The organism is Olsenella uli (assembly GCF_016899935.1).
Lineage (GTDB): Bacteria > Actinomycetota > Coriobacteriia > Coriobacteriales > Atopobiaceae > Thermophilibacter > Thermophilibacter uli_B.
The window spans coordinates 110922-165178 of record NZ_JACJJK010000003.1 but is presented as its reverse complement, the minus strand read 5'-3'; the positions used below and the strand labels follow the sequence as shown (position 1 = coordinate 165178).

The window sequence follows — 54257 nt, the reverse complement described above, 5'->3', positions numbered from 1 at the left end:
AGAGGTCCAGGTAGTCCGTGCCCAGACGCGCGAGCGTGCCGTCTATCTCGCGCATGATCGCCGCACGCGAGAGGCCGCCGTCGTTGTAGAAGACCTTGCTCGCCAACACCACGCGCTCGCGCGGGACGCCCAGCTCGCGCAGGGCGCGCCCGATGTACTCCTCGCCCGTGCCGTCCGCGTAGCAGTTTGCCGTGTCGATGAAGTTGATGCCGGCGTCCAGCGCCGCCGCGATCACGGCGCGCGTCTCGTCGTAGCCCACGGTCCACGGGCGCGGCGCGGTGGGCACGCCAAAGCTCATGCCGCCCAGGCAGAGGCGCGAGACCCTGAGACCCGAGCCGCCCAGCTCAACGTAGCGCATGTCCGCCATGTCGCACCGTCCTTCTCGCCCGCCGTGTTGAGCCCATTCTATCCCGGCCCGCCCGCGCGATACGCGATTGACGACACTCTGGGGCACAAAAACGTTGGAAGTCGCGTACTGGCTCACGGTAATACGCGATTGACGACGCTTTGGGGCGCCAAAACGTTGGAAGTCGCGTATCGGGCCGGCGGCCTACCGGCGCGCGAGGCGCGGCCGCCAGCCCTTGAGGGCCATGAGGCCGAGAAACGCCGCCAGCACCACCACGGACAGCGCGAACAGCGCCACCGGGAAGAGCCAGAAGCCCACGCGCTCCGCCACCAGGCCAAAGAGCGGCGGCAGCGTGAGCGAGCCCACGTAGGAGGCCGCCATCTGCACGCCGATCACCGCCTGCGAGAGGTCGCGGCCAAAGAGGCGCGGCGTGAGGTGCAGCATGTTGGGGTAGAGCGGGCTGTTGCCAAAGCCCACGAGGAAGAGGCCCACCGGGGCCGCCGCGAGCGGCAGCGGGGCCAGAAGCACGAGCACCGCCACGAAGGTGACCGCCTGCCCCAGCCCCACGAGCTGCTTGCTCGTGAGCCGGTTAGCCAGCACGCCGGAGAGGAAGCGCCCGGCCGTCACGCCCACGTAGTAGACCGTCACCATGCCGGCGGCGGCACCGGCCGCCATGCCGCGCGCGCTCACGAGGTAGCTCGCGCACCAGGTGTTGCAGACGCCCTCGATAGCGACAGACGCCATGAAGATGAGGCAGGCCAGGCGGATGTCGCGCCGGCGGACGAGGGCGAGCGGGCTCGCGGCGCGGGGCGCGGGGTCGTCGTCCTGCTCGCCCGGCGCGCCCTCGTGGCCCACGCGGGACCACAGCGGCAGGATCGCGACCGTCGCCGCCACGATCGCCGCCTGGACGGCCGCCGCCTCGAGGTAGCCGTCGCGCCAGGTGCCGCCCGAGAGCGCGACCGACATCAGAAACGGGCTCACCGTGATGCCCGCGCCGTAGGCGCAGTGCAGGAAGTTCATGTGCGTCGCCTTGTAGTGCAGCGCCACGTAGTTGTTGAGCGCCGTGTCGATGGCGCCGGCGCCCAGGCCCAGCGGGATCGCGAGCAGGCACAGCCACGGAAAGCCCGGCGCCACGGCAAAGCCCAGGAGCGCCGCCGCGGTGAGCGCCGTGGAGACGGCCGTCACGCGCCCGGTGCCAAAGCGGTTGATGAGCGCGGCCGACGAGAGGCTGGAGACGATGGTCCCGCAGCAGGTGACCATCGTGACCGCGCTGCCCCACGAGACGGGAACGCCCAGGTCGGGGTGCATGGCGGGCCACGCCGCGCCAAAGAGCGAGTCCGGGATGCCCAGGCCCACAAAGGCAACGTAGATGACGACGAGAAGAACGACGGACATGGGCGCTTCCCCTCCTGCGTCCGATGTGGAAACGTTTCCACACCATGATAGCGGCCGCGTCGGCAGGTGTCACGTCCCTGCGGGAGAAAGCCCGGGTGCGGGAGAAAACCTCACAGGTGGTGGTTCTTCTCGCGCTGTTCTATGAACTTATTATTGTCCTATTTTGTGTCAGTAAAGTTGACTTCTGCCACCTGTGAGGTTTTGCCGCCAAGATGCCGGACGCCGCGCGCCCTACAGCCCCGCCCGGTACCAGGCGACGGCGATCTGCGTGCGGTCGCGCAGGCCCAGCTTGGAGAGGATCCGGGACACGGCGCGCTTGGCGCTGGCGGGCTGGATGACCAGGCGCTCGGCGATCTCGGCGTTGGAGAGGCCGTCGGCCACGAGCGAGCAGATCTCCCGTTCGTGGCCCGTGAGCTGGCGGAAGGCCCGGCGCAGGCGCTCGCGCTCGGAGCCGGGGACGACCCTGGGGACGTCGCGCTCGAGGACCGCCCGCGTGACGCGCGGGGTGAGGACGGCGTCGCCCTCCGCGACGGCATGGACCGCGTCGACGAGCTCGCGGGAGCGGACGTCCTTGAGAAGGAACCCGGAGGCGCCTGCCTCGAGGCCGCCGAAGGCGTAGTCGTCCTCGTCGTAGGTGGTGAGGATGAGGACGCGCACCGCCGGGTGCCGCTCGCAGATGAGCGCGCAGGCGTCGATGCCGTCCATGACGGGCATCCGCACGTCCATGAGGACGACGTCGGGAAGCGCACGGCCCGCCGTCGCAGCGCGGTCCACGGCGTCCACCGCCTGGCGCCCGTTCTCCGCCTGGCCCCAGAGGTGCAGCGTCGGGTCGCGCCGCAGCATGAGCGAGAAGCCCAGGCGGGTCTCCGCCTGGTCGTCGACAAGCATCACCTCAACGGTCCTCATCGCGGACTCCCTCTCCCGCCGTCTTTGGCAGCGTGGCCCGTACGCACCAGCCGCCGCCCTCGCCCGTCTCTGCCGAGAAGGACCCGCCGGCCGCCTCCACCTCGGCGCGCAGGCGCGCGAGGCCGGTCCCGTCCGAGGCTGCGAGCGCGCCGTCCTTCTCGCCCGCCCGGCCGTTGTCGCGCACGCTCACGGCGCAGCTCCCGTCCGCGCGATGGTCCCAGGAGACCGTGAGGCGCGTGGCCCCGCGCGCGTGACGCAGCGCGTTGGTCACGGCCTCGCGGGTGACAGAGAAGGCGAGCGCGGCCTGCCGGGGGTCCTGCGGGCGCGCGCCGGTCTCCGTGAGCGCGACCGCGAGGCCGGCCGCGCGAGCGTGCTCGAGCACGGGGCGGACGTCGTCCCACGAGGGCGTCTCCCCGAGCGGGGGCTCGGAGCCCTCGCCGTGCAGGGCCGAGAGCCGCCTGACGGCGCGGCGCGTGTCGGCAAGCCCCTCGCGGGCGAGCTCGTTGATGCGTGCAATTGCGTCGTCCGTAACCGCGTCCCCCGTGGCGCCGGCAAGCCCCTCGGAGAGCGCGATGATGGCCGTAAGGTCGTGGCCCACCGAGTCGTGCAGCTCGGCGGCGATGCGGCTGCGGGCCTCGGCCTCGTCGCGCTCGCGCGTCGCCCGCTCGCGCGCCGCCCGCTCCTCCTCGAGCTCGCGCGCCGCCCGGCGACGTGCCCACAGCGCGCGGGACGCGAGCGCGGCGGCGACCACGGCGAGCGTCCACTCGAGGTGCACGAGGGCGAGGGCCTCATCGCCCGAAAGATGGGCGGGCGCCCAGAACGCGGCGAGCACGGCGAGCGTGGCAGCCACCGCCCGCGCCCCGTCCGCCCGCGCGACCACCCCGTAGAGCAGGACCAGGAGCGGCACGCCCGTGTAGGCCCCCTCGTCGACGCGCGCGCACGCCGCCGCGCAGGCGCACGCCACGAGCGTCGCGCCGAGCGGGCGGCGCCGCCGGAGAAAGACGCACGCGAGGATCGCGGCGACGCACCACACGAGCAGCCACACGGACGCGGGGTCGTAGTCGGCGGGCAGGAAGGAGACGTACCGGGTGAGGAAGACCGCCTCGAAGACCACGCAGGCCACGGGCGCCACGAGGCGCGCCTGGGGACGCTCGCCCCAGGCGGCGGCGCGCTCCCGTATGCGACCCCACTCCGTCATGCCCCGCGCTCCCCGCTCTTCTCAGCTTGGCCTACCACGACGACGTACACTCCTCTAGGGCGCGACAGCGGTCGCGGAACACCGGCTCGAACAGGGTGAGCTCCGCGTCGCGACAGCCGTTCCTCCTCGCAGTCTCACGCCATGAGCGCATCGCCCCGAGCACCTCCGCGACGATGCGCCGTGCTGCGACGCGACTGACCCCGCACACGGCGGCAAAGTCGAGAAGGCCGCTCGTCTCGCCTGCTCCGCTCTCTCCAAATATTGATGTCACGCGAGCACGCGAGAGCTCTGGAGAGGGGCTGACGTCAAAGAGCGGCGCAAGCCGCCAACCACCCGCGCCGCGCAGGAACCCGATGTTTCTGAGATGGTCGTCGGTGTTATGCAGCGCTATCGACAGCACGACGCGTCGGAACAGGCCCTCGAGCTCACGCTCCGGCTCCGCGACAAGAATGGCCGTCGCCTCGGCAAGCTCGGCATAGTCCCGCTGCTCGCCGTCCTGCGCGCGCACGACCGTCATGCCGCTCAGGTAGGGCACGCGGGCGCCGTCGATCCTTGACCCCAGCCGGTCGAATCTCCCGATCACGAGAACGCCCTGTCGTCCCAGGCGAACCACGCGAGCCGCAGGGACCGGAATGCCCGCCGCCCGCGCAAGGTCGATGGCCGTCTTCTCCCAGGCCATGACGTCCCACTCGTCCCCGGGATGCGGAAACTTCGCCAGGAGCAGCTTGCCCTCGTCAAGGACCGAAGCCTTGGGGCGCGCGCCGCCAAGCGAGCCGGACCCCGCATCGAGCAGCTCCTTGACCTGGTCGACGCTCTCCTCTCCCCTTGCCACCTCAGTGCTGGCAGACAGCATTCGCTTGAGCTCGACCATGGGCGGCACCTCTCCCAAGGGAGAGAGAAAGACCCCCGAAGCCGGGTCCCGATACCGAAGGGCCCCCTCGCGCGTCTGGTCATGCACGCCGAGGAGATAGTCCATCTCATCGAGCGTCCGAAGCGGACCGGACCCCACCGCAGCGCGCTGACGTCGGGCGATAAGATGCCGTCCCCACCGGTCGGGCGACGAGTCGCGCAGAGCACCGGGGAGCCCGACCACATGATGCGCCGCCGAGTCCAGTGGGAGGCACGGGTCTATTGCGAACGCACGCGGATTGGAGAGGTACGCGTCGTCATAGGTGAACAGCGTGGAGAGCGCTCCGTGCCGAACGCTGCGCCGACAACGACCGACCAGCACCTCGTCAGCTGTGCCGCCATCAAACGAAGAGAGGTAGACGTCCACCGCAGGAATCATCGCCTGCTCCTGATGCGCTGAGGGATTGCCGTGTCGGCACGCGCGCGACCCAGGTCGGTCTCGTAGGGGTCGGTGGCCGCGGATATCGCATCGAGAATCCCAACGGCACGGCAGACGTTGAGGAAGGTCGCAAAGCTCACCGTGGGATCCCCGTTCTCCAGCCGCGATACCGTCGAGCGTGACACGGCGGCGCGCTCCGCGACCTGCTGAGACGAGAGACCATAGAGGCGCCGCCACGTCGAGAGGTTCTCGCCGATGCGCCGGGCGGCGAGCCTGGTGGCCATGGGAACGGGACGCTTCATTATCATCCTTACGTATGAGATAGGCGACGTTATTTAGATATCGTAGCATTTCCCATACGTTATCGTGATGCGAAGTCACTTCGTCGCCACGACGTCCCGGCGCGCGAGCCACCGGCACGCCCACGCGATGGCGAGCGCGGCGTAGACGACCGAGAGGACCACGATCTGGGCGACGCCGGCGGCGGACAGGTCGACCTGCGTGTTCGAGTTCATGCCGGTCTGGATCAGGGAGTAGGGCCAGACGTTGCCCCAGCCCACCATGGTGGCGACGAGGCCCGACACGCCGCCGGCGAGCGCGACGCCCACCGGCGCGGCGAAGTTGCGCACGACCATGGAGACGGCGAGCTGGACCGCCACGATGACGAGCGACCCCAGGATCCCGAGCGTGACGTACTCCGCGACCTGTGCCGCCGGAAACGCCCCGGGAACGCCGAGCGCGATGCCGCTGCCCACGTAGAACACCAGTATCGACGCGAAGGCGAGAAGCGACATGAGCGCGCCCACGCAGAACTTGGCGAGCACGAGGTCGCGCAGCGGCACCGGCTGCACCATGAACTCGTTCCAGTTGGAGCCCAGGTGCTCCTGGCGCCAGAGGAAGGAGCACCCCACGCCGAGCAGCGCCGGCAGGAAGAAGTAGCAGACGAAGAGCGTCTGCTGGGTCCAGAGGTTCGCCCAGCCGGGCGTGATGACCCCGAGGTTCATCAGGTAGTTGGCGCAGCCGATGAGCGCGGAGGCGCCGGGAAGCGCCACGAAGGCCACCCAGACCGGCGCGCGGCGGAGCTTGACCAGCTCCGCGCGGATGCAGGAGACGAGCATGCTAGAGCTCCCTTCTCATGAAGGCCCGAAGCGACAGCGCGAACGCGGCGACGGTGACGAGGACGATGACGGCGAAGTAGCCCACCGGCCAGGCGACGCTGCCAAAGGTCGCCACCCCGGCGGCGGCGTCGTAGGACATGCTCACGGTGGACATGAGGGCGAAGTAGGAGCTCGGCACGAGGACCGAGAAGGCCGGCGGCAGGTACATCGAGAAGAGCCCCAGAAACGACAGCGCCACGCCCATGACGAGCGGCACGAACTGGTTGGCGATGAAGAGGCAGAGGCACTCCACGACCGTCGTCACGAAGAGGCACGCGGAAAGCGTGGAGACCCAGAGCACGAAGCACTCGCCCGCCGGGACGGCGCCAAAGCCGAGGGAGCCACCGATGAGCGAGGCGGCCACGACCTCGGCCGTCACCACGACGGCCATCACGAGAGAGCAGGTGAGCCACTTCGCGCAGAAGAGGTCCTCCGCGCGCTCCATCGTGAGGAGCTCCTTCCACATGTTCGCACGGTTCTCCACGTCGCAGACCGTCGAGGCCACCACGGCGGACAGAAGCGGGAGGAAGATCGCGTTGACGACCGGCAGGCTGTAGAGCAGCGCGCGGTAGTCAGTCGTGTGCTCGACCTGGCGCGACGACTGGTAGCCAAACCACAGCAGGAGCACGCCGAGCATGGCGGCGCAGATGAGCCAGAGGTGCTTGCGCCGGCTCTTCCCGAACTCGAGCAGGACCTGGCGCACCATGCCCGGCCTCGGCGCGGCGGCGAGTGCCGCGTTCTTCTCGCCCGTCATAGCGTCTCCTCCATCCCGGTGAGCCTGAGGAAGATGTCCTCGAGCGAGTCCTCGTGCTCCTCCATGCGCACCACGCCCACGCCGCGACTGGCGAGGCCCAGGCTGACCCGCGCCGCCGCAGCGTCGTCCACCGCGCGCAGGCGCAGGTAGGAGGCATCGTCCGGGTCCACCTGCGCGCCGGGCAGCAGCTGGCGCGCCCGCGCGTTGTCCGTGGTGCGCAGGGCGATCCAGCGCCGCCCGCGCGCGTGAAGCTCCGCGAGCGGTCCCTGCCACACCATCTGGCCCCTGCGGATGATCCCCACGTGGTCGGCCATCTGGTCGATCTCGGAGAGCAGGTGGCTGGAGACGACGACCGTCATGTCGAACATGCGCGGGAGCTCGCGCACGAGGGCGCGGATCTCGTGGATGCCCGAGGGGTCGAGGCCGTTGGTGGGCTCGTCGAGCAGGAGCAGCGGCGGGCGGCCCATGAGCGCGGCGGCGATGCCGAGACGCTGCTTCATGCCGAGCGAGAAGTTCCCCACGCGCTTGCGCCTGAGCGACGGGTCGTCCAGGCGGACGATCCTCAGCACCTCGTCGATCTCCGAGGCGGGCAGGCCGCGCAGCTGGCGCACGATCTCCAGGTTCTCGCGCGCGGTGAGGTGCGGGTAGCAGCTCGGGCTCTCGATGAGCGAGCCCACGCGGCGCAGCACCTCGAGGCGGTTTGCCGGCGTCATGGGCGTGCCCAGGACCGTGGCCGAGCCCTCCGTGGGGTGCACGAGGCCCAGCAGCATCTTCATCGTGGTCGACTTGCCGGCCCCGTTGGGGCCCAGAAAGCCGTAGACCGCGCGCTCGGGCACGGCCAGGCTCACGCGGTCGACCACGCACGCGTCCCCGTAGCGCTTGGTGAGGCCCGCCGTGGTGACGGCCATGCCTCCCCGCGTCGCAGCGTCCATCTCTCTCCCTTCGTCGCGTTTCTCGGTACGCAGGCAGTCTTGCCGACCGCGCGGGCGAGGACGGGGTCGCCGGGGAGGCTGACACCCTGGGGTGACAACCTTTGCGGGAGAAAAACCTCACAGGTGGTGGTTCTTCTCGCGATGTTCTATGAACTTATTATAGGTTTTCTTTGTATCAGTAAAGTTGACTTCTGACACCTGTGAGGTTTTCCGAGGCGGCGCCCCCACGGAGCTTCTCGCCTTGCGAAATCGTAAGGAACATCGATGGCTGCTGACGCCCCGGCGGGGAACAATAGGGGCGCAAGAGCAGGCGAGAAGAACGGACGACATGAACCTCATCAGGCGCTTCCTTGCGGGCTACACGGAGAACTTCCTGCTGGCGCTGGTCCTGTGGCCGATGGCCTCCCTCGCGCTCACGCTGCCGATCCTGGCCTGGGTCTACCACCGCGACGGGCGGCTGCGCTTTGGCACGGTCGTCTCCACCTACCTCGCGGTGCTCTACGTGCTGGGCCTGGGCTGCTTCACGCTCTGGCCGCTGCCGAGCGGGGACGCCGGCCCCGGCATCACCTACGGGATCCCCTGGCAGCTGGACCCGCTGGCCTTCGTGGGGGACTTCGCGCGCGAGGGCGTGAGCACGCTGCCGCAGATCGCCTTCAACGTGGTGCTCTTCATGCCGCTGGGATTCATCGCGGGGCGCCTTCTGCGCTGGGGGTTCTGGCGCTCCGTGGTCGTGGGGCTGCTGGCGTCGCTGGCCATCGAGGTCGCGCAGGGCACGGGGCTCTTTGGCGTCTACCCGTACGCGTACCGCACGGCGGACGTGGACGACCTCATCTACAACACCTCGGGCGCGGCGCTCGGCTGGGGCTGCGCGGCACTGCTCGCCCGCGTGCTGCCGCCGGGCGCGCTCGCTGAGGAGGGCGAGGTCACGCACGAGCCGGGCTTCGTGCGGCGCTGCGTGGCGCTCTGGCTGGACACGCTGCTCGTCACGCTCGTCTCGCTCGTGGCGGGTGGGGCGCTCGCGCTGGCGCTGGGGCTCGTCGGCGCCCCCGAGGGCGTGCGCTCCCAGCTCACGGACGTGGTTCTGTACGCGGCGTTCGTCTGGGTCGAGCTCGTGGTCCCCTGGCGGCACGGCGGCTCCACGCCGGGCGGCGCCTTCGTGCGGATGAGCTGCGAGACCAGGGAGCGCACGGGCGGCCGGCGCGCGGCGTTCTACGTGCTGCGCGCCCTCGTGCTGGGCGGCGCGTACTTCTTTTTCCCGCTGGCGTGGCCTGCGCTCGCGCTCTTCTACCTGGTGGCCCGGCAGATGCCGTACGACCTGGTCTAGCGCGCGGGGTCCGCCGTCCTTCTCGCCCGCGCGTTTCAAAACCTCACAGGTGGTGGAACTTATAGTGATGCTATTATCGCTGTCGTTTATCTTTTACTCGCATTAGCGAGAAAACTCACACCACCTGTGAGGTTTTGAAGCCGAGAAGGACCCAGCGGCAGCAAGCGGCGAGCGTCAGCGCGCGAGGTCCGCGAGGGCGTCGCCGGCCACGCGGTAGACGGTCCAGTCGCTCATGGGCTCGGCGCCCATCGCGAGGTAGAAGTCGATGCTCGGGCGGTTCCAGTCCAGGCACCACCACTCCAGCCGGCCGCACCCGCGCTCGACGGCGATCCGCGCGAGCCGCCTGAGCAGCGCCTTGCCGTAGCCGCGCCCGCGACACTCGGGCCGCACGTAGAGGTCCTCCAGGTAGAGGCCCGCCCGGCCGAGGAAGGTCGAGAAGTTGTGGAAGAAGAGCGCAAAGCCCACCTCGCGCCCGTCCTCCAGCGCAAAGATCACCTCGGCGGCGCGCCGGTCGAAGAGCCACTCCTCGAGCGTGGCCTCGTCCGCCACCACCTCGTCGAGCATGCCCTCGTAGTCCGCGAGCTCGCGGATGAACGTGAGGATGAGCGGCACGTCCGCGCGCTCGGCCTCTCTGAACCGGGGATTGTCACTCACCGCTGGCCTCCTGACGTTACGAAGGGACCGTCCCTTTGTAACACGCCGGCCACAGCGTTGTCCCACACTGGTCCGGAGCACCGAGAGCCAACGCGGGAGGGGACGCATGGACACACGCGGGCGAGAAGAACGCGGGCGAGAAGAGCTGCTGCACCGGGCCATGCTCGACATGATCGAGTTCGACTGCGGGGACGCGCGACGCATCCAGCACTTCCTCAAGGTCCACAGCCTCGCGCGCACCATCGGGCGGGAGGAGGGCCTCACGGACCCCGAGCTGCTCGCGCTCGAGGCGGCGGCCATCGTGCACGACATCGGGATCCACCCGGCGGAGGAGAAGTACGGGCGCTGCGACGGCCGTCTCCAGGAGCAGGAGGGCCCGGCGCCCGCCCGCGCGCTGCTCGCCCGCGCCGGCCTCCCCGAAACGACGTGCGAGCGCGCGGCGTGGCTCGTGGGGCACCACCACAGCTACGCGCACATCGAGAAGCCCGACCACCAGATACTCGTCGAGGCGGACTTCCTCGTGAACCTCTACGAGGACGGTGCCGGCGAGCGCGCAATCCGGGCCGCCCGGGAGCGCGTCTTTCGCACCCGGACCGGCATCGCGCTGCTGGACGCGATGTTCGGCTGCTAATTGGCTGCTGACTGGGGACGGGACCCCGTCCGAGCAGCGCGAGCACGAAGCGTCGCCCTACGCGAGGCGGCGCTCCAGGAGGCCGCCGAGCGCGGTGAGCGCGACCACGAGCGCGTAGTAGATGAGCGCCGCAACGACGAGCGGCTCGAAGGAGCGGTAGGTCATGGCCTGCGCCGTGGTGGCCGCCTTGAGCGTGTCCGCGACGCCGATCGTGGAGACGAGCGCCGAGCCCTTGAGCAGCGTGATCGCCTCGTTCACGAGGGCGGGCGCCGCCGAGCGCAGGGCCTCGGGCACCATGACGTAGCGCATCGTCTGCACGAACGTCATGCCCAACGAGCGCGCCGCGTCGTACTGGCCCCGGTCCACGCCCTGGATGCACCCGCGCAGGACCTCGGAGACGTTGGCGGCGCCCGCCAGGCCGAACGTAGCCACCCCCGCCTGGAGCGGCGTGATCGCCCAGCCCGTGAGCTGCGGCGTGGCAAAGTACACGAGGAAGAGCAGCACCATGAGCGGGATGCCGCGCGCGAGCGACGTGTAGAGCCTGAGCGCCCACGAAAGCGGGCGGCAGCGCACGAGCTTGAGCGGCGCGAGCACGGCGCCGAGCGCGAGGGCCACCAGGAGCGAGAGGCCCGTGAACTGGAGCGTCACCACCAGGCCGTCGCGAAACATCCCCGCGTAGGGGGCTATGAGGTCGAACCGCACGTCCTTCTCGCCGCCCGCTAGTCGCCGTAGGAGAAGTCGGGGCCCACCCAGGTGTGGATGAAGCCCTCGAGAGTGCCGTCGGCCTTCATGTCGTCGAGCGCCCCGTCGAAGGCGGGGATGAAGGGCGCGCCCTTCCAGCCCATGATGCGGTAGGCGCCCACGTAGTCGCTCGTCTCGTCGTCGGGCAGGAGCGTGCAGACCAGGCCGGGGTTGGCCTCGGCCATGGAGCCGCCCTCGGCGCCGTCGCACACGTAGGCGTCCACGCGGCCGGCCACGACCTCCTGCATGGCCTGGTCGGCGGTGTCGTAGGTGGAGATCTGGGCGTTCGGGCAGAGCTCGGTGAGCATCTGGTTCTGGACCGTGCCCGTCATGCAGGAGAGGTGGTGCCCGTCGAGCGCGGCCACGTCCGCGAGCTCGGCGCCCTCCTTGGTGAGCACGCCCACGCGCGGCTGGTAGTAGCCCTGCGTGAAGTCGAAGGTCTCCTCGCGCTCCGGGTTTGACGCGAGGGCCATGGAGAAGTCCGCCTGCTTGTTCTGGATGGCGGGCAGCGTGCCGGTGAAGGACATGGGCTTGAACTCGTAGGTGAAGCCGAGGCGGGAGGCCAGCTCGTCGGCCACCGCGATGTCGAGGCCCACCGTCGTGCTGCTGCCGTCGTCCGCGGTCTCGACGTAGCGATAGGGCTTGAAGTTGTTGTCCCCGATGAAGGTGAAGTGCAAGCCGGCGACGTCCTCGGGGGCGCCCTCGGCCGGGGCGTCCGCAGGCGGCTCCGAGGAGCACCCGGCGAGCGCGAGCGCGCCCGCGCCCATGGCGAGAAGCCCGAGGAAGGATGACCTGCTGATCGATGTCGACGACATGCGCTCGCCCTCTCTGCGTGAACCGATGAGCCCGCTGAACGTGCGTTCCTGCGTCACCCTAGCGCGCCGCGCGCGCCCTCATGCGGCTCGAACGAAGCGGAAACACGGCCGACACCTTCCGAAACGCCCCGTCGGCGTCCCGTAACGAGGCAACCCTACGCTGATGTGCGGGCCCCTGTCCCCTCAAACCCTGCAGGGGCCCACCCCAGACTGCAAGCGGGAAACCGGCGAAGCGGAGGATTGACCGTGGAGAGGACCGAGGCAGCGGAGCTGGCGGCGAGCCTCGTCGGCCGCCGGGACGTCATCAACCGGGAGCTCGCCCGCAACGGCGTCCGCTTTGGGATCTACCGCGACGGGGAGTACCACGACCGCCTCTTCCCCTACGACCACATCCCGCGCGTCATAGAGTCCGACGAGTTCGACCTGCTCGAGACGGGCCTCAAGCAGCGCGTGGCCGCCCTCAACGCGTTTTTGCGCGACGTCTACTCGGACAAGCGCATCGTGCATGACGGCGTGATCCCGGAGGAGTTCGTCTACAGCTCGACCGGCTACCTGCCGCAGGTCAACGGCATGACGCCGCCAGCGGGCATCTACGCCCACGTGGCCGGGGAGGACCTCGTCCAGGGCGAGGACGGGCGCTGGTGGGTCCTGGAGGACAACCTGCGCATCCCCTCGGGCGCGAGCTATCCGCTCTTTGACATCGGGCTCTTCACGGGAGCCGGCGTGAGCCAGACCCAGTGGGTCAACGCCGCCGTCCACGAGGTCGGGCTCTAGCTGCGGCTGCGACGCGCTCAGGACCGGGCGGCCGAGAAGAACGTGGCGTCGGCGGCTCGGTACGGGCGCAGGCGCGCGGAGTCCACGGTCGTGTGCGCGTGGGCGGGGACGTCGCGCCACTTCACCGTGTGGCCGGCGCCGTGGCTGCAGAAGACGGAGTCGGGCGTGTTGGGGAGGTCGGCCTCGGGGTCGTAGGCCGCGGTGGCGATGACCTCGTCGGCGTTGTGGCACGGCCGGTAGCCGGCGAGCTCGAGCGAGATGCGGCCGCGACCGCCCGTGTAGCGCGCGACCTCGAGCGCGTACTCCCCCACCTCGGAGGCGGGCACCTCGCCCGCGATGCGCGCCGTCTCGCCGGACGCGACCGGCGCGCCGAACTCCGCCGCCATGCGCGTGAGGTCCGTGAGTGCGCGGCCCACGCGGTCGGCCGGCACCGTGAGGCGGAAGCGGTACCACGGCTCCAGGAGCACGCACTCCCCGCGCTCGCGCGCGCCCATGAGGGCCTGGCGGACGGCACGGTAGGTGGCCTGGCGGAAGTCGCCGCCCTCGGTGTGCTTGGCGTGCGCGCGACCGGCGAGCAGTGTTATCCGCACGTCGGAGAGCGGCGCGCCGGTGAGCACGCCCCGGTGGTCGCGCTCCATGGCGTTCGTGAGGATGAGGCGCTGCCAGTTGAGGTCCAACTCGTCCGTGGAGCAGCGCGTACCGAACTCCACGCCGGATCCGCGCGGCAGCGGCTCTAGAAGCAGGCGCACCTCCGCGTAATGGCGCAGCGGCTCGAAGTGCCCCACACCCTCGGCGGGCGCGGTCACGGTCTCCTTGTAGAGGATGCCGCCGGGGCCGAAGGTCACGTTGAAGCCGTAGCGCTTGCGCAAGAGGGCCGCGACCACGTCCTGCTGGACCTCGCCCATGAGCTGGACATGGGCCTCCTGCAGCTCCTCCTCCCAGGTGACGCCGAGCATCGGGTCCTCGTCCGCGAGCTCGCGCAGGGCCCGCACGAGGGCGCTCGCGTCCGCTCCGGACTCGGGAATGACCTGGTAGGACAGCACGGGCGCGAGCGCCGCGCGCACCCCCTCGGGCTCCGCGCCGAGGGCACTGCCGGGGATGACATGGGTGAGCCCGGCGACGGCACAGACCCGCCCGGCCGGGACCTCCGCCACGGTCTCAAAGCTTGCGCCCTGGTAGAGCCGCACCTCGTTGATCTTCTCGGCCCAGGGCTCGCCATGACGGTCCACGCCCGCGAGCGGCATCTTCGCGCGGAGCGTGCCGCCCGTGACCTTCACCCACGCAAGGCGCTCGCCCCGCGCGCCGCGGCTCACGCGGTAGACGCGCGCCGCAAACTCGTCCGGCCAGGAGCGCTCGGCGAGCAGGGCGGTGAGGCCGTCGAGCAGCTCGCGCACGCCGTCGTCCCGCAGCGCCGCACCAAAGAAGACCGGGAAGAGGGCACGCCCCGCCACCAGGCGACGCAGCGCCTCCGCCGAGAGCGCGCCCGTCTCCAGGTACTCCTCGAGCGCGGCCTCGTCCGTCGCGGCGGCGGCGTCCTCCACGGCGGCCGCGTCACCGGCGAGCAGCGCCGCCGCGTCCACGCAGCCCGGCGAGAGCCGCGACGCCAGCTCGGCCAGAAGTTCTTCTCGCCCGGGGTTTTCCAGATCGCACTTGTTCACAAAGACATATGTGGGCACGCCGTGGCGCGCGAGTAGGTCCCAGAGGGTCTCCGTGTGGCCCTGCACGCCGTCGTTGGCGCCCACCACCAGGATTGCCGCGTCCAGCGCGGCGATCGTGCGCTCGGCCTCGGCGGAGAAGTCCACGTGACCGGGCGCGTCCACGAGCATGAGGTGGGCGCCCGCCCAGTCGAGCGCCGCCGTGGCAGAGAAGATCGTGATGCCGCGCTCGCGCTCCATGGCATCCGTGTCCAGATGGGAGCTGCCGCTGTCCACGCGACCGGGCGTGCGGACGGCGCCCGCTGCGGCGAGCAGCGCCTCCGCGAGCGTGGTCTTGCCCGCGTCGACGTGCGCCAGAAGCCCCACGACCGCCTGCCTCATCTGCCCGACCTCCTCGACAAATTGACCCCGCAGCATCATAGCCTGACCGCGACGAGACGCGCCCGCCCCGCGCTACTTGAACCGCAGCCAGCCGTGGTGCCAGAAGAACGCCACCTCGGCAGCAACGATCGCCACGCACGCCACGATCACCGCGGCGTAGCCCCACGGCGCGTCGAAGAGCGCCATGTGCGGGAAGTTCATGCCGTACCAGCCGGTGACGAAGGTGAGCGGCATCGCGATGGTGGCCACCACCGTGAGCCACTGCATGACGCTGTTCTGACGCAGGTCGATGGACTCCTGGTAGAGGCCGTGCACCTGGAGGCTGTAGTCCTGCAGGGACTCCAGGCGGTTGGAGAGCCGGCCGAGCAGCCGCGCGAGCGAGCGCAGGCGGGCGCGGTCCAGCGGCGCCACGAGGCCGGTCTCGTCCTCGGCGAGCTCGCCCGCGAGATCGGACATCCCCTGGTAGAAGGTGTCGAGCCCGAGCATGCGCCGGGTGTCGGACATCATCTTTCCCCGGTCCGGGCGCTCGCGGCCCTCGAGCAGCTGCTCCTCGAGGCACTCGAAGTCGTCGCGCATGCGGGAGAGGCGCGCCGGGTGGTCGCGCAGGAGCTCGCGCAGGAGCGCGCAGAGGGCGCCGGCCGGCCCCTCGACGGGCTGCCGGTCCTCCACGGCGTGACCGAGCGCCGTTGCGCAGAGGTCGCCGTCGTCAACGAGCAGCAGCTCGTCGGGGCTGAGGACAAAGCCGAAGCGCCTCCGTCCGCTCGCGGTGACCACGAGCCCCGCCGCACCGGAGGCCGTGCGCTCCAGGAAGGGCATCGCCGCGTGCTCCAGCTGGGAGAGAACCTCGCGCTGCGCGTGGGAGAGCTGCCGGGAGGACGCCTCCTCGCCCCGCAGGAGCACCGCGACGGGCGCGCCGTCCTTCTCGCCGCTCTTCTCGCCCGTCGCAAGGTGGCCGTTCTCGATGTGCCATGCTCGCGCCATGTCTGGCCTCCCGCCTCGACGCCCCATCTGCCATTCCTTGGCTCGCATGATAGCGCCCCTCGCGGCGGCGCGCGGCGCGACTTGACCCACGGGGCGCGCCGCGGCATACTGGCGGCGTCGGCCGAGCGGGGAATGGGCCTCGCAGCGCGGGTGGCGCCGCCGTCGGACCGGCAGGAAGCAAGGGAGCCGTGCGCATCCGCTAGACATCCTCAGCAAAGCAACCCCTGATGGCGAGAAGGACGCCCGCCCGGCGCCTCGCCAGAGAAGAGATGTCTATGCAACTGATGCTCTCCGGCGTGCGCTACGCCTACCCTGCGGCCCGCGAGGCCGTCCTCGACAACGTGACCATCACCTTCCCCGTCGGCTGGACCGCGCTTCTGGGCGACAACGGCTGTGGCAAGACCACGCTCGCGCGCGTGGCCTGCGGGCTTCTTGTTCCGGACGCGGGCTCGGTCACGCGCGGCCTCGTCTGCGCCTACGTGGCCCAGGACGCCGACGAGCCGCCCGAGGGGCTCACCGACTTTGCCCTGGACTACGGTCGCGAGGCCCGCGAGCTGCGCGAGGCCTTCCGCATAGCCGACGACATGCCCTGGCGCTTTGACGAGCTCTCCTTCGGCGAGCGCAAGAAGCTGCAGGTGGCAGTGGCCCTCTGGGGCCGGCCGGACGTGCTCGTGGCAGACGAGCCCACCAACCACCTGGACGCGGACGCCCGCGAGGAGCTGGGTGCGGCACTCGCGCGCTTCCGCGGCATCGGGATCCTCGTGAGCCACGACCGCGACCTCGTGGACCTGCTCGCCAGTCGCTGCGCGTCCTTCGAGCCGGGCGGCATCGTCGTGCGGCCGGGCGGCTACGGCGCCGCGCACGACCAGGCGGAGCTCGAGCGCTCGACGGTCGCGGCGGAGCGCACGGCCGCAAAGAAGGAGCTCGCGCGGCTGGTAGCCGAGAAGGACGCGCGGGCCCATGAGGCGGCGCGCGCCGACGCGCGGCGCAGCAAGCGCGGCCTGGACCCGCGCGACCGCGACGCGCGCGGCAAGATCGACCTCGCGATCTTCACCGGCAAGGACGGGCAGGCGGGGCGACTCTCCTCACAGATGGACGCGCGGGTGGCAGCCGCTCAGGAGCGCCTGGCCGCCGCGCGGGTGTCCAAGCGCTACGACGGAGACCTCTGGGTGGACGCTGAGCCCTCGCGCCGGCGCACCGTGCTGCACGTGCCCGCCACCACCATCCCCTGCGGGCCGGAGGGTACGCTCCAAATTCCCGAGCTCTGGGTGGGGAGCCGCGAGCACGTGGGCGTCGTCGGCCCCAACGGCGCCGGCAAGTCCACGCTCCTCGTGCACCTGCGCGCCCTGCTCGCCAGGGCGGCGGAGGCCGGACAGGGCGTGGAGGTGCTGGACATCCCGCAGGAGCTCCCGGCTGAGGAGCGCGGGACCGTGGTGGCACGCGTGACGGCCTTCGCGCCGGCAGAGCGCGGGCGCGTCCTCTCTACGGTGGCGCAGCTCAACTCCGACCCGGACCGCATCCTCGAGGGTGGACGCACGAGCCCCGGCGAGCTCCGCAAGCTGCTGCTGGCCGAGGGCATCCTGCGCCGTCCGCAACTCATCGTCATGGACGAGCCCACCAACCACCTGGACCTGCACTCCACCGAGGCGCTCGAGCGAGCGCTCGCCGCCTACCCCGGTGCGCTCGTGCTGGTGAGCCACGACCAGCGGTTCCTCTCTGCCTGCACGAGCCGCACCTGGGAGGTCCGCGACGGCCGCGTGCGCGAACGGGACTGACCCCGAGACATCATGGTCGGCGCCCGGGATCTTCCCCCATCGATGCCCGCAAGACGCGCGCTCGTTCGCCCGAGGCGCCCAGGAGGGCGGGCTGTGTCACTTTGAGCGAGATCTGTGTGACCTTACTCCGGCTCATTTGATATCGGAGCGCTCGCTCTCTGAGAAAGCCCAGATAACAAGTCTGGTTTTTTATGTTAAGCGCTCGGCATCTGGCAGCGACCCACTCAAACCTCGCTCAAAGTGACACAGCCCTCGCCGTAGATTGCCTTTGGGCCAGAGACTGCGCCGGACAGTCCCTGTGCCTCGGCGTCGGCGCCCCCGGCCCACGTGGGAGAGCTGCCAGAAGAACGCCACTTCAGAGCGTAAGAGGACCGCGCCCGCCAAGTCCGCGAAGCATGAGGCCCTAGCGAATGACGCCCTTCCAGAGCAGGAAGCTGTAGAGCGCGACGAGCGCCACCCCACCGAGAAGGGCCACGAGCAGCGCCACGACCGCCACCGCTTCCGGCAGCGCGGACGCGAGCGCCCCCACGGCGAGCATCGCCACGCCCATGACCACGAAGACCGGCCCCGCAAAGCGATGCGTGCGCCGCCAGTTCTCAGGGTCGGCGAGCGCCCACGGTACGCGAACGCCGAAGGTGTAGTTGGGCTCGATGCGCGGCATCACGAGACCGAGGCCCGCGAATAGCAGACCCAGGAAGCCGAGCACGATGACGTTGACGAGCGGTCCGCCCTCCGTGGGAAGGACGCCAAGCGCCGAGAGCGGCGTAAGCCAGCTCATCGTCACCATAAAGACCGTGAACGCTACGGAGAATCCCTGGTAGACTCCCTTGAAGCGGTTGAAGCTCGCACCGCGCGGGTCGAGGCGCGGAACCAGGAAGAGCAACGCGAGCACCAGGATCGGCATGAGCGCGCCCATGAACACCGTTGAGCCCTTGTCGTCCCAGCCGTCCGCCGCGCCGCTCGTTCCCCAGTGCGTGGGCACGGTGTCCGGCATCGCCGGGAGCGCCCAGAGGACGTAGGCCGCCGCGCTCGCCGCGCACAGGACGGCGAGCGTCGCCCACAGGATCTTGTCGCGCGTCGTGTAGTCCAGGCCGGACATAGCAGCCTCCCTGACGAACCCAACCGTTGCGCGAAGGTATACCCCTTTCGAGGGAGGTTAGCAACGGCGGCCGCCGCAAACGTAAGGGCTCGGTACGGGTTCCGCCGGCCGGCGCCTTCGCCGCATACACTGGCGAGAATAACGTCCTTCTCGCCAAGGGAGGCCTTCATGGATGCCGTCGTCGTATTCTGCTCGCAGACCGGGTCCGCCGAGACGTACGCGCGCTGGCTCGCGGATGAGCTCGGGTGCGTCGCCGCGCCCTTGGGACGCCTTGACGGGACGGCGGGACCTGCCGACCTCGTGGTGCTCTGCAGCTGGTTCCACGCCGCGTCGCTCAGGGGAGCCAAGAGGTTCCGCGCCTACATGGCCGCCCATCCCGAGAAGCGCTACGCCGTCGTGGCGGTGGGGGCCACGCCCATGCCGTGCGAGACGTGGCCCGCCAGCGAGCACGAGGAGGCCTTCCGCCATTCCTTCCCCGCAGACGCCTACCCGGACCTCCCCTGGGCCTACTGCCAGGGCGACTTCCACCTCGAGCGGCTGGGCGCGGCCGACCGGATCATGATGCGTCTCTACTTCAAGATGCTCGAGGGCGAGGCACGCGGGGGCAGCGAGCGCTCGGCGACGGCCCTCGCCCAGATGCGCGCGGGCTACGACGGCTGCGAGCGCGCATACCTGGAGCCGTTGCTCGCCGAGCTGCGCGGACGCGGCTGGGCGTAGGCCTCCCGGGCGCTCGGGGCGTCGCTCGGATAAGATGGTGGCGCCGAAGAGCCGAGAGACTGAGGAGACGTCATGGACCTTGTGATGGAGCGCGACCGCATTCAGTACCTGGACGACAACTGGAACGTGCTGGCCGAGGTGACCTTCCCCGTGGTGGAGCCCGGCATCGTTGAGATCAACCACACCTTCGTGGACGAGAGCCTGCGTGGGCAGGGCGTCGCGGGCCAGCTTCTGGGTCGTGCCGTAGCGAGCATCGCCGCGAGCGGCTACTACGCGCGTCCCACGTGCTCCTACGCCGTCAGCTGGTTTGAGAAGCACCCCGAGCACGCCGGTCTTCTCGCCTAGCTGCGCTTCTCGCCGCCCTCCGGCAGCCAGCGGCGACGCAGAATCCGGTTGAGCCCGTCTGTCAGGACGGGCATGCTGCATGCTGCGACGATGATGGCGGAGAGGCCTAGGACAATGAGGGTGCCCCAGAGCGGGTCGAGAAGAACTGCCTGCTCGTAGAGGGGCGTCCGGAACGTGAGCCATGCGCGGATGAGCCGGTGCCCCACGTAGATGCCCAGCGTGCGCACGCCGAGCACGGTGAGCCAGCTACGACGCGACGGGATGAGCCGCAGCACCGCGGCAGAGAAGACGAGCGCGATCGCGGCTGCCACCGTTTTGCCAAGAAGGTCGAGCGGCAGTGCGCGATAGGGGTTGTCGCCGTAGACCATCTGGAAGAACCAGTCGTAAGCGCGTGCGTCCAGCACGCGCGCGAGGGCGATGGCCGCAGCGAGGACCACGGCCGCGGCGAGCGTCGCGCGGACGGGACGCGAGCGGCTCTCCTTGAAGGCGACGACCCGTTCGACGGGGCAGTAGAGACCAGCGGCAAACCACGGCAGAAACGCGAGCGAGCGGCTGATCGCCAGAAGGCCGTCGGAGAGGTCGACGAGGCCGCTCGCGTACGAGAGCGCCAGGGAGAGTGCCATGCCCCGCCTCCAGCCAAGGCGCAAGAGCATCGGCGCCGCAGCGTACCAGTACGCCATCGCGAGCAGGTACCACGGGGCGGACGTGAACTGCAGAAAGCGTCCCGGCGTGAGGCTGGCCCCGTTGATCAGCATGAGCGCAAGCTGGTAGAGCGTGGCGAGAAGGGCAAACGAAAGGATGCGGTTTGGGTTAACCCCCCCCCGTTCGTTTTTGGCGTGTTTGGCGAAGAGGCCCGAGACAAAGACGAACAGCGGCATGTGGAAGAGGTAGATGACGTCGAAAAGGCAGCTTATGGCCGGGTTGTCGTTGTGGACGGGATGCGCCACGTGCCCCACCACCACGAGGATGATGAGCAGTCCCTTGATGTTGTCGAAGAGCGCGATGCGCCCCGCGCCTGCCTGGGTCTGATGTCGCATGACGCTCCCGTGGCTCCGGGTCTCGTCCCGTTCAGCAAAACATCAGAATTCTAGCGCCGTGACCAAAAATCCCGACTTGCGCGCGCAAATTCTTAACTGGTTTCGCGCGTAAGTCGGAAATTATGTCCAAACGTGCCTAAATCGAGGGCTTTTCCTGAGTTACGCGCGCACCGCACGTCCCTTCAGCGCGCGTAACTCGGGATTTGTGTCACGAAAGATGCGCCCGGCGCTGGCACAGGCAAGGCGCTACTACAGCTCAGCCCCGTTGGTCTCGATCACATGCCGGTACCAGGCAAAGCTGTCCTTGGGAATACGGGCGAGCGAGCGGATGTCCTCCTCGCCGCGGTCCACGTAGACGAAGCCGTAGCGCTTGCCGTAGCCCTGGTGCGTGCTCACGAGGTCCATGAAGCTCCACGGGCAGTAGCCGATGAGGTTCACACCGTCGGTCAGCGCAAGCTGGGCCTGCTCGAAGTGGCGGCGCAGATAGTCGATGCGATACGGGTCGTGCACGTGGCCGTCAGGCGTGAGCTCGTCGCGCGCGCCGAGGCCGTTCTCGGTGACGAGGATCGGCAGGCCGTAGCGGCTCGCCACGCGGCGCAGCGTGGTGCGCAGGCCGATCGGGTCGATGATCCAGCCGTATTCCGTGGCGGTGAGGTGCTCGTTGGTGGCGCTGCGGTAGACGCCCTCCTCGCCTAGCATGACCTGCTGGTCGCCGGCACGAGGCGCGCAGTCGGTTCCGTCGTTGCGCGCGGCGGCGACCGTCGCCGTGGCATAGTAGTTCACGCCCAGGTAGTCCGGCCTGGCGGCGGCGAGCAGCTCCGCGTCGCCGGGGGCGAATTCCGGCGCCACGCCCTTCTCAACCATATACGCCCAAGCGATGGGGTTGTAGCGACCAAAGCACGCCACGTCGAGGTAGTTCCAACAGCGGATGGACTCCCAGTTGTCAGCCGCCACCACGTCCGCCGGGTCGCACGTGGCAGGATAGATGGCCGTGATGTTGGGCGCGGGACCGATCTTGGCGTCCGGCCACATCTGGTGAAGCAGCAGCGTGGCCTTGGCGCTTGCCACAAACATGTTGTGGCTCTGCTGGTAGAGGTTCTTCTTCTCCGGAAGCACACCCATCGCGGCGGGGTACATCGCGTTGGGGTGGATCACCATGACGTTCTGCTCGTTAATGGTGAGCCAGTACTTCACGCGGTCTCCGTAGCGCTCGAAGATCAGACGTGCGTAGCGCTTGAAGGCGTCGATGGCCTCGCGGTTGGCCCAGCCCCCGCGCTCGTGCACCGCGAGCGGCAGGTCAAAGTGAAACATCGTGGCCACCGGCGTGATGCCGTGCACCGTGAGGGCGTCGATCAGGCGGTCGTAGAACGCGAGTCCCGCCTCGTTGGGCTCGCCAAAGCCATCTGGAACCACGCGCGACCAGCTGATGGAGAAGCGATACGCCTTGAGGCCGAGCTTGGCCATCAGCGCCACGTCCTCCTCCACGTGATGGTAGTGGTCGCTCGCGACCTTGAAGTCCGTGACGCCGGCGGGCGGCTCGTGGAGGTCCTGCAGGCTCATGCCCTTGCCGTCCTCGTCCCACGCGCCCTCGACCTGGTAGGCGGAGGTGGAGGCGCCCCAGAGAAAGCCCTCGGGGAACGGCTTGAGGTCCTTGTAGAACATGGTTGCTCCTTTTTCTTTGGCGAGAAGAACGGGATGGGATGTGGAAAAGGGACTGTCCCTTTTCCACATCCCGGCTAGGCCTTGAGGTCCAGAAGCTCGTCACCGGCGGCGACGGTACCGGAGGCCGTCGTGAAGACGGCGGAGAAGTCCGGCGTGTTGGTCACGATGACCATGGTCTCCGTCGAGAGGCCGGCCGCCTTGATCTGCTCTAGGTCGACGTCCATGAGCGGCTGGCCAGCGCTCACGCGGTCCCCCGGCTTAACGTAGGCGGCGAAGGGCTTGCCGGCGAGGTTCACCGTGTCGATGCCGATGTGGATGAGGATCTCGGCACCCTGGTCGGAGACGAGTCCCACGGCGTGGCCGGTGTCCGCGACGAGGCTCACGGTGCCGTCGCAGGGCGAGACGAGCGCGCCGTCCGAGGGCACGACCACGCAGCCGTCGCCCATACCCTTGCCAGCGAAGATCGGGTCGGAGCAGCGCTCCATGGGAAGCACCTCGCCGGCAATCGGCGCCACGAGCGTACCGCTGGCGAGCACGGGCGCGGCAGGAGCAGCCGAGGCGGCGGGCTCGGGGGCCTCCTTCTCGGCCACAGGCTCGTCGCCCCTCTCGAAGTGGCCGTAGAGGACGAAGGTGAGGGCGGCCGAGATGCCGGCGGCGATGACCATGGCGATGATGATGTTGATCAGGTGCTGCATGGTGCCGTCGCCGATGTAGAGCAGGACCGCGGGCAGGCCACCGGAGCCGGTGGCAAAGCGGTGGGTCTGCGTGAGGCCGGCGTAGAGGCCGCCGCACGCGCCGCCGATCATCGCAGCCACGAGCGGGTACTTCTTGGGCAGGTTGGTGCCGTAGAGGATGGGCTCGGTGATGCCCATGAAGGCGGTGATGGCACCGGGCATGGCGACCTTGCGGTCCTTCTTGGAGCGCAGCGCCACCACGAGGCCGGCCGAGGCCTGGGCCATGTTGGAGACGATGTTGCCGGGGCCCCAAATGGAGTCGTAGCCGAGGTCGGCCATCTGGATGGGGCCGAGCGGGGCGATGCCGTTGTGGATGCCAAACATGACCATCACCGGGCACAGGCCGCCGATGAGCACGGCCGGGACCCACGCGGCGTTCTCGGCGAGGAAGGTGAAGAAGACGCTGAGCCACTCGCCCACGATGTAGCCGATGGGGCCGAGGACGGAGAAGGCCAGCGTGCCCATCACGAGGAACGTGAGCATGGGGACGAAGACCAGGTTCACCGACGCGGGGATGTGCCTGTTGAGCCACCTCTCCACGAAGGACTGGACGAACACGATCAGGATGATGGGGATGACGCTGCTGCCGTAGCTTGCCAGCGTGAACGGGATGACCTCGAAGAAGTTCACTGGCTCGGCCGCCGCCACGAAGGCGCTCCAGTTGGGGTGGAGCAGCATCGCAGCCACGCCGGCGGCGAGGATCGGGTTGCACTTGAGCTTCTGCGCCTCGGTGAAGGCAAGCAGCATCGGAAGGAAGTAGAACACGCCGTCCGCAAAGATGTTGAGCATCTGGTAGGTCTGCGAGTCCGTGCTGATGAGCTCGAAGGTGGTGAGCAGCGCCATCACGGCCTTGACCATGCCGGCACCGGAGAGGGCCGGGATGATGGGCTGGAACGTGCCGGCCACGAAGTCGATCACCCGGTCGAAGGCGCCCTTCTTCTCCGCCGGGGGCTCGGCGTCCTTCTCGCCCGTGTCGACGAGCTTCTCAACCTCCTCGAAGACGTCGGCGACGTGCGGGCCGATGCACACCTGGAACTGACCCGCGCCATGGATGACGCCCACGACGCCGTCGTGCGCCTTGATGGCCTCCTCGTCGGCCTTTCCCTCGTCGGCGAGGGTGAAGCGCAGGCGCGTCTGGCAGTGATACGCCTGCGTCACGTTCTCCTTCCCGCCCACGAGCCGCACGATGTCCCGCGCGAGGCCCTCGTACTTCTTGGACATGGTCCCTCCTTGCGTCTGGGCGCGGCCCGTGCCGCACCGTGTTGAGGGAGACGATAAAAGCGCTGGTAGATAGCCTCAATAGTTTCCGGGAATGATGAAACGAGGTTTCACGGCGAGAAGGACGGGCGGCCTGGAACGTGAAACGGGATGAAACTTTGCCGCTCGCCGACGGGCAGTTCCGGCGATCGGCGGGCGGTGCCTCACCGCTCCGAGATCTCCTTGAGGACGGCGAGACGCTCCTCCTCGAGCGCGTGGCCACCGACGAGCTTGGTCTGGAGGTTCTTCTCGTAGTCCCGCGCAAAATAGCAGGAGAACAGGACGTTCAGGAGGTAGCTCACCGACTCCTCCGTGGAGAAGTTGGCGATCTTGGTGTAGAGGCGCTCGCGCGAGGCGATGGTGAGCACGCACGGGATGGTCTTGCGCAGGTAGTTGTTGCCGCCGCTCGTGAGCGCGATGAGCCGCACGCGGTTGGCGATCATCGCCCCGACCTGCGCCATGGGGTTGGCGTCGGCGTTGTTGCCCGAGTAGGAGATGACGATCGCGCAGTCGTCCGGGCCGAGGCTGCGCGCCACGATGCCCATGTCGCCGGGGCTCACCGCCGTCGCCTGCTTGCCGATGGCAAGGAGCTTGCGGCAGAAGGACTCGCCGCAGTAGTGGTTGGGCGTGCGTCCGAAGACCCAGACGCGCTCGGCGCGCTGCAGGTGGCGCACCGCCATGGCGAGCATGCCGCGGTCGAGCTGGGCGTAAGTCGCCGCCACGGACTCCGCCATGAGATTGCCGATGTTCTCGAGGATGCGCGCGTCCGGGTCCTGCGCGGTGAAGGGGAAGTTCACTTCCACGTCCTGCGCATGCTGGCGCTCGAAGGCGTCCTCGCGCACGAACTCGCGGAGGAACTCACGCCAGCCGTCAAAGCCGAGCGCCTTGGCGAAGCGCGTGACCGAGGCCTTTGAGGTGTAGGTCTCGCGCGCGACGTCCGCGATCGTGAGCTCGGGCAGCCGCGCGTGCTCGCTCAGGGCGAACTCTGCGATAGTCCGTCGCGAGTCCTCGTAGGTGGCGGCAAGCTCCTCGATGCGGTGGATGAGATACATGGGAACTCCTAGCTGTCACGCGGAGCAATGCGGTAGGTACGGGCGCGCGCCGACCCCTCAGCGATTACGCGGCCAGAATCGACCAATCGACGGAGAAGCTCGTTGGTCCGAGATATCTTTAGCCCGGCCTCAGATGCGATTTGTACCGTTTTTGCCTCGCCCAGGCTCACAAGCACCGAATACACTCTCTCAAGGCTCTCCCTCCCTTTGGATAGAGACACCTCTTTTCTTCTATCTACCGATAGTATCTGCCGGTTTTTTTCGGTAGATACTTCTATTTTCGGCAGATTCTTGTCCGCTTCGGCAGATCTAATCGTCAGATACTCAGCGGAAGTCTCCACCCCCGCCAGTGGCAACCTAAGCACCGTCCGATCCGGGCCAAACTCCTCCTCATAGCACGGCTCGGCATATCCCGCATCCGCCCAGCCAGCGTAAATCTTGGAGAGCCCACTGCCCGCACGCTCCCCCACCTTCACCATGGAGAACATCCTCAGGATCGTCTCGTTGCGCGGATCAGAGGCTCCCGGCCTGCGCGCGTCCTCGATGTCCATGCGAAAGTCCCCGGGATTGGCAATGGAGAGACTCTCCTCTCCGCGCACGCACACCACACCACGCCGCTCGTAGTAGTTGGCGTTGACGAGGCAATTGGTCAGTGCCTCCCGCAGAGCCACATGCGCCGGGGTGTCGTCCACGCGATGAATGCCCTCGAGCTTGAACGGCACCTTGAGCGCCTGCTTCATGCTGCTGTACGCGCGATAGTAGAAGTCGAAGAGGTTTCCCGACCAGTCCCCATCTTGTGAGGTAAAGCGATCGACCCAGCGAAGCGATGCGTCCGTTTCCTCACGATAGTCAAGAAAGTAGTGCGGAAACTCGAGGATGATCCACCGGTCCTGCCCAAACATAAGAAGTCCGGCGGCAGTTGGGTGAAGCGCGCCCCTCTCGTCCCGCGCGGCACCACCGATGCTCTCGAGGAAGGCGTCGTCCTCGTAGGAGTTCCAGACATGTCCCTCGTGCTCCTGGCGATACCGGATCCGATACCGCTCGATCGTCGCAGCATCCAGATGCTCCATCGGGGTGTCAGGAAGAATCCTGGCATCTTGCGTCTCCGCAGCGGCGTCACGCATCATGGACTGAATCTCCTCGTACGAGCAGAGGTAATCACCTGCATGGTTGCGCCTAAACGCTCGCTTGGGGTTGTCGTTCAGATAGACGGGCTTCACGCGACGGTTGGCCCTCGGGACCTCAATGGCAATGATCCTCACGCCGTCTTCCTCGAACACCCGGACGTCCTCGTCAAGAAGAACGTTGACGCTCACCTTCTGCTCGTTGTTGACGGTGTTCCAGAAGTCGTCAAGCAGGCGCGAGACATCGGACACCCCCACGGGCACGAGCGTTCCGTCCGCACGCTCCTCCACACCAAGCAGGATGAGCCCGCCGGATGAATTGGCAAAAGCAGAGTATGATTCCCAAACGCTGCGAGGCAAGCCGCCCCTCGCCGCCTTTGCCTCAAGACGATAGTTCTCCCTGTAACGAGCCAACTCCAAGAGCTGCATGGGTCCTCGCATCCTCAGGCACCTGTCATGGGGACATTGTATCGTCGCGACCGGACAACAATTCCCACCCAAACTCAGCCCATGAGCGCCATGAGCACGGGGACGATGACGAACGACGCGATGGTGGAGACGATGGTGCCCTGGGAGAGCAGCTCGCCGGGACGGCCGTACGTGGAGGCGATCGCCGCCGCCATCGAGCCCGTGGGCATGGCGAGCATCACGATGAAGACGCCGAGCGAGAGCGCGTCCGGCACCACTGGGGCCAGCAGCAGGTAGCACGCCGCCGGCACGAGCAGGAAGCGGATGGCCGAGAAGCCCCAGAGGCGCCAGTTGCCCAGCACCCGCCGCAGGTCAGCCTCGGCGATGGCAAGGCCGACGAGCATCATGGCCAATGGGGACGTGGCGCCGCCCACCATGTCAACGGCCTGGGCCACCGGGCCGGGCAGGGCCACGCCCGAGAAGAACACGGCGAGCGCGATGACGCTCGCGACCATGGGGACGTTGAGGACGTTCTTGAGGATGCCCGCCAGGTGAGAGGGGCGCGCGGGCGCCGCGTCCTTCTCGCCGTCCTTATCGTTTGCGGAACCCGAGGTCAGAACCCCGACGCCGATGCTGTAGAGGAAGACGTTGGAGACCGCGATGAAGATGCTCCCCAGAAAGACCGACCCGCCGCCGAAGAGCGACTCGAGCACGGCAAAGCCGATGAAGCCCGTGTTGGTGAGCACGCCCATGAAGAGGTAGAGCGGCCACTCGCCGCGTGGCGCCCGCAGCACGAGACACGCGAGCGCCGCTGCGGCGAGCATCACGAAGAAGAGCGCCGTGCCGAGGATGAACGACCACGTGATCTGCTCGGTGCCCGCAGAGCTGTCGACCTCGCCCACCGACGCCAGGATCGTACACGGCAGCGTCACGTTGAAGATGAGCGCGGAGAGCTTGGGGCGCACCTCCGAGGTGAGAAAACCAGCCCGTGCCGCGACGTAGCCGACGAGCGTCACGAGCACGAGCGAGCCCATGCTCCCGATGACGGTCAGGATATCCATGCGCAGCGAGCCTACTTTGCGTTGGGGTTCGTGGTGCCGGCAAGGGGTTTCTCGCCGGGGCGGGCCGCCGGGCCCACGAGCTCGTGCGCGGTGTACGGCTCCTCGAGGTAGGCGACCTCGTCTGCCGTGAGCGCCACGTCGAGCGCGGCCACCGCGTCGTCCACGCGCTCGGGCTTGGAGCAGCCCACGATCGGCGCCTCCACGCCGCGCGCCCAGTGCCACGCGAGCGCGATGCGCGACATGGGGACGCCGCGGCGCTCGGCCAGCTCGGCCACGCGCGCGACGATGGGCAGGTCGCGCTCGCGGTCGGCGTCGTACTTGTTGCGCATCGTGGCGTCGGTCGTCGAGCGCTTGGACGTGGAGTCCCAGGTGGGGCGGCACAGGTGCCCGGACGCCATCGGGCTGTACGGCGTGAGCGCCATGCCAAACTGGCGACAGACGGGAATCATCTCGCGCTCGTCCTCGCGATAGAGGAGGTTGTAGTGGATCTGGGCGGACGAGAAGGACGTGAGGCCCGCGCGCTCGGCCACGACCTGCATGTTGTGCAGCTGGTAGGCGTACATCGCGCTCGCGCCCAGAGCGCGCACCTTGCCGCCGCGCACGAGGCCGTCGAGCGCCTCCATGGTCTCCTCGATGGGCGTGTTGTAATCGAAGCGGTGGATGATGTAGAGGTCGAGATAGTCCGTCTGGAGGCGGCGCAGCGTGCCGTCAATCTCCCGGTTGATGGCCTCGCGGGAGAGGCCGCCCTCGTTGAAGAAGACCTTGCTCGCCAGGACCACCTGGTCACGCGGGGCGCCCAGGTCACGCAGGGCCTGCCCGATGTACTCCTCGCTCGTGCCGTGCGCGTAGCAGTTGGCCGTGTCGATGAAGTTCACACCCAGCTCGAGCGCGCGGGCGATCACCGCGCGCGTCTCGTCCGGGCCGATCGTCCACTGGTGGAAGTCCGCCGAGGGCGCGCCGAAGCTCATCCCGCCGATGCACAGGCGCGGAATCCTGATGCCCGAGCGTCCGAGCGTCGTGTAGGTCATGTCTGCCATGTACAACCCTCCTGCCAATTGAGATGTCCTACGCCGGGTACTGCTCGTCGGTGACGGGCTCGAGCCACTCGTTCGTGCAGTTCTCGCCCGGCGCCTCGAAGGCGATGTGGCTGAACCAGGAGTCGCGCGCGGCGCCGTGCCAGTGCTTCACGCCCTCCGGGATCACCACGACGGTGCCTGGCGTGAGCTCCTGCGGGTCCTTCCCCCATTCCTGGTACCAGCCGCGACCGTCGGTGCAGATGAGGATCTGCCCGCCTCCCTTGGTTGCGTGGTGGACGTGCCAGTTGTTACGACACCCCGGCTCAAAGGTCACGTTGGCGAGGCCAACGCCGCACTCGGCAGCGCTGGTCAGCGGGTTCAGGTAGGACTGGCCGGTGAAGTAGGCCGCGTACGCGTCGTTGGGGTCGCCCAGGCCGAACATGGGGGTGAAGTCGTTCTTCTCGCTCATGGTTCTTCTCCTTTGCTCGATGTGGAAAAGGGACAGTCCCTTTTCCACGTTATTTGGCGGCGCCGTCGATGCAGGCAAGGGCGTTCAGGCTGCGCGGGTAGCCGATGTAGGGCAGGATCTGCATGACCACGCGGTAGAGGAAGTCCTTGGTGCGGCCCAGGTTCATGTTGGCGCCCGCGTGCGCCGTGGCCTGCGGCTCGCAGCCGCCCTGCGCCGCGAGGTAGCAGAACGTGACCATCTCGCGGTCCAGGTCCGAGAGGCCGCCGCGCGTGTAGTAGTCTCCGAAGCAGTTCTCGGCGAGCCACCGGTTCGCGTTGGCACGCTCGGGGGCGCCGGTCTTCCAGCTCTCGCGCATGTGCTCGCCAAAGTAGTCGACCTGCTTCTGGTTGCCGGCGGCGCCGCGCGTCTCGAGCGTCGTGGTGCCCTGCGCGGGCAGCGGGAGCCCCACGCCCTTCTCGGAAAACACCTCGTTCATGGCCGAGAAGAACGGGCGGGTCCGGCCGATGCCGAGATACGCCGTGCCCTGGTAGACGACCTCGCGCACCTCGACGGGGGTGACGGCCTCGGCGTCAAGCGCCTCGGCCAGCGTGACGCGGAACTGCTCTGCGCCCTGGCAGCCGAGAAGCGCCGCCAGGATCGCGAGGGAGCGCTCGCGCGCCGGGAGCTCGGCCGTGGGCTCGCCGGGCACCTCCTCGCCCGCAAAGTAGGCGAAGCGCTCCGCGAACTCCGGGTCGGTCCCCTCGAACTCGGTCATGCCTGCAGATAGTGACATTGTTGCTCCTCTCTCAACCGACTATGCGCTCAGCTCGATGCGAACGTCGTGGGTTCCCGTGAGGCCGCGCAGCGCGTCGAGCGGGCCCGCCGCGTGGCCCAGCGTCACCTGGCCGCCGTAGCGCATGGAGTTGCGCTCGTCATCAAAGAAGAGCGCGAGCCAGTCGCCCTCGGGCTTGTAGTTGAGGTCGCCGTCGGACCAGCCGGGGTGGACGTCGGTCGCGTCGTGCGGCAGCGGGAAGCCCAGCTGCCCGCAGCACCCCACGCTCGAGACGCTCATGCGGGGCGTCAGCGGCAGGTGAGTGGCAAAGGCCTGGGCGGCTGTGGACCCGTTCAGCTCCACCGGCAGCACGACCTCGCCTATCCACAGCTCAACCCTCACGTTCGCCCCCCCCGTGGAAAAGGGACTGTCCCTTTTCCACATTCTCGGACGAAGCTGGATGAGGAACAATTGCTTATAATTAATACTGCGATATTACTTTTGGTAATGAGGTGGACCATGGAACTCCGCACGCTGCGCTACTTCCTCGCCGTCTGCGAGCACGGCACCATGTCGCGCGCGGCGGAGGCGCTGCACGTGACGCAGCCCGCGCTCTCCCGGCAGATCGCCGCGCTGGAGCGCGAGCTGGGCACACCGCTGCTGGAGCGCCACAGCCGCAGCGTCACGCCCACCGAGAAGGGCCTCTACCTGCGGAGACGTGCGCAGGAGATCGTAGGCCTCGCAGACCAGACCGCAGCCGACCTCGCGCACGGTGAGGACATCGTGGAGGGCGACGTCTTCATCGGCGCCGGCGAGTCCGAGGGCCTGCGCGTGATTGCCCGCCACGTGCGTGCCTTTCGCGAGAAGTACCCCGGCGTGCGCTTTCACCTGCACAGCGGCAACGCGCCGGACCTCATCGAGCGCCTGGAGCACGGCATCGACGACTTCTCCGTGCTGATGAGCTACCCCGACGTGGACCGCTACGCCCACCTTCGCCTCTCCCCCACCGACGCCTGGGGCGTCCTCGTGCGCGACGACGACCCGCTGGTCGCGCGCGAGGCCGTGGGCCCCGCCGACCTTCTCGACGCGCCGCTCATCGTGCCCGAGCGCCACGCCAAGGGCGACCAGCTCACCGGGCTTCTCGCCACATGGTTTGGCGAGCGTGCCGCCGAGGCCAACATCGCGGCGACGTACAACCTCGCCTACAACGGCGCGCTGCTCGTGCGCGAGGGCGTGGGTCGCATGCTCTCCTTCGACGGGCTCACGACCGTGGGCCCGGGCACGGAGCTGGAGTTTCGCCTGCTCTTCCCGCCGCTCGTCTCGGTCATCGACCTCGCCTGGAAGCGCGACGTCCCTCTCGGCGATGCCGCGAGCCGGTTCCTGGACAGCCTAAAATGAGGCGGAGAACAGACGCTCGCCCTGGAAAGGAGCACCCATGAAGGTCATGCTCGTGAACGGAAGCCCGCACAAGGCGGGGAGCACCAACCGCGCACTCGAGGAGGTGGCGCGCACCCTGGAGGCCGAGGGCGTGGAGACGGAGATCTTCTGGATCGGCGCCAGGCCCGTGGGCGGCTGCGTGGCCTGCGGCGGCTGCGCCAAGCTGGGGCGCTGCGCGTTCGACGACGTGGTGAACGAGTTCCGTCCCAAGGCTGCCGAGGCCGACGGCTTCGTCTTTGGCGCGCCGGTCCACTACGCGCACGCGGCGGCGTCGCTTCTGGGCTTCATGGACCGGCTCTTCTACAGCAACGGCCGCGCGGGCGAGAAGAACGTGCTCGCGTTCAAGCCGGCGGCGGCCGTGGCGAGCGCCCGGCGCGGCGGCACCACCTCGGCCTTCGACGACATCAACAAGTTCTTCACCATCGCACAGATGCCGGTGGTGAGCTCGCGCTACTGGAACAACGTGCACGGCAACGTGGCCGAGGAGACCGAGCGGGACGCCGAGGGACTCTGGACCATGCGCCAGCTCGGCCGCAACATGGCGTGGATGCTCAAGTGCCTGGAGGCGGGCCGCGCGGCGGGCGTGCCGCTGCCCGCGCAGGAGACCGGTCAGCAGACGAACTTCATCCGGTAAGTCTGTAAATTGGGGACTGTCCCCAATTCACAGAGTCACGCGGCGGCGATCGCGAGCGTGCCCGCCACCAGGAGCGCGAGGCCCACAAGCTCGCGACGGCCCAGCCGCTCGCGCAGCACGAGCACGGAAAACGCCACCGTCACGAGAATGCTCAGCTTGTCCACGGGCACGACCACGCTCACGGGGCCGTTCTGAATGGCATAGTAGTAGCAGAGCCAGCTCGCGCCCGTGGCCACACCAGAGAGCGCGATGAAGGCCGCCTCGCGCCGATCGATGCCTCTGAGCTGGCGCTGCTTGCCGCGCGCGAGCACGATCGCCCACGCCATCACGAGCACCACGCCCGTCCTGAGCGCCGTCGCGAGGTTGGACTCCACGCCCTCGACGCCCACCTTGGCGAGAATCGACGTGAGCGCCGCAAAGCCGGCGGAGAGCACGGCAAAGACCGCCCAGCGCCGGTCGCACGGGGCGCCGTCCGGGCACGCGTCGTCCTTCTCGCCCGCCGCCATGAGAAGCGTGCCCACCAGGAGCAAAGCCGTCCCCGCTAGCTTGAGCGGCAGCCCGTCCGTCTCCCCAAAGAGCGCGATGGCGAGAAGGACCGTGAGCGCCGTGCTCGACTTGTCGATGGGCGCCACGCGGCTCACGTCCGCGAGCGAGAGCGCCCGGAAGTAGCAGAGCCAGCTCGCGCCCGTGGCCAGCCCCGAGAGCACGAGAAACGCGGCCGAGTGCGGCGTGACCTGCGCGAGCGTGCCCTGCGAGCCCACCACGAACACCATGAGCCAGGAGAAGGCCAGCACCACGCAGGTGCGCAGCGCCGTCACCAGGTCGGAGTCCGTCTCGCGCACGCCGAGCTTGGCGAGAACCGCCGTGGCGCCCGCAAAGAGCGCCGAGCCGCACGCCGCCAGCAGCCACATGTCGCGCCTCCCTCGCCTGTGTCCAGCGAGCACCGTTGTAGCACACGACGCGGCCGCGCGGGCAAGCGCGGACGCTACCGCAGCGAGCGCCCCAGCTCGAAGGCGCGCCGTGGAGCGTCCGTGGCGCGCGTCATGGACGGGGTGCCGCAGCCGAGCACGCGCCCGCAGTCGCGCAGGTCGAGGTAGCGGACAAGCGCGTCGTAGTGCGCCTCGAGCGCGTCGAAGGTCCAGCCGTCCGCGTTCCACGCCACGGCGAGAAGGACGGAGCGCAGCCGGCGCGCCGTGATGGCGGAGTTCTCGGAGCAGAACCGGTCGATCACGGCCTTGAGCTGGGCCGTCATGCCGTAGTAGTAACGTCAGCATCGTCATTAACAGCGGGAGCGCAATTGTTCCCACCGCGTACAAGGAGGCGGTACAAGGAAAAGATGATGCTATGTTCAACCACACCCTCCAAGAGTGCCGAGACGGGCTAATGCGGGATATGGCTGAGTTCGGCGAGCGTTACACCGTGCTTGCCGTTGCCTTGACTCTATTGGACAACCAAGAGACGCAAGAGCTTGTACGGCGGTGGTTCGACTTGTATATGCAAGTCATAGACGAAGACTCTTACTTAAGAGTCGGCAACGAACTAGAGGAGTTGGAGAGTCGCATTATCGCCACCGCAAGCGGAAAGAAGCAAACTAAAGCTTGCCAAGTAACTGAAGAAAGGGGCTTTCCTATGAAGAAGTGGAATGTGAAGCAGCTTGCCCGCGTTCACAAGAAGTTCGCGGAAGAGTACTTTGACAATGACGCTGAGGCTAAGGCGGACGAGGTTATCACCGAGCACCCCGAGCTTGCGGCAATCCGCGACACTCTCATTGCTCAGTACAGTAGCGACGAGGACACCGCAATCCTCGGTGACGCTCTCGATATTTGCGAGTTCTTCTCTGAGGAGAACAGGACTCAGGGGATGGAGTTCTCCACACCGCACACCAAGTCTGTGACTATGACTCTCCGCTCGAACCTTGCCGCCTAACGCAACTTCGAGCAGTTCCTCAACGAGGAGCCTAGCGACGATTACGCCGCCGTCTACAACAAGCTTATGAACGACTTTGAGGATTACTTCGTCCTCGCAAGCGAAGATATGCTCTGCGACTACTACACCGACTATCGCGAGTTCCGTGATTCCTACATCGAGGAGGAGAACGCCCGCAACAAGGCGGCTGCGGCGAAGCGTGCGGCGAAGAGGGGTGAGTGACGTGGACAAAGCATTATGGAACGTTTATCAGCTTCTCGGAACCGAGTCCATAATTGCCGAGACTGAGAGACTGTGTGAACAGTTGGATGGGGAAGCCAAAGCCCGCGACGAAAGGGTGAACCAGTTCCTTGCGTGGTTTGGCTCTCTATCGGAGGAGCAGAAGGCTCTCTACTGTGAGGCATCCAAAGACATTACTGACAGGGAGGAGCGGATTTCCTTCTATATGTCACGCTACAAAGAGTCTATCGAAGAGCAGGCGGATGGGACGGGTGTTTCCTAGTCTCGTTCACCAACGGCGAGCACTTTAAGACTGTCGCTCAGACTGTCCGCACCAACCTCAACTACTACAAGAACGTCCTTCAATTCATCCGCGATGAAAAGGAGGAGAAGTATTCGAAGATTTACAAGCAAATCAAGACTAAGGTTAAAGCCTACTTCGAGACTGCGGCTGAGGACATTCTTCTAGACGTGTACGGCGAGCAGTATCTTGAGTTCTTCGATATGAAGACTGCGCAGTTCAAGGAGCAAGCAAAGAGGAACAGCCCGAAGAAGGACGAGGAGTGACAAAGGTGGAACCGTGGGACACCCTGAACTTCATAGAGTCTCTGGACATCCAACGGAGGTTGGAGAGAGCAAAAAAGAGGGGTCGGCGTGCGGCAGACGCATACAAAGAACTTCTCAATAGCCTAACCGACGAGCAGAAGGCGCTATTGTCCGCAGCCCTTGATAAGGATGGAGTTGAGGGTTTCAGTGATGTGTTCCATTCAGAGGAGTTCCAAGCAACCTTTTCTGAAGAGCAGCAAACCCTGCTTAAGATTTCACGTAATTATTAGGTAAAGCGTATGACAATCGGGGCGTTCCCTCGCGGAGCGCCCTTTTTTCTTAGCTCGTAGCTAAATTATATTCCTCTACCCCTCTGGTAGAATCAGAGTTGCCACACTGCCGCCCTAACGGGTGGTGCCTAACAACCTAGCGTAAGCGGTAGTCAGGGGGAGTCTTCTCCCTCCCTGAGACTGCTTACGTACACGTAGGCACCGAAGGCAGTGTGCCAACTGTGGGCGGAGACTCCCCCTCACTGTCTTGATGTATGGGACTTCTTCCACAGTCTCTATCGGACTGCTTTTGGAAGGAGCGAGCATGGATGCCAATTCACACAATCTCATTGTTATTATCTTTGCTGCTTTCATCGCCATTCTCGGAGCTATCGGCACATATCAATCCGCCAAAAAGGCAAAGGCACAAGATGAGGCCGAACAAAAACAGGCAGAGGAAGCGAAGGCTCGTGCCATAGCCGAACAGAAGCAACGTGAAGAAGACGAATACTTCAAGAAAGTCGACACCCTTTATCGCGGTTGCCGCAAAAGGAAGATTGTTGATTGGAGTTCAAACGAATCTGAAATTATTCTTGTCGCTCGCAACATCCTCAACGATTCAAACATGAGTGAACGGGACATTCAAAGATATTTTGAGCTTGGCAAGGAGCGTTTCGAAGCCGCAGAACGCGAGAAGAAGGATGCCGCAAGGCGGCAAGAGTGCGATGAGGTTCAAGCTGAGAAGGCGCGCGCTGAACTTATTGGAAAAGAAAAATATTATACGAACACGCTTGAGCAAATGAAGATTTGTAAGAAGCTCGTAGATGATTGGCACGAACGAATAAAGCTGCGCGGGCAATTCATCGCTTCTGCTGGAATGAAGCCAAAGCCCAAAAGCACGGTTGCGTCGGCAACCATCAATAGCGCACTTTTTGGAACAGCCGCCGGTGTTGCTGCCGCAGATAGAACCCGCGCCCAGAACGAACGCGCGCAAGCTACATATGATTCGCTCCAAAATACTCTTCAGGAAACATTTTCCAAGCCAACAGACGAAGACACAGAGGCGATTCGTGCAGAGGGTTTTCTTGAAGAACTCGGCTATTTCAAAGATGCGATTGATGGACGCATTTGCTCAGATGATAAAGAGTCAGCCAAGTACTTCGATTCTCTGCAAGTGACTGTAAAAGAAAGGAAGTTCAGCAAGTCACATAAAAACCTTGTCGCAACAATAGAGGTAACAGTTGGTTACCCCCACTTCTTCAACACACTCGCGATTATTGATGGTTCTCTTCGACTAGTCGCTAAACTCAATAACGAGGTTATCGGAGAGGGATATTTTTGCGGCGATGGATTCGGACACATTTGTTATACGGAAGAGCTTGGTTTCGAAGGCTACCTTAATACTTACAGCACCCTGCGCAACCGCAACGTCCGCAAAGCCAAAAAGCCCAGCACCTTCGAAGCCGATGTGCTGATTCAGCTTTACGATGATGTAGAGCTGTCAACCATACGTGGAGTGTCGATAGAGGTTGAACCCTATCACCTCTGGCTTTTGGAAGGTGATTGTCCGGTTATAGAGGATGAAGAAGAGGAAGAGGAGTAAGAGTCGCGCTAATACAAAAAACGGGCACCCGCCGCAAGAGGTGGGTGCCCGTTTCGTTATGGAATGTCTGTATCAATGGTTGGGTCATACGGACGTGTGTTCAGGTAGATATTACCGTCCTTGATAACGTTGTCGTACTTGCGTTCATTCTCAAGTTGCTCTTGGAGTTGTTGGTTCTGTACTACCAAGTTGGCGATAGTCGAGTTGAGCGTTGTGATGTTATCCGCGTTCTCGTCTATCTGCTCTTGGAGCTGTACGGCAACGTCCTCGTCCAAGAGTTGCCTAACGTTGTCGTACCACGCTTGAAAACTGGAAGTGATAGCGTCCAAGTCGAAGCGTAGGTTTATCCAAGGGCAATCACTCGTTCCACGCAAGTCCTCAACCATCTCGTCCGTGAGGAACTGAGCGTTGGCGGGAACGGTTATCTTCGCCAACAGCAAGTCGAAGAGTCCGGTTGAGCGTGCGAAAAGCGGGTTTCCCTCCCCTTCCGCACCCTCCAAGTATTTGAGGTAGACGCTTCGCTTCTCCGAGTCGAAGCGTAGTGCTATGTAGTCCACCCGCTCTTGGGAATTGCCGTTGGATAGAGTGAACTGCCTGTCCTCGGTGTTCTGGTAGAAGCGTCCCTTGATGAAGGCGTCACCGGGATTCACCACCACCGCGAAAGAGTTCTCGATAGGCTCAACCAAGAGTGCGGTTGAGGTGTTGGGGATAAGCCCGTCTCCCCAGAAGCCCGCGAACATGGCGGCAGCGGAGAAGCGTGCTCAGAAGCGAGAGTCCCAAGAGTAGGGCGGGCAACAAGTCTTGATTTGCGGGGCGTCCCCTTGCGGGGCGTCCCTTTTTCTTAGCTGTTGGCTTAGTGTCAACAACCACCCTCTCTGATAGAATCCAAGTTGCCACACTGCCGCCCTAACGGGTGGTATTCACAACATAGTTTCCGTGAGTCTCTAGTCAGGGGGAGTCTTCTCCCTCCCTGATGTGACTCACGTATACCGTGAACACCAAGGGCAGTATGGCAACTGTGGGCGGAGACTCCCCCTCACTGTTTGACACGCGGGACTTCTTCCACAGTCTCTAATGGGCTGCTTTTGGAAGGAGCAGGTTATGGACGTACCCGCCATCCTCAATCTAATCGAAACAATCGACAGACAAAAAATAACCAGCGTCAAAGAGCTCCTTGAATATCACGACAAGTTGCCGACTCACAACCCGGAATACGTTGTGGACGGCATTGACGAAGCGCTGGACGACCCGGCGGCCATCACACTTATTTGCACGCACCTCCTACTAAAAAGAATGAAGGGGTAGCAGTGAAGGGCACATTCTTTCTCGGGCATAAGAGGTTGCTGGTATTCATAGCCCTTGCCGTCATCGTAGCCATAGCCGCGCCCACAGCCGTTTACGTTAATTCGAATAACGCAGAAAGGGCTGCCGAACAAGAGCGTCTCGACAACATCCAGAAGGAGCTTGACAAGATAGACGCACAGCTATCCAACGGTAACCCCGAAGAGGTTGCCGACGCTTGGACGCAGCTCGTCTCAAACGCTAACACGGAGCAATATCGCGATTTCGCAGAAAAGCATGGCGGCTTCCCAACTGAGTTCGAGTTGAATCGGCTGTGGGATATGCGAACAAGTCTTGAAGAGTATGGCATGACCGGCCTGCCCAGTGAGTACCTCCGTGCGTACAATGAATCTGGACTTGATGAGACGTCTGTTGAGATAGACATCGAGGACTACGGTATTCATGCGAATGCTGGAGATTCAGACAGATACTACTCGTACATTTATCTCAAATTTGATTCCGAGCAATGCAAGGGGCTGTCCCTGGATGAGCTCGTTGCTTTAGCCGGGTTCACCAATCAAACTGAAGATGGGGTCGCCTATCAGCAATATGCATCTAGTGGCAATACTGACCTTCAGTATCGCTATGATTTCCAGTTCGCACCGACAACAATGGGAGGCGAGGACGCACTCTTGGTTGCGGTGTCGAGAACTGAGAGAGAGAACGATTCGCCGACAGAAATGATTTTATATTGCATGCAATTGAACGGCAGAAACGCTGAAGATGTCATTTCGCAGCTTGTTCTGTATTGCGAAAACTCCGGTTGGAGCGGGTTTGGGCTAAACCTAGAGTTTATTCTTTTATCACTCGCGGAAAAAGAGCCAATAGATGCTGGTCAATTTGATTCTGAGCCACACCTTGAGTTTACCTTCGATGAACCTGCTGTCGAACAAGATGATACAGGCGGGTCGCAAGATTCAATTTCTGGTGACAGCTCGAAGAAGGACGAGTTATTGGTAAACGAAGACGGCAAATCAATGTACCGGGTCTATGCCTGCTCAGATTCGTTTGATTTCTCTGGGTCGTACGAGGGTACCGGCAACTTCATCGTCAGAATCTTGGACTCAAACCAGAACCACTATTCGCTTGTGGCAAACGAAATCGGAAGTTATGCGGTAGACACGAGCGTTCCCGTGCAGGAGGGGAATATGTACTATATCGTCATTGAGTGCAGTTACGGTACATGGAACCTACAGTGGACGGGTACATACGGCGGAGCATAAAAGTCGAATAACCAAACGAAAATACGGGCACCCGCCGCAAAGGTAGGTGCCCGTATCTGTTTTGTGCCGATATATCGTGAAATAGCCTGAATGTTAGGTTGTTTTTCGACGTTATAGATATGAAAAACGTTCAGCACCTAACATACGATACGTTACCAAATAAGCTTGATTTATCAGGCTAAAGTGTCTCGTTTTTCGCCTACAGCCGCAACTTTACGTCTACCTTCTCAGGGAACTTCTTTAGTTCGTCCTGTACAGCTTCAAAGAAAAGCGTCTCTTCGAACTGCTCTTGGCTTATTGGAGCGTCCCAGTCAGAACGTATCTGCTCACTACAAAACTCGTGAACCTTCTCTATCTGTGCGTCCCCTACGTAGTCCGCCTGATAGCCGCCCTTGTCCGTCTGTTGCTTCAACTGCCTTGTTCTCTTGCTTATTCGGCTGTCGAAATCCAAGGCATTCAACAGATACTCAGCCATCTGCTTGCTGCTTGCGTGCGGCACTGCGTCAATCATTATCTGTCGCTGAGCGTTCTTTAGCAGCTCGTGCCTGTTCCAAACGCGGTACCAAAGGAAATAATCATTTACTATGCTCATACCTTTCCCCTTTCTCCTTGGGAGTGTGCGTTGGACGGGGGAAGAGCGTTTTTTCAGCTCGAAAAGCTAAAAATCATAAAACCACCCCCCTACCTCCGCCCATACTCCATTCGCGGTTAGCTAGTCGTGTACTTCGTCCGCATCCGCAATGACAAAGTTGCAGAAGAGGTAGACAGTAGCCCCCTCTTCCCTGAGCGTCCTTGCTCTTCCTGCGGCCTGTTCTACGGCGTTTTCAAGCCGCTCTATCTGCATATCCCGCATCTCTGGTTCAGTGTAGAGATACAGCGTTTGTTCAACGCCGTTTAGCGGTACGTTCTGGTTCTGCCGCTCAAGCTCTGAGCCGTCTCCTATGTCATCCCACAAATCTTGGTATGACTGTAGCGGCAGGTCGAACTTTCCAGCAACTATGATTGTTCTTCCTTTGAACAGGTCTAAGCCGCTGTTGTTGGCAAAGTGAATCTGCTTGCTTCCGTCATTGGCAAGGTTGAATCCCTGTTCTTTCCAGAAGTCCCTTTCTTGCTCACTGTCGCACTTGAACGTTAGAAGCGGCGAGTTCTCTATCACGTCTGCGGGCAGGACGGACTTCATGTATTCGGCTAGTGCTGGTAGCTTTTCATTGTTCTTGCCCTTGGCACCACTACAGCCGCGATACTGGATTATGCGGCCTATGTTAGCGGCTAAAGGGGCTTCAAGAACCTCTATCTGTACGTCGTAGTACTTCTCAGTACGCTTGTTCATCGGCGTTGCCGTGAATATCCGCACGGGTATTAGCCTGTTCGAGCACTCTTCAATCAGCGTGCTCTTTCTAACGATACGGATACAGTTAGTACCAGCCTTTCCCTTGGATAGCTTGCCGTCGTTCTCCATACAGTAAAAGAACCCTGCGGCTATATTTGCGGCGTTCGTCGTGGCTAGATAAGCGTCTACCTGCTCTCTCAGCTGCGGTGCTACTTCCTGCCGCAGGAATGACAGGTCTATTTCTATGCCGTCTGCCCTGTCGCGGCTCTTGATTTCGTCTATGAAGTCAAGAAGCTTCTTAGCTGTATCGGTATCCAAGAACGGAATGACGCTAGCTAAGTTGGCGAGTTCTATCTTCGTCTCTTTGACAAGAGAGGAATCTATCTCTTCGTCAATAATTATCATGTCAGGGCCTAAGCCGCTCAAAGCGGTTAGAAGGCTGTGCGTTATCAGGAAAATGCCCTTATCCTCTTCGTTGAACAGCTTGTCTATGAAGCCCTTTCGTTCCGCACTCTTAGTCTTTGCGGGCAACCCTAGCTGTAGATAGAAGACGTCCTCTTGACTCACTTCCTTTGGCGGGCACCTGTGAATCAGTCCCGTTTGGTTGAAGCTCGCCTTAGCCAAGAAACGCTCTTCGAACTCCTTCAAGTTGTCGTGCTTTGGTGCCGAGTAGATTATCTTTTTCTCATACAGGTCTGGAAGGGCTAGCAACCAGTCGATTACTCTCTTTGTCTTCCCACTTCCAGTTTGGCTCTTTAGTATGCGGACGTTACCCGTTCTGTCGTTCAGGAAGGCGGGCACTGCTTCATCCATCCAAGCGTCCAGCTCTTGCATTGTCACTTTCGAGCACTGCGGCGTAATCGGTATGTCTATATCGTCCCCGAAGAACTCTGGAACTGTAACCAGCTTGCCGCCCCTGCCCCGCACAATCGGGACGGGCTTCAACGTGCAATCCCTGAACTTTGCCCTTATCTGCCCTTCGTCGCAGGTATGCCCTGCGTATGTCTGCGGGTTGAACCAAGAAAGAACGTCTTCCAGCACCGTTCTTGCCTTTGTGTTGTAAGACAGGTAACGCAGGTTGCTGAACAGGCTTAGACGCTCGTTGTAGTCCAGATACTTGCCTTCCCTAAATGGCCGAGACAACGGATACCCAAGCGGCCCCGCTAGCTGCGCGTCACCTCGGCCGGCGCCTTACGCGTGCGGGCGAAGCTCAGGCAGTCGGCGATCTTCTCGCCCGTGGCGAGGTAGGTGTAGGTGGGCATCTCAAAGAGCACGGGGCGCAGGGCGGCCACGTTCACCTTGCCGTCCTCGGTCACGATGGAGTCGTCCGCGTAGGTGCCCGCGATCGAGCAGATGAAGTTCTCGAAGTGGTCAATCTCGTAGACGTCCTCCACGCGGCACTCCATGGAGAGCTTGGCGTCGTCGATGAGCGGGGCGCCGGCCTCGCCCGCCGTCCAGGCGAAGACGTCGGCCTTGCTCTGGCGCGCACCACTCACGCTGCCGCAGAGGTCCGCGTGGTCGAGCCAGGACTCGTCGACCACGTTCACGGAGAGCACGCCGGTCTGCTTGATGCAGCCGTTGATGAAGTGTGCGCCGGCGAGGCTCACCATAATCTTGCTGTGGCTCGGGATGCCTGTGTGTGCCACGAGCGTCCAGGTTGGCTCGTCGCCGTTCATGGCACCCACCACGATCACGGGCACGGGGTAGAGGGCGGGCTTGGACCCGATGTTCTTCTTCACGTCAATTCTCTTTAATATCAAACTTTTGTGCGAATTGGGGACTGTCCCCAATTTACAGACTGGCGCGGAGGACCTGGACGATCTCATCGCGGGTGAGCACGTGGTAGCCGCCCTGCATGACGAGGGTGGAGTCGGCGATGGCCTCGACCATGTCCTCGGTGGCGCCGAGCTCGGTGATGTTCATGACGCAGCCGATCTCGCGCATCCAGGCCTCCATGGCGTCGAGGCCGGCGGCAGCGAGCTCCTCGGTCGTGCGGCCCTCGGGCGCGATGCCCCAGACGTTGATCGCGAAGCGCGCGAACTTCTCGACCCCATACGGCATGACCAGACGGTAGTACGGCAGCGCCACGGCGGCGAGCGTCATGCCGTGCGTGGCGTCGGTGTGGGCACCCACGGCCTGGCCGAGCATGTGGACCTCCCAGTCCGTGGACTTGCCGCGCGAGACGAGCGTGTTGAGCGCCCAGGTGGCACACCACATGATGTTGGAGCGAGCCTCGTAGTCCTGCGAATCGGCCACGGCGGCGCGGCTGGCGGTAACGAGCGACCGCATGAGGCCCTCGGAGAGGTAGTCGGACGTGTTGTCGTCCGTGCCCGAGAAGTACTGCTCGGTGATGTGGTTCATGACGTCGAAGATGCCGGACACCATCTGGTACTTCGGCAGCGAGTAGGTGAACTCGGGGTTCAGCACGGCAAAGCGCGGGAACACGCGGTCGTCCGCGAAGACGTGGCCGACCTTCATCTTGGTCTCGTGGTTGGTGATGACCGAGCCGCAGTTCATCTCCGATCCCGTGCCCACCATCGTGAGGACCGAGCCCACGGGCAGCACGTCAAGGTCCGCCGACGGCTCGTCGAAGTCTACCCAGTACTTCTGCCAGGGGTCCACGCCCTCCGGCAGGTTCGCGGAGACGGCCACGGCCTTGGCGTAGTCGATGCAGGAGCCGCCGCCCACGGCGAGCAGGAAGTCCACATGGTTCTCGCGCGCGATGCGCACGCCCTCGCGGAGCTTCTCGACCGTGGGATTGGGCATGACGCCCGCGTCCTCCACGACGGTCTTGCCGGCCGCCGCAAGCGCCGAGATCACCTGGTCGTAGATGCCGTTCCTCTTGATGGAGCCACCGCCGTAGATGAGCTGGACGTTCTGGCCGTAGTTCGCGAGCTCCGCCGCGAGGGCGTCCATCGCGTCCGTGCCAAAGATGAGCTTGGTGGGGTTGTGATAGGTGAAGTTGCCGAGCATGGGTCTCCTTTCGCTGTGGCGTGGCCTCATAGTAAGTGACACTTCGTCACTTGTAAAGTAATAAGTGACATGGCTTCACTTATTCTGCATCCGCCTGCGGTATACTTCCCCCAGCAACCGTACGGAGGATCCATGGCCGAGTTCATCAGGGCGAGAAGCCCCGAGCAGAAGGGGCAGCGCCTCGACGAGATCAAGGGCGCCGTGCGCCGGCAGTTCGCCGAGCGCCCCTACCACGAGATCACGCTCACCACGATCGCCGAGGAGCTCGGCTGGTCGCGCGCCAACCTCTACAAGTACGTGACCACCAAGGAGGAGATCTTCCTCCTGCTCACCGGGGACGAGTGCAACGCCTACTTCGATGCCCTTCTCGCCGCGCTGGACGAGGGCCGCACGCCCGACGCGGCCGCCGTCGCCGACGCCTGGGCCGACGTCGCCGACGCGCACCAGGAGTACTTCCGCCTGGGCGACCTGCTCACGACCATCGTGGAGACCAACGTCACCGTCGAGCGCCTCATGGTCTTCAAGCGCGGCTACTACGATCGCGTGGCCGAGATGCGCGAGCGCCTGCCGCAGGTCGCCGGAATCGCGCCGGAGCGCGTGGAGCCCCTGCTGCTGGCCGTCTATTACCACGCCACGGGCCTCGTCAGCTCCTGCTGGAGCAACCCGCTCATCGCGGAGGCGCTCTCGCGGCTTGAGATCGAGCGTCCCGAGACCAACTTCCGCGCCGAGATGCGCGATTTCATAGGGATGTGCCTCGGGCACTACGCACGGTAGCACGCTGTCGAGAAGAACCCGGGGCCTGGGCCCCGCGCGAGAAAACCCCTGGCGCCTGATTTCTGGCATCTGCGTGCCGCGGTGCCGAAATAGCCTCATATGCGTGCGAATGGTGCCGGAATTGGGACGTATGCGTGCCGCGCACACGCATACGTCCCAATTCCGGCACCAGGTACTTCTCGCCCAGCGGCCCCATGCGTGACCTTACCGACTCTTTGCAAAGCCTGCTTGTCATTTCTTGCAAAGCGTACTATGCTTATATTGCAAAGCAAGCTTTGCATAACTCCGGCACGAGAGGAGGCCCATGCGAACGCGCATCAAGGAGCTGCGCCGCGCGCGCAAGATGAGCCAGGCCGAGCTCGCCGACGCCGTGGGCACCACGCGGCAGACCATCACGTCCATCGAGGTGGGCAAATACACCGCCTCCCTGCCGCTCGCCTACAAGATCGCCCGGCACTTTGGCCTCACGATCGAGGACGTCTTTGACTTTTCCGAGATAGACGAGGAGCTGTGATCACCATGAAGAACACCGCCGAAGCGCTGCGCACCGCCATCCGCCGCCGCCTGCGTCGCGAGAGAATCCTGCTCGCCGTCATGTTCGTCGCATGGGTATCCCTGGTCGCACTCATCACGACCGACGCGCTCCCCGCCCTGCGCGGAGACGTGCGCGCCTCAGGCTTTCTCTCGGGGTTCATGGTGGGCATGTTTACTGTCGCCGCCGGCATCACCGCACGACAGGTCCTCAACCTGCGCCGCGCCCTCCAAGACGAGACCGAGCTGCGACGCTTCCTCGCCCGCGAGAACGACGAGCTCCAGGCCCACCTCGAGCGCGAGGTCGCGCGCGCCTACGTCCGGCTGCTACCAGCGCTCGCCGTGGTGGCCGTCTTCGTCGGGGCGCTCGTGGGCTTTGAGTCCATGGTCTCCGTGGCGGCCACGCTGGTATTTCTCGCGCTCGTCCTGCTCGCCGTGAAGATCTACTACAAGCAGCGCCTCGCCGCTCCCGCAGCGGAGTAAAGTAGCGCCAACAGCCGTTTTCGCGCGAAGGGAGCACCCATGGACGAGGTTCTCGCCTACCTCAAGGCCAATCCCACGTACTTCCTGGCGACCGTGGACGAGAAGGGCGACCCGCAGGTGCGTCCCTTTGGCACCATCGCCAAGTTCGAGGGCAGGCTCTACATCCAGACCGGAAAGGTCAAGGCCGTCTCCGACCAGATGCTCGCCCACCCGCGCGTGGCGATCTGCGCGACGGGCGCCGACGGCACGTGGCTGCGCCTCGAGGCCGACGCCGTGCTCGACGACCGTCTGGAGGCCCGCGAGGCCGTGCTCGCCGAGTATCCCGACCTGCAGCCCCTGTACGCGGCGGACGACGGCAACTGCGAGGTCTTTGCGCTGGAGAACGTGACCGCCACGTTCTGCTCGTTCACCAGGGACCCCTACACGATCCGCTGGTAGCGGCCAGCGTCACGCCCCAAACGAGAAGAGCGCCGCGCTCGCACCCGCTTCGCGCCAAGCGGCGAGAGCGGCGAGGCGCTCCGTCGTGGACGCGGCCAGCGGCTCGGGCAGCGCGTCCGGCGCGAACCAGCCCACCGCCAGGCTCTCGTCGTCGCCCACGCGCGGGTCGGCGCTGCCGCCCTCGGCGACCCGGCAGACGAACAGCAGGTCCAGGTACTGCGTGCAGTCACCGTTGGCGTAGACGGTCTCGTAGTGCTGGGCGGCCACGCGCACCAGGTCCGTGGGCACCACGTCCACGCCCGTCTCCTCCGCGACCTCGCGGATCACGGTGTCCGCCGGCTCCTCTCCCGGCTCGTTGATGCCGTAGACGAGCGCCCACTCGCCCGTGTCCGCGCGCCGGCCCAGCAGCACGCGCCCGGCGTCGTCCACCACATAGGCGGAGACCCCGATAAGCCACAGCAGATCATGGCCGATCTTCTCGCGCAGACGCAGGATGAACTCAGGTGTCGCCATGGTCTTCTCGCCCCTCAGATCGTCGTGCCAAAGATGGTGTCGGTAATCTCGAGTGTGCTCTTGTCGAGCTCGTACCAGCCGTAGGTCGCCACGTGGTCGCCCATGTCGGCAAAGACGTGGATCAAGAGGGTGTCCTCGGTCTCGGAGTCCAGCATGACGACCGCGTCCTCGGGGATGAGCCCCGCTGCGTCCAGCTGCACGACCGCGTAGGCGTAGTAGTCGAGCGGCTCGCCCCCCGACCCTCCGGTCGGGTCCAGGCCCGTGCCCTCCTGCACCTCCGAACTCGTGCGAACGGGCCGCTCGCAGAGGCTGTAGCCAAAGACGCTGCCCTCGTCGCGGCGCGCGGTCACGTCGTAGGTCGCCACCACGTTGTCGGCGACGCCGTCCGCGTACGTGACCGTGGCGGAGCAGGTGACGTAGCTGCCGTAGGCCTGCCAGCCGTCCGTCTGGATGGTCCGGGCGAAGGGCCCGTCGGCGGCGCTCAGCGACCAGCCGCCCTCGGCGGGCTCGAGCAGGGTCCCGTTCAGATAGCCCAGGTCGTCGGGACAGCTCCCGTAGAAGGACGAGATGATCCGCCGCACCGTCGCCTCGGGAACGAGGTACGTGGAGACGTCCGCGCTCTCGTAGGTCAGGCCGTAGGAGTTCGAGCCGGGCGCGAGCGTCGGGCGGTCGCCGAACTGGTGCGGGTAGACCATGAGGAAGACGAGGGCGGCGTCGAAGTCGGGATCTTCGCCCGGCGCGGACGGGCCAACGGCCCCGAGGGTCTGGTCGGTCTGCCCAAACGCGTCCGCAGCCAGATAGACGAGCGCCAGGTCCTCCACGGGCACTGCGTCAAAGCCCTCGTCCGGCGCCGTGCCAACGACCTGGGTGGCCTCGTCGAGAAGGACGTCGCTCACCGACGGGCACCCCGAGAGGTCGAGCGTCCCGAGGTCCGGGTTGCCGGTCGCGTGCACGGCCCGCAGCGCGTCCGAGGAGGGCAGGGTGAGCTCGGTCAGGCCGCAGTCGTTGCAAGCCACGTCGGCGAGCTGCGTGTTCGCGGAGAGGTCAAGCGAGGCGAGCGCGTTGCCGGAGCAGGCCAGGCTCTGGAGGCTCGTGAGGTGCTCGATGCCCGTGAGGTCGGTGATCCCCAGGTCGCAGAGCCCGTTTCCCACCTCGTCGGGCGCGTCGGGCGAGCCGAGCGACGTCGTGGCGGCAACCTCCTCCTCGGAGATCGCCCCGCTCTCGTTGGTGTCGACGCGCTCGGCGAGGTAGGCGCGAAACGCCTCGTCGGGGATGTCCTCCAGCCGGGCCACGACCACCTCGGCGGGCGCGAACGGCCCCACCCTGAAGTGCCACAGGCACCCCACGGCCACGGCGCAGACGATGACGACCACGCAGCAGACGATAAGGACGACGATTCCGCGCCCGCGCCGGCGCGGGGCAGGACCCGCGGCCCCCGACGAAGCGGGGACGTCGAGCCTCGCGCCGCACGCGGTGCAGAACCTCGCGGCGTCGGAGAGCGGAGATCCGCAGCTGGGACACGTCCGTGACATGGTCGCTCCTTTGATCGCCCGTGGTCTCCCGTGGCCGTCCGTGGCCTCCCCCAACTTTACACGTCCGCGCGGCTGCCGACGTGGAGATAGCGCACGCGCTCGCCGAGCTCGTCGCGCAGCAGGGCAAAGGCGTCGGTGCCGGTGCAGTGGCACGTGAGGTAGCGCGCGGGCCGGACGGCCAGCTCCCGGGCGAGCGCGCGCGTGAGCCGGGCGTCCTCGACCGTGCCGCCGCTCGGGTCCATGAGGTGGAAGCCGGCCACCACCGCGTCGAGCGGGGCGCCCGCGAGCTCCTCCGCAGCGTCCATGAGATTGAGGATGCCGCCGTGCGAGCAGCCGGAGACCAGGACGTGCCGGCCGTCCTCCTCCACGAGCAGGCTCTGTTCGTGCGTGAACGTGTCAGGCACGAGCGCGCCGTCCGCGCCCCGCATGAGCAGGCGCGCGTTGGAGCGGGCGACGGGATGGGCGCGCCGCGCGGTCGAGAAGAGCATGAGCCCGCTGCCCAGGTCGTGCTTCTCGCCCACCGTGACCACGCGCGGGTCGGCGGCGAGCGCCGGGTCCAGCCCGATGGCGTGATGGCGCTCGAGCGTGCCGGAGACGTGCGGCTCGAAGGCGTGCTCGCGCACGTAGACGGGCACGTCGCGCCCGGCGTCCGAGCACGCGGCGAGAAACGCGGGCAACCCGCCGCCGTGGTCGTAGTGCCCGTGGGAGAGCACCGCCGCGTCCGCCGTGGTCACGTCCACGCCCAGCGTCCGCGCGTTGGCGAGAAACGCCTCGTCCGGCCCCATGTCAAAGAGGACGCGCCGGCCGTCCGCGAGCTCCAGCCACAGGCTGAGCCCGTGCCGCGCGGCGAGCCGGCTCGAGGGCGTACCGTTTTCCATCAGCACCGTGACCCGCATTGCACCCCTCCCTTGCCTAAAAGGGGTCTGACCCCTTTTAGGCAAGTTTTCGGCAACGCTCGCCGAGCGGGCGCGCTTCTCGCCGAGTGAGGGGTATAACGCAGGTAAACGGCACGTCTCAGACGAGGGAGGCAACCATGTACTTCAGAAACATCCTGGTTCCCTACGACGAGTCCGAGCACGCCCGGAGCGCCCTGCACATCGCGCTCAGCCTGGCGGGCCCCTACCCCGAGGCGAAGGTCCACGTGATGACCGTCATCCCCTCCTCGACGCTGCCCGACCCCACGCTCATGGCGGGCACGCTCGACACGCCGTACGCCATGGTCGACCCCACGAGCTACGAGCGCATCATGCAGTCCGTGGCGGACAACGCCTGCGCCGACGCGCGCGAGCTCATCGACCAGACGCGCGACGACGCGCAGTGCCAGATCGTGGCGGACGCGGTCATCGCGAGCTCCCCGGTCGAGGGCATCGCCGACTACGTGAAGAGCCACGACATCGACCTCGTGGTCATGGGCCGTCGCGGCCTCGGCGCGCTGCGCGGCATGATCGGCAGCGTGAGCTTTGGCGTGCTGCGCTCCGTGGACGTGCCGGTGCTCACGGTCAAGTAGCGGGCCCCTCGCCCCGACGGTCCAGAAGCGGCGTCACGCCCTCCCCGAGCAGCTCGCAGGCGCGGCGCGTCAGCTCCTCCAGCGGCAGCGCGCGGTCCGAGAGCAGCCACCACCGGTAGAGCGAGAAGAGCCCGCCGAGCCCAAAGGCGAGCAGCAGCTCGAGGTCCTCGTCCGACAGCTCGCCGCTCACAAGTCCCCGGTCGACCACCTGACGCATGAGCGGGCGCGTCAGGTGGTCGATGAGCAGCTCGGAGGGTACGTGCTCGCAGTAGCGCTGCTGCAGCACGACGTTCTCGCTCAGGTACTCGGCGAGCGCGGCAAAGAAGGCGTGCAGCGGCCTCCCCGCGTCCGAGTCGTCCGCGCGCGGGCCCGCCGTGCGCTCCACCTCGTCGAGAAGCTCCGTCACCACGTCCTCCGCGATGGCGTCGAGCAACCCGTCCACGGAGCCGAAGTGCTGGTAGAACGTCTTGCGGTCCACGTCCGCCTCACGCGCGATCCGGCTCACGGTGATGCGCTCGAGCGGCTCGTCCATGATCAGCCGGTCAAACGCCGCGACGATGGCGCGGCGGCTCCGGCGCACGCGGCGGTCCACGCGCTCGCCGTCCTTATCGGCCCGCCGGTTCTTCTCGCCCGGGTTCTGCTCGGTCTGTGACATAGTCCTCATGCTCCGCCCATCTGTGGATTTGGCGCCACATTCCTTCCTTTCACGGAAGAGACATTCTTATTATTCCACACATGTGGGATTTCTCATACCTGGGTATAAACGGGTCGTCACGAACACCTCGCGAAAGGATCCAAGATGTCGCTGACCCAGGCCGCCGAGCGCGCCGCACTCTGCAAGCTCATCGACTACGTTGACGAGGACCCCGAGGCCCGCATCCCCAAGCTCATGGACACGGTCGACAAGTACGTGCCGTCGGAGGTCTTCCCCACGCAGCGCGCCGCCTTCCACCACGCCATCGACAGCCGCAGCAACTGGTACGAGCTCATCCTGCGCGTCTTCCGCCTGAACCCCGAGGTGCGCGGCCGCCTGCTCAAGAGCTTCCTCGTGGACGCCAACATCCTCGCCTGGCCCGTGCAGGAGAAGATGCGCGACAAGCACCAGTGCAACATCCCGTGGGCCATCCTTCTGGACCCCACGAGCGCCTGCAACCTGCGCTGCACCGGCTGCTGGGCGGCGGAGTACGGCCACGCGCTCAACCTCTCCTACGAGGACATCTGCTCAATCATCGACCAGGGCCGCGAGCTGGGCGTGCACGTCTACATCTACACCGGCGGCGAGCCGCTCGTGCGCAAGGCGGACCTCATCCGCATCTGCGAGAAGTACCCCGACTGCGCCTTCCTCTGCTTCACCAACGCCACCCTCATCGACGAGGCCTTCTGCCAGGAGATGATCCGTGTGGCCAACTTTGTTCCCGCCATCAGCGCCGAGGGCAACGAGCACACCACGGACGCCCGCCGCGGCGAGGGCACCTACGCCAAGATCGAGCACGCGATGGACCTCCTGCGCGAGCACGGCCTGCCCTTCGGCATCTCCTGCTGCTGGACGCGCGCCAACGCCGATGCCGTGGCCACCGAGGAGAACATGGACTGGATGATTCAGAAGGGCGCGCTCTTCTGCTGGTACTTCCACTTCATGCCCGTGGGGCGCGGGGCCTCGGCCGAGCTCATGCCCACGCCGGAGCAGCGCGAGCGGATGTACCGCTTCGTGCGCCGGATGCGCAGCGAGAAGCCCCTCTTCACGCTGGACTTCCAGAACGACGGCGAGTACGTGGGCGGCTGCATCGCCGGCGGCCGCCGCTACCTGCACATCAACGCCGCGGGCGACGTGGAGCCGTGCGTCTTCATCCACTACGCCAACGCCAACATCCACGACGTGAGCCTGCTCGACGCGCTGCGCTCGCCCATCTTCATGAAGTACTACGAGGCCCAGCCGTTCAACACCAACCACCTGCGGCCCTGCCCGATGCTGGAGAACCCGGACGACCTGCCGCGCATGGTGGCCGAGACCGGGGCGCGCTGCACGGACCTCGTGGAACAGGAGACGCCCGAGCAGCTGCGCGAGAAGACCGCGCCGGCCGCGGCCGCGTGGAGGCCGGTGGCCGAGCGCCTGTGGGCGGACGAGGCCGACCCCGAGCACGCCAAGCGCACAGACTGGCACGAGGGCCAGGCCGAGACGGACGTCACGCGCCTCGCGCGCGTGGGCCGCGACCTGACGACGCAGACGGAGCCGAAGCTGTAAGCCCTTCTTGGCCGGTGTGCGGCGCGCGCGAGTCGGGATTTCCGGAAATGCCGCGTTACGCGCGCTGCGTTTGCGCTCCGGGCGCGCGCAGGTCGGGATTGCTGTCCGCGTGGACACGAATCCCGACTTACGCGATTTTCTCGCCGTGCGTAGATCGGGATTTCCGGTAAAGCCGTGTTACGCGCGCTGCAGGGCGGCGTCAGGACAGCTCGCGCAGCCACTCGACGGCGAGGTCCAGCCAGCGCGCCACGTGCGGGAGCGCGTCGCCGGGGCGATGGGCCGTCTGCTCCGTGGCCAGCGAGAGGCCGTGGCGCCCCTCGTGGAAGGCATGGCACTCGTGGTCCACGCCCGCTGTGGCGAGCGCGGCCGCGTAGAGGTAGGCGTTTCTCACCGGCACCGTGGCGTCCGTGGCCGTGTGCCAGAGGAAGGTCGGCGGCGTGGCGGCGCTCACCAGGTCCTGGGCGCGGGCGAGCGGCCCGTCCGCCGGGCAGAGGCGCGCCGCGTAGGCGGCATCGCCCGGCCAGCCGGCGCCGAGGTCGATGACCGGGTAGCAGAGGATCTGCCAGGCCACGCGCGCCGCGTCCGCGCTCACGCCGGCGCGGGCGAGAAACGCCTCGTCCCGTGAGAGCGCCGTGTACGTGGCACAGAGGTGCCCGCCTGCCGAGCAGCCGAGAAGCCCGAGGTTCTTCTCGTCCACGTGCCATGCGTCCGCGTGCGCGCGGACCGTCGCGACCGCATGGGCGAGGTCCAGCTGCGGCGCGGGCAGAAGCGGTCCCGGCACGGCGTCATCGAGCACGGTGTAGTCCAGGACGAAGGCCTGAAGCCCGCGGGCGAGAAGGGCGAGCGCCACCGGCTCCGCCTCGCGGTCCGAGCAGAACGCGTAGCCGCCGCCCGGGCAGACCACGGCGGCGGGACGTCGGCGCGCGGCCTGGTCGGCCACGTTGTCCTGCGCGTAGGCCGTGAGCGTGGCGACCTTGGCCCCGTGGCCGGACCCCGGCAGCTCGATCTTCTCGACGCGCATGTTCTCCTCCGTTGGTTGGGTCCGTCCATCATACGAGATAGTGTCCGGCGCCGGACGTACAATAGGCGGGCAGAGGAGGACCCATGACCGACCGCTCGCCCGCGCCCCAGACCGCCAGATGCCCCACGCCGAGAAGGGCCGCGCACCTCAGGACCCCCGCCGAGCCCGCCGGGACGGGGCGGCGCATCGACGCCGTGGACGGGCTGCGCGCGCTCGCGATCGCCGGCGTGGTTCTCTACCACCTGCGCCCCTCCGTGCTGCGGGGCGGGTTTCTTGGCGTCACGGTGTTTCTCGTCATCACGGGGTTTCTCGCCACGCGCTCGGTGATGGGTGCGCTCGGGCGCGGGACGTTCGGCTACGGGCGCTACCTGGCGCGACGCGTCGCCCGCCTGCTGCCGCCGGTGCTCGTGACCGTCGGGCTCGCCGCGCTCGCCACCTACCTCGTGACCCCGAGCCTGCTGCCCAAGGTGCAGGCGGACGCGCTGCCGGCGGCGCTCTTTATCGGCAACTGGTCGTACGTCTTCCGGCAGGTCTCCTACTTCCAGGCGGCCGGACTCCCCTCGCCGCTCACGCACCTGTGGTACCTCGGCGTGGTCATGCAGTTCTACGTGGTCTGGCCGCTCGTGCTCATGGCGGCGGCGCGGGCGCGGAGTATCCGCCCCCTCTCGGTCGCCGTGGGCGTGCTGGTGGGCTCGGCCGTCATCATGGCGCTGCTCTTTAACCCGCAGGGCGACACAGCCCGCGTCTACTACGGCACGGACGCCCGCGCCGCCGAGCTCGTGGCCGGCGCGCTCGTCGCCCTGGCGCTGCCCGCCGCGCGCGACGAGGGCGCGGGACGCCGGGCGGGCGCGGCGGCGCGCGGGGCGGCCACGGCCGTCGGGCTCGTCTGCCTCGCAGCGCTCGTGGCGGGGTTCGTGCTCGCCGACGGCGAGAGCGCGCTCATGTATCGCGGCGGCTACCTCGCCTTCGCCCTCGTCACGGCGGCGCTGCTCGCCTGCGTCCAGGTGAGCGGGTGCCCGCTCGGACGGGCGCTCGCCGTGGCCCCGCTGCGCTGGCTCGGCACGAGGTCCTTCTCGGTCTACCTCGTGCACTACCCGATGCTCATCCTCATGAACCCCGCCACGCGCACCACGGCCGTCGCCTGGTGGGAGCAGGCGCTGCAGGTCGCGGCGGTCCTGCTCGTGGCCGAGGTGTTCTACCGTCTGGTCGAGGCGCCGTGCGCGCGTCTCCTGGGACGGGGTCGGAGGAGCGAGCCGGGCACGGCGCCTGCGGCGGC

Annotated in this window: 60 protein-coding genes (2 of these 60 cut by a window edge); 22 read left to right on the top strand and 38 right to left on the bottom strand. The window is 65.9% G+C overall.

What is annotated here, in order from left to right; all coding sequences use genetic code 11:
* The 9 genes from H6A07_RS03875 to H6A07_RS03835 form a co-directional block, all read right to left on the bottom strand.
* Nucleotides 1–367: the 5' end (the start) of an aldo/keto reductase gene (locus H6A07_RS03875; protein WP_239471046.1), read on the bottom strand. Its footprint begins 644 nt before the window's first position; 367 of the gene's 1011 nt are visible here — the first part of the coding sequence; its start codon is at nucleotides 365–367; its stop codon lies off the left edge, out of view.
* A gap of 183 nt (nucleotides 368–550) precedes the next feature.
* Nucleotides 551–1741: an MFS transporter gene (locus tag H6A07_RS03870; protein ID WP_204813615.1), complete on the bottom strand. Its 1191-nt coding sequence runs from the start codon at nucleotides 1739–1741 to the stop codon at nucleotides 551–553.
* Between the two features lie 231 nt (nucleotides 1742–1972).
* Nucleotides 1973–2647: a response regulator gene (locus tag H6A07_RS03865; RefSeq protein ID WP_204813614.1), complete on the bottom strand. Its 675-nt coding sequence runs from the start codon at nucleotides 2645–2647 to the stop codon at nucleotides 1973–1975.
* Nucleotides 2634–3845: a sensor histidine kinase gene (locus H6A07_RS03860; RefSeq protein WP_204813613.1), complete on the bottom strand. Its 1212-nt coding sequence runs from the start codon at nucleotides 3843–3845 to the stop codon at nucleotides 2634–2636. The genes H6A07_RS03865 and H6A07_RS03860 overlap by 14 nt, the downstream gene beginning before the upstream one ends.
* A gap of 31 nt (nucleotides 3846–3876) precedes the next feature.
* Entirely contained in the window at nucleotides 3877–5133 is a 1257-nt protein-coding gene (locus H6A07_RS03855) for a type II toxin-antitoxin system HipA family toxin (RefSeq protein WP_204813612.1), read from the bottom strand.
* Nucleotides 5130–5435, bottom strand: coding sequence for a helix-turn-helix transcriptional regulator (locus H6A07_RS03850; RefSeq protein WP_204813611.1), 306 nt, complete (start codon nucleotides 5433–5435; stop codon nucleotides 5130–5132). The genes H6A07_RS03855 and H6A07_RS03850 overlap by 4 nt, the downstream gene beginning before the upstream one ends.
* A 75-nt stretch (nucleotides 5436–5510) precedes the next feature.
* On the bottom strand, nucleotides 5511–6251 hold the full coding sequence (locus tag H6A07_RS03845) for an ABC transporter permease (protein WP_204813610.1): 741 nt from the start codon (nucleotides 6249–6251) through the stop codon (nucleotides 5511–5513).
* 1 nt (nucleotide 6252) lies between these two features.
* Complete coding sequence (locus H6A07_RS03840; RefSeq protein ID WP_204813609.1) at nucleotides 6253–7044, bottom strand: ABC transporter permease; 792 nt, start codon at nucleotides 7042–7044, stop codon at nucleotides 6253–6255.
* Nucleotides 7041–7976, bottom strand: a complete 936-nt coding sequence (locus H6A07_RS03835; protein ID WP_204813608.1) for an ABC transporter ATP-binding protein — start codon at nucleotides 7974–7976, stop codon at nucleotides 7041–7043. The genes H6A07_RS03840 and H6A07_RS03835 overlap by 4 nt, the downstream gene beginning before the upstream one ends.
* Before the next feature lie 328 nt (nucleotides 7977–8304).
* Here H6A07_RS03835 and H6A07_RS03830 point away from each other — a divergent pair, with 328 nt between their 5' ends.
* Complete coding sequence (locus H6A07_RS03830) at nucleotides 8305–9300, top strand: VanZ family protein (RefSeq protein WP_204813607.1); 996 nt, start codon at nucleotides 8305–8307, stop codon at nucleotides 9298–9300.
* Nucleotides 9301–9474: 174 nt separating this feature from the next.
* On the opposite strand, the gene H6A07_RS03825 is transcribed toward H6A07_RS03830, so the two are convergent.
* Nucleotides 9475–9954, bottom strand: coding sequence for a GNAT family N-acetyltransferase (locus H6A07_RS03825; RefSeq protein WP_342636552.1), 480 nt, complete (start codon nucleotides 9952–9954; stop codon nucleotides 9475–9477).
* Nucleotides 9955–10060: 106 nt separating this feature from the next.
* Between H6A07_RS03825 and H6A07_RS03820 the strand changes: the two genes are divergently transcribed.
* Entirely contained in the window at nucleotides 10061–10585 is a 525-nt protein-coding gene (locus H6A07_RS03820) for an HD domain-containing protein (protein ID WP_204813605.1), read from the top strand.
* Between the two features lie 57 nt (nucleotides 10586–10642).
* Here the strand turns inward: H6A07_RS03820 and H6A07_RS03815 are convergent, their stop codons facing one another.
* Both H6A07_RS03815 and H6A07_RS03810 read right to left on the bottom strand, forming a co-directional pair.
* Nucleotides 10643–11287 carry an ABC transporter permease subunit gene (locus H6A07_RS03815; protein WP_204813604.1) on the bottom strand — a complete coding sequence of 215 codons (645 nt, stop codon included), beginning with the start codon at nucleotides 11285–11287 and terminating at the stop codon, nucleotides 10643–10645.
* A 17-nt stretch (nucleotides 11288–11304) separates the two neighbouring features.
* Entirely contained in the window at nucleotides 11305–12141 is an 837-nt protein-coding gene (locus H6A07_RS03810) for a substrate-binding periplasmic protein (protein ID WP_204813603.1), read from the bottom strand.
* Between the two features lie 246 nt (nucleotides 12142–12387).
* Here H6A07_RS03810 and H6A07_RS03805 point away from each other — a divergent pair, with 246 nt between their 5' ends.
* Entirely contained in the window at nucleotides 12388–12915 is a 528-nt protein-coding gene (locus H6A07_RS03805; protein ID WP_342636551.1) for a circularly permuted type 2 ATP-grasp protein, read from the top strand.
* Nucleotides 12916–12932: 17 nt separating this feature from the next.
* Here H6A07_RS03805 and H6A07_RS03800 read toward each other — a convergent pair whose 3' ends face one another.
* Together H6A07_RS03800 and H6A07_RS03795 are read right to left on the bottom strand one after the other, a co-directional pair.
* The gene (locus H6A07_RS03800; RefSeq protein ID WP_204813602.1) at nucleotides 12933–14951 is read right to left on the bottom strand and encodes an elongation factor G; all 2019 of its coding nucleotides are present in this window, start codon (nucleotides 14949–14951) and stop codon (nucleotides 12933–12935) included.
* A gap of 72 nt (nucleotides 14952–15023) precedes the next feature.
* Nucleotides 15024–15932, bottom strand: coding sequence for a CorA family divalent cation transporter (locus H6A07_RS03795; protein WP_204813601.1), 909 nt, complete (start codon nucleotides 15930–15932; stop codon nucleotides 15024–15026).
* Nucleotides 15933–16207: 275 nt separating this feature from the next.
* Between H6A07_RS03795 and H6A07_RS03790 the strand changes: the two genes are divergently transcribed.
* Entirely contained in the window at nucleotides 16208–17707 is a 1500-nt protein-coding gene (locus tag H6A07_RS03790) for an ATP-binding cassette domain-containing protein (protein WP_204813600.1), read from the top strand.
* Between the two features lie 403 nt (nucleotides 17708–18110).
* Here H6A07_RS03790 and H6A07_RS03785 read toward each other — a convergent pair whose 3' ends face one another.
* Entirely contained in the window at nucleotides 18111–18806 is a 696-nt protein-coding gene (locus tag H6A07_RS03785) for an SdpI family protein (protein WP_204813599.1), read from the bottom strand.
* 168 nt (nucleotides 18807–18974) lie between these two features.
* On the opposite strand from H6A07_RS03785, the gene H6A07_RS03780 reads away from it, so the two are divergent.
* Nucleotides 18975–19523 (top strand): flavodoxin domain-containing protein, encoded by a 549-nt coding sequence (locus tag H6A07_RS03780; protein WP_204813598.1) that lies wholly within the window; start codon nucleotides 18975–18977, stop codon nucleotides 19521–19523.
* A 72-nt stretch (nucleotides 19524–19595) separates the two neighbouring features.
* On the top strand, nucleotides 19596–19868 hold the full coding sequence (locus H6A07_RS03775; RefSeq protein ID WP_204813597.1) for a GNAT family N-acetyltransferase: 273 nt from the start codon (nucleotides 19596–19598) through the stop codon (nucleotides 19866–19868).
* Here H6A07_RS03775 and H6A07_RS03770 read toward each other — a convergent pair.
* The 10 genes from H6A07_RS03770 to H6A07_RS03725 all read right to left on the bottom strand — a co-directional run bounded on the left by H6A07_RS03770 (nucleotide 19865) and on the right by H6A07_RS03725 (nucleotide 30841).
* On the bottom strand, nucleotides 19865–20905 hold the full coding sequence (locus H6A07_RS03770; protein WP_204813596.1) for an acyltransferase family protein: 1041 nt from the start codon (nucleotides 20903–20905) through the stop codon (nucleotides 19865–19867). The two genes, H6A07_RS03775 and H6A07_RS03770, sit on opposite strands and share 4 nt — an antisense overlap.
* A gap of 249 nt (nucleotides 20906–21154) precedes the next feature.
* Nucleotides 21155–22567, bottom strand: a complete 1413-nt coding sequence (locus H6A07_RS03765; protein ID WP_204813595.1) for a glycoside hydrolase family 1 protein — start codon at nucleotides 22565–22567, stop codon at nucleotides 21155–21157.
* A gap of 74 nt (nucleotides 22568–22641) precedes the next feature.
* A complete protein-coding gene (locus H6A07_RS03760; protein WP_204813594.1) occupies nucleotides 22642–24522 on the bottom strand; it encodes a beta-glucoside-specific PTS transporter subunit IIABC in 1881 nt (626 codons plus the stop codon).
* A 200-nt stretch (nucleotides 24523–24722) separates the two neighbouring features.
* Nucleotides 24723–25610, bottom strand: coding sequence for a MurR/RpiR family transcriptional regulator (locus H6A07_RS03755; protein ID WP_204813593.1), 888 nt, complete (start codon nucleotides 25608–25610; stop codon nucleotides 24723–24725).
* A gap of 8 nt (nucleotides 25611–25618) precedes the next feature.
* A complete protein-coding gene (locus tag H6A07_RS03750) occupies nucleotides 25619–27163 on the bottom strand; it encodes an RNA-binding domain-containing protein (protein ID WP_204813592.1) in 1545 nt (514 codons plus the stop codon).
* Between the two features lie 74 nt (nucleotides 27164–27237).
* The gene (locus tag H6A07_RS03745) at nucleotides 27238–28203 is read right to left on the bottom strand and encodes an AEC family transporter (protein WP_204813591.1); all 966 of its coding nucleotides are present in this window, start codon (nucleotides 28201–28203) and stop codon (nucleotides 27238–27240) included.
* 11 nt (nucleotides 28204–28214) lie between these two features.
* The gene (locus tag H6A07_RS03740; protein WP_239471044.1) at nucleotides 28215–29240 is read right to left on the bottom strand and encodes an aldo/keto reductase; all 1026 of its coding nucleotides are present in this window, start codon (nucleotides 29238–29240) and stop codon (nucleotides 28215–28217) included.
* Nucleotides 29241–29268: 28 nt separating this feature from the next.
* Nucleotides 29269–29688: a cupin domain-containing protein gene (locus tag H6A07_RS03735; RefSeq protein WP_204813590.1), complete on the bottom strand. Its 420-nt coding sequence runs from the start codon at nucleotides 29686–29688 to the stop codon at nucleotides 29269–29271.
* A 49-nt stretch (nucleotides 29689–29737) separates the two neighbouring features.
* The gene (locus H6A07_RS03730) at nucleotides 29738–30460 is read right to left on the bottom strand and encodes a carboxymuconolactone decarboxylase family protein (protein WP_239471043.1); all 723 of its coding nucleotides are present in this window, start codon (nucleotides 30458–30460) and stop codon (nucleotides 29738–29740) included.
* A 21-nt stretch (nucleotides 30461–30481) separates the two neighbouring features.
* Entirely contained in the window at nucleotides 30482–30841 is a 360-nt protein-coding gene (locus tag H6A07_RS03725; RefSeq protein ID WP_204813589.1) for a cyclophilin-like fold protein, read from the bottom strand.
* 117 nt (nucleotides 30842–30958) lie between these two features.
* Between H6A07_RS03725 and H6A07_RS03720 the strand changes: the two genes are divergently transcribed.
* Both H6A07_RS03720 and H6A07_RS03715 read left to right on the top strand, forming a co-directional pair.
* Nucleotides 30959–31837, top strand: coding sequence for a LysR family transcriptional regulator (locus H6A07_RS03720; protein WP_204813588.1), 879 nt, complete (start codon nucleotides 30959–30961; stop codon nucleotides 31835–31837).
* A gap of 37 nt (nucleotides 31838–31874) precedes the next feature.
* Nucleotides 31875–32510, top strand: a complete 636-nt coding sequence (locus H6A07_RS03715; RefSeq protein WP_204813587.1) for a flavodoxin family protein — start codon at nucleotides 31875–31877, stop codon at nucleotides 32508–32510.
* 35 nt (nucleotides 32511–32545) lie between these two features.
* On the opposite strand, the gene H6A07_RS03710 is transcribed toward H6A07_RS03715, so the two are convergent.
* Both H6A07_RS03710 and H6A07_RS03705 read right to left on the bottom strand, forming a co-directional pair.
* On the bottom strand, nucleotides 32546–33421 hold the full coding sequence (locus H6A07_RS03710) for an EamA family transporter (protein WP_204813586.1): 876 nt from the start codon (nucleotides 33419–33421) through the stop codon (nucleotides 32546–32548).
* A 74-nt stretch (nucleotides 33422–33495) separates the two neighbouring features.
* Nucleotides 33496–33762 carry a hypothetical protein gene (locus H6A07_RS03705; protein WP_204813585.1) on the bottom strand — a complete coding sequence of 89 codons (267 nt, stop codon included), beginning with the start codon at nucleotides 33760–33762 and terminating at the stop codon, nucleotides 33496–33498.
* 92 nt (nucleotides 33763–33854) lie between these two features.
* Here H6A07_RS03705 and H6A07_RS03700 point away from each other — a divergent pair, with 92 nt between their 5' ends.
* From H6A07_RS03700 to H6A07_RS03680, 5 genes are all read left to right on the top strand, one after another.
* Complete coding sequence (locus H6A07_RS03700) at nucleotides 33855–34436, top strand: hypothetical protein (protein ID WP_204813584.1); 582 nt, start codon at nucleotides 33855–33857, stop codon at nucleotides 34434–34436.
* Between the two features lie 66 nt (nucleotides 34437–34502).
* Nucleotides 34503–34658, top strand: a complete 156-nt coding sequence (locus tag H6A07_RS03695) for a hypothetical protein (RefSeq protein ID WP_204813583.1) — start codon at nucleotides 34503–34505, stop codon at nucleotides 34656–34658.
* Between the two features lies 1 nt (nucleotide 34659).
* Complete coding sequence (locus tag H6A07_RS03690) at nucleotides 34660–34938, top strand: hypothetical protein (protein ID WP_204813582.1); 279 nt, start codon at nucleotides 34660–34662, stop codon at nucleotides 34936–34938.
* A gap of 289 nt (nucleotides 34939–35227) precedes the next feature.
* Nucleotides 35228–35491: a hypothetical protein gene (locus H6A07_RS03685; protein ID WP_204813581.1), complete on the top strand. Its 264-nt coding sequence runs from the start codon at nucleotides 35228–35230 to the stop codon at nucleotides 35489–35491.
* Nucleotides 35492–35795: 304 nt separating this feature from the next.
* Nucleotides 35796–37073, top strand: a complete 1278-nt coding sequence (locus H6A07_RS03680) for a cell envelope integrity protein TolA (protein ID WP_204813580.1) — start codon at nucleotides 35796–35798, stop codon at nucleotides 37071–37073.
* Between the two features lie 56 nt (nucleotides 37074–37129).
* On the opposite strand, the gene H6A07_RS03675 is transcribed toward H6A07_RS03680, so the two are convergent.
* Entirely contained in the window at nucleotides 37130–37813 is a 684-nt protein-coding gene (locus tag H6A07_RS03675) for a hypothetical protein (RefSeq protein ID WP_204813579.1), read from the bottom strand.
* A gap of 361 nt (nucleotides 37814–38174) precedes the next feature.
* On the opposite strand from H6A07_RS03675, the gene H6A07_RS03670 reads away from it, so the two are divergent.
* On the top strand, nucleotides 38175–38378 hold the full coding sequence (locus H6A07_RS03670; protein WP_204813578.1) for a hypothetical protein: 204 nt from the start codon (nucleotides 38175–38177) through the stop codon (nucleotides 38376–38378).
* Nucleotides 38379–38380: 2 nt separating this feature from the next.
* The gene (locus H6A07_RS03665) at nucleotides 38381–39637 is read left to right on the top strand and encodes a hypothetical protein (RefSeq protein ID WP_204813577.1); all 1257 of its coding nucleotides are present in this window, start codon (nucleotides 38381–38383) and stop codon (nucleotides 39635–39637) included.
* 199 nt (nucleotides 39638–39836) lie between these two features.
* Here H6A07_RS03665 and H6A07_RS03660 read toward each other — a convergent pair whose 3' ends face one another.
* From H6A07_RS03660 to H6A07_RS03645, 4 genes are all read right to left on the bottom strand, one after another.
* Nucleotides 39837–40229, bottom strand: coding sequence for a hypothetical protein (locus H6A07_RS03660; protein ID WP_204813576.1), 393 nt, complete (start codon nucleotides 40227–40229; stop codon nucleotides 39837–39839).
* Nucleotides 40230–40349: 120 nt separating this feature from the next.
* Nucleotides 40350–42008, bottom strand: coding sequence for a hypothetical protein (locus H6A07_RS03655; RefSeq protein WP_204813575.1), 1659 nt, complete (start codon nucleotides 42006–42008; stop codon nucleotides 40350–40352).
* 122 nt (nucleotides 42009–42130) lie between these two features.
* Nucleotides 42131–42706 carry a flavin reductase gene (locus H6A07_RS03650; protein WP_204813574.1) on the bottom strand — a complete coding sequence of 192 codons (576 nt, stop codon included), beginning with the start codon at nucleotides 42704–42706 and terminating at the stop codon, nucleotides 42131–42133.
* Nucleotides 42707–42758: 52 nt separating this feature from the next.
* Nucleotides 42759–43940: an iron-containing alcohol dehydrogenase gene (locus tag H6A07_RS03645; protein ID WP_204813573.1), complete on the bottom strand. Its 1182-nt coding sequence runs from the start codon at nucleotides 43938–43940 to the stop codon at nucleotides 42759–42761.
* A gap of 132 nt (nucleotides 43941–44072) precedes the next feature.
* Between H6A07_RS03645 and H6A07_RS03640 the strand changes: the two genes are divergently transcribed.
* Complete coding sequence (locus tag H6A07_RS03640; RefSeq protein ID WP_204813572.1) at nucleotides 44073–44714, top strand: TetR family transcriptional regulator; 642 nt, start codon at nucleotides 44073–44075, stop codon at nucleotides 44712–44714.
* A gap of 304 nt (nucleotides 44715–45018) precedes the next feature.
* The gene (locus H6A07_RS03635; RefSeq protein ID WP_087227011.1) at nucleotides 45019–45228 is read left to right on the top strand and encodes a helix-turn-helix transcriptional regulator; all 210 of its coding nucleotides are present in this window, start codon (nucleotides 45019–45021) and stop codon (nucleotides 45226–45228) included.
* Here H6A07_RS03635 and H6A07_RS10420 read toward each other — a convergent pair.
* Nucleotides 45179–45460 carry a hypothetical protein gene (locus H6A07_RS10420; protein WP_204813571.1) on the bottom strand — a complete coding sequence of 94 codons (282 nt, stop codon included), beginning with the start codon at nucleotides 45458–45460 and terminating at the stop codon, nucleotides 45179–45181. The genes H6A07_RS03635 and H6A07_RS10420 overlap by 50 nt on opposite strands.
* On the opposite strand from H6A07_RS10420, the gene H6A07_RS10415 reads away from it, so the two are divergent.
* The gene (locus H6A07_RS10415) at nucleotides 45417–45728 is read left to right on the top strand and encodes a hypothetical protein (protein WP_204813570.1); all 312 of its coding nucleotides are present in this window, start codon (nucleotides 45417–45419) and stop codon (nucleotides 45726–45728) included. The two genes, H6A07_RS10420 and H6A07_RS10415, sit on opposite strands and share 44 nt — an antisense overlap.
* 39 nt (nucleotides 45729–45767) lie before the next feature.
* Complete coding sequence (locus tag H6A07_RS03620) at nucleotides 45768–46166, top strand: pyridoxamine 5'-phosphate oxidase family protein (RefSeq protein ID WP_204813569.1); 399 nt, start codon at nucleotides 45768–45770, stop codon at nucleotides 46164–46166.
* A gap of 9 nt (nucleotides 46167–46175) precedes the next feature.
* Here the strand turns inward: H6A07_RS03620 and H6A07_RS03615 are convergent, their stop codons facing one another.
* From H6A07_RS03615 to H6A07_RS03605, 3 genes are read right to left on the bottom strand one after another with little or no spacing between them, the layout of a single operon-like run.
* Nucleotides 46176–46679, bottom strand: coding sequence for an NUDIX hydrolase (locus H6A07_RS03615; RefSeq protein WP_204813568.1), 504 nt, complete (start codon nucleotides 46677–46679; stop codon nucleotides 46176–46178).
* Between the two features lie 14 nt (nucleotides 46680–46693).
* Entirely contained in the window at nucleotides 46694–48211 is a 1518-nt protein-coding gene (locus H6A07_RS03610; RefSeq protein ID WP_204813567.1) for a zinc ribbon domain-containing protein, read from the bottom strand.
* Nucleotides 48212–48267: 56 nt separating this feature from the next.
* The gene (locus H6A07_RS03605) at nucleotides 48268–49107 is read right to left on the bottom strand and encodes an MBL fold metallo-hydrolase (RefSeq protein ID WP_204813566.1); all 840 of its coding nucleotides are present in this window, start codon (nucleotides 49105–49107) and stop codon (nucleotides 48268–48270) included.
* Between the two features lie 137 nt (nucleotides 49108–49244).
* Here H6A07_RS03605 and H6A07_RS03600 point away from each other — a divergent pair, with 137 nt between their 5' ends.
* Nucleotides 49245–49718, top strand: a complete 474-nt coding sequence (locus tag H6A07_RS03600) for a universal stress protein (protein WP_204813565.1) — start codon at nucleotides 49245–49247, stop codon at nucleotides 49716–49718.
* Here H6A07_RS03600 and H6A07_RS03595 read toward each other — a convergent pair.
* Nucleotides 49711–50373 (bottom strand): TetR/AcrR family transcriptional regulator, encoded by a 663-nt coding sequence (locus H6A07_RS03595; protein WP_204813564.1) that lies wholly within the window; start codon nucleotides 50371–50373, stop codon nucleotides 49711–49713. The two genes, H6A07_RS03600 and H6A07_RS03595, sit on opposite strands and share 8 nt — an antisense overlap.
* 144 nt (nucleotides 50374–50517) lie before the next feature.
* Here H6A07_RS03595 and H6A07_RS03590 point away from each other — a divergent pair, with 144 nt between their 5' ends.
* Nucleotides 50518–51960 carry a radical SAM protein gene (locus H6A07_RS03590; RefSeq protein ID WP_204813563.1) on the top strand — a complete coding sequence of 481 codons (1443 nt, stop codon included), beginning with the start codon at nucleotides 50518–50520 and terminating at the stop codon, nucleotides 51958–51960.
* 199 nt (nucleotides 51961–52159) lie between these two features.
* Here the strand turns inward: H6A07_RS03590 and H6A07_RS03585 are convergent, their stop codons facing one another.
* Nucleotides 52160–52981 carry an alpha/beta hydrolase gene (locus H6A07_RS03585; RefSeq protein WP_204813562.1) on the bottom strand — a complete coding sequence of 274 codons (822 nt, stop codon included), beginning with the start codon at nucleotides 52979–52981 and terminating at the stop codon, nucleotides 52160–52162.
* Between the two features lie 83 nt (nucleotides 52982–53064).
* Here H6A07_RS03585 and H6A07_RS03580 point away from each other — a divergent pair, with 83 nt between their 5' ends.
* On the top strand, nucleotides 53065–54257 hold the 5' portion of the coding sequence (locus H6A07_RS03580; RefSeq protein ID WP_204813561.1) for an acyltransferase family protein. Its footprint extends 748 nt past the window's final position; only the first 1193 of its 1941 coding nucleotides appear in the window; it begins with the start codon at nucleotides 53065–53067; its stop codon lies off the right edge, out of view.

Excerpts from the sequence above, each read along its gene's own strand:
- H6A07_RS03870 (WP_204813615.1), bottom strand. The coding sequence starts at position 1,741 with ATGTCCGTCGTTCTTCTCGTCGTCATCTACGTTGCCTTTGTGGGCCTG.
- H6A07_RS03865 (WP_204813614.1), bottom strand. The coding sequence starts at position 2,647 with ATGAGGACCGTTGAGGTGATGCTTGTCGACGACCAGGCGGAGACCCGC.
- H6A07_RS03860 (WP_204813613.1), bottom strand. The coding sequence starts at position 3,845 with ATGACGGAGTGGGGTCGCATACGGGAGCGCGCCGCCGCCTGGGGCGAG.
- H6A07_RS03855 (WP_204813612.1), bottom strand. The coding sequence starts at position 5,133 with ATGATTCCTGCGGTGGACGTCTACCTCTCTTCGTTTGATGGCGGCACA.
- H6A07_RS03850 (WP_204813611.1), bottom strand. The coding sequence starts at position 5,435 with ATGAAGCGTCCCGTTCCCATGGCCACCAGGCTCGCCGCCCGGCGCATC.
- H6A07_RS03845 (WP_204813610.1), bottom strand. The coding sequence starts at position 6,251 with ATGCTCGTCTCCTGCATCCGCGCGGAGCTGGTCAAGCTCCGCCGCGCG.
- H6A07_RS03840 (WP_204813609.1), bottom strand. The coding sequence starts at position 7,044 with ATGACGGGCGAGAAGAACGCGGCACTCGCCGCCGCGCCGAGGCCGGGC.
- H6A07_RS03835 (WP_204813608.1), bottom strand. The coding sequence starts at position 7,976 with ATGGACGCTGCGACGCGGGGAGGCATGGCCGTCACCACGGCGGGCCTC.
- H6A07_RS03830 (WP_204813607.1), top strand. The coding sequence starts at position 8,305 with ATGAACCTCATCAGGCGCTTCCTTGCGGGCTACACGGAGAACTTCCTG.
- H6A07_RS03820 (WP_204813605.1), top strand. The coding sequence starts at position 10,061 with ATGGACACACGCGGGCGAGAAGAACGCGGGCGAGAAGAGCTGCTGCAC.
- H6A07_RS03810 (WP_204813603.1), bottom strand. The coding sequence starts at position 12,141 with ATGTCGTCGACATCGATCAGCAGGTCATCCTTCCTCGGGCTTCTCGCC.
- H6A07_RS03800 (WP_204813602.1), bottom strand. The coding sequence starts at position 14,951 with ATGAGGCAGGCGGTCGTGGGGCTTCTGGCGCACGTCGACGCGGGCAAG.
- H6A07_RS03795 (WP_204813601.1), bottom strand. The coding sequence starts at position 15,932 with ATGGCGCGAGCATGGCACATCGAGAACGGCCACCTTGCGACGGGCGAG.
- H6A07_RS03790 (WP_204813600.1), top strand. The coding sequence starts at position 16,208 with ATGCAACTGATGCTCTCCGGCGTGCGCTACGCCTACCCTGCGGCCCGC.
- H6A07_RS03785 (WP_204813599.1), bottom strand. The coding sequence starts at position 18,806 with ATGTCCGGCCTGGACTACACGACGCGCGACAAGATCCTGTGGGCGACG.
- H6A07_RS03780 (WP_204813598.1), top strand. The coding sequence starts at position 18,975 with ATGGATGCCGTCGTCGTATTCTGCTCGCAGACCGGGTCCGCCGAGACG.
- H6A07_RS03775 (WP_204813597.1), top strand. The coding sequence starts at position 19,596 with ATGGACCTTGTGATGGAGCGCGACCGCATTCAGTACCTGGACGACAAC.
- H6A07_RS03770 (WP_204813596.1), bottom strand. The coding sequence starts at position 20,905 with ATGCGACATCAGACCCAGGCAGGCGCGGGGCGCATCGCGCTCTTCGAC.
- H6A07_RS03765 (WP_204813595.1), bottom strand. The coding sequence starts at position 22,567 with ATGTTCTACAAGGACCTCAAGCCGTTCCCCGAGGGCTTTCTCTGGGGC.
- H6A07_RS03760 (WP_204813594.1), bottom strand. The coding sequence starts at position 24,522 with ATGTCCAAGAAGTACGAGGGCCTCGCGCGGGACATCGTGCGGCTCGTG.
- H6A07_RS03755 (WP_204813593.1), bottom strand. The coding sequence starts at position 25,610 with ATGTATCTCATCCACCGCATCGAGGAGCTTGCCGCCACCTACGAGGAC.
- H6A07_RS03750 (WP_204813592.1), bottom strand. The coding sequence starts at position 27,163 with ATGCAGCTCTTGGAGTTGGCTCGTTACAGGGAGAACTATCGTCTTGAG.
- H6A07_RS03745 (WP_204813591.1), bottom strand. The coding sequence starts at position 28,203 with ATGGATATCCTGACCGTCATCGGGAGCATGGGCTCGCTCGTGCTCGTG.
- H6A07_RS03740 (WP_239471044.1), bottom strand. The coding sequence starts at position 29,240 with ATGGCAGACATGACCTACACGACGCTCGGACGCTCGGGCATCAGGATT.
- H6A07_RS03735 (WP_204813590.1), bottom strand. The coding sequence starts at position 29,688 with ATGAGCGAGAAGAACGACTTCACCCCCATGTTCGGCCTGGGCGACCCC.
- H6A07_RS03730 (WP_239471043.1), bottom strand. The coding sequence starts at position 30,460 with ATGTCACTATCTGCAGGCATGACCGAGTTCGAGGGGACCGACCCGGAG.
- H6A07_RS03720 (WP_204813588.1), top strand. The coding sequence starts at position 30,959 with ATGGAACTCCGCACGCTGCGCTACTTCCTCGCCGTCTGCGAGCACGGC.
- H6A07_RS03715 (WP_204813587.1), top strand. The coding sequence starts at position 31,875 with ATGAAGGTCATGCTCGTGAACGGAAGCCCGCACAAGGCGGGGAGCACC.
- H6A07_RS03710 (WP_204813586.1), bottom strand. The coding sequence starts at position 33,421 with ATGTGGCTGCTGGCGGCGTGCGGCTCGGCGCTCTTTGCGGGCGCCACG.
- H6A07_RS03705 (WP_204813585.1), bottom strand. The coding sequence starts at position 33,762 with ATGACGGCCCAGCTCAAGGCCGTGATCGACCGGTTCTGCTCCGAGAAC.
- H6A07_RS03700 (WP_204813584.1), top strand. The coding sequence starts at position 33,855 with ATGTTCAACCACACCCTCCAAGAGTGCCGAGACGGGCTAATGCGGGAT.
- H6A07_RS03695 (WP_204813583.1), top strand. The coding sequence starts at position 34,503 with ATGAACGACTTTGAGGATTACTTCGTCCTCGCAAGCGAAGATATGCTC.
- H6A07_RS03680 (WP_204813580.1), top strand. The coding sequence starts at position 35,796 with ATGGATGCCAATTCACACAATCTCATTGTTATTATCTTTGCTGCTTTC.
- H6A07_RS03675 (WP_204813579.1), bottom strand. The coding sequence starts at position 37,813 with ATGTTCGCGGGCTTCTGGGGAGACGGGCTTATCCCCAACACCTCAACC.
- H6A07_RS03670 (WP_204813578.1), top strand. The coding sequence starts at position 38,175 with ATGGACGTACCCGCCATCCTCAATCTAATCGAAACAATCGACAGACAA.
- H6A07_RS03660 (WP_204813576.1), bottom strand. The coding sequence starts at position 40,229 with ATGAGCATAGTAAATGATTATTTCCTTTGGTACCGCGTTTGGAACAGG.
- H6A07_RS03645 (WP_204813573.1), bottom strand. The coding sequence starts at position 43,940 with ATGCTCGGCAACTTCACCTATCACAACCCCACCAAGCTCATCTTTGGC.
- H6A07_RS03640 (WP_204813572.1), top strand. The coding sequence starts at position 44,073 with ATGGCCGAGTTCATCAGGGCGAGAAGCCCCGAGCAGAAGGGGCAGCGC.
- H6A07_RS03635 (WP_087227011.1), top strand. The coding sequence starts at position 45,019 with ATGCGAACGCGCATCAAGGAGCTGCGCCGCGCGCGCAAGATGAGCCAG.
- H6A07_RS10415 (WP_204813570.1), top strand. The coding sequence starts at position 45,417 with ATGTTTACTGTCGCCGCCGGCATCACCGCACGACAGGTCCTCAACCTG.
- H6A07_RS03620 (WP_204813569.1), top strand. The coding sequence starts at position 45,768 with ATGGACGAGGTTCTCGCCTACCTCAAGGCCAATCCCACGTACTTCCTG.
- H6A07_RS03615 (WP_204813568.1), bottom strand. The coding sequence starts at position 46,679 with ATGGCGACACCTGAGTTCATCCTGCGTCTGCGCGAGAAGATCGGCCAT.
- H6A07_RS03610 (WP_204813567.1), bottom strand. The coding sequence starts at position 48,211 with ATGTCACGGACGTGTCCCAGCTGCGGATCTCCGCTCTCCGACGCCGCG.
- H6A07_RS03605 (WP_204813566.1), bottom strand. The coding sequence starts at position 49,107 with ATGCGGGTCACGGTGCTGATGGAAAACGGTACGCCCTCGAGCCGGCTC.
- H6A07_RS03600 (WP_204813565.1), top strand. The coding sequence starts at position 49,245 with ATGTACTTCAGAAACATCCTGGTTCCCTACGACGAGTCCGAGCACGCC.
- H6A07_RS03595 (WP_204813564.1), bottom strand. The coding sequence starts at position 50,373 with ATGTCACAGACCGAGCAGAACCCGGGCGAGAAGAACCGGCGGGCCGAT.
- H6A07_RS03590 (WP_204813563.1), top strand. The coding sequence starts at position 50,518 with ATGTCGCTGACCCAGGCCGCCGAGCGCGCCGCACTCTGCAAGCTCATC.
- H6A07_RS03585 (WP_204813562.1), bottom strand. The coding sequence starts at position 52,981 with ATGCGCGTCGAGAAGATCGAGCTGCCGGGGTCCGGCCACGGGGCCAAG.